This is a genomic window from Brenneria roseae subsp. roseae (genome assembly GCF_003115845.1).
Classification (GTDB): Bacteria; Pseudomonadota; Gammaproteobacteria; order Enterobacterales; family Enterobacteriaceae; genus Brenneria; species Brenneria roseae.
Window position 1 is genome coordinate 1 of the sequence record NZ_KZ819030.1, and the last position, 57,671, is coordinate 57,671.

Below are 57,671 nucleotides of genomic sequence, written 5' to 3' on the forward strand. Positions count from 1 at the left end.
TATGGGTTATCCCTGAACAGCGTGAAGCCATTGAAGGGATCAAACATTCAGGCCGTGGTGCCAAAATGCGCAGGAAGCATTATGTTCCTCTGTGTAATCAGGCACTGGCAATTTTGGCAGAACTAAAAGACCTCACCTATGATGTTAACGGTGATGACGGCTTTATCCTGACTGGCTGTTATGATGCGATGAAACCTATGAGTGAAAACACCATCAACAAAGCGCTACGCAAAATGGGCTACGATACAAAAACCGATTTGTGTGGTCATGGCTTCCGAACGCTGGCATGCAGCGCGTTGATTGAATCGGGTATCTGGCCAGAAGACGTGGTTGAACTCCAAATGAGCCACATAGAAAAAAACAACGTTCGCGCTGCCTATACCCATAAAGCCAAACACCTTGAACAGCGCCGCCTGATGCTGCAATGGTGGGCTGATTTTCTTGATGCTAACCGGGATGGAGTGGTCAGGCCGTTTGAGTTTGGGCAGAAGGGATAACTTGAACAACGGTCACGGATGGCCTATAAAAATCTGTTAATGTTATTACCATGTATTGCTCACGATATAACTCTTTACAACTCACAACACACTTGCTGCGGAGTTATCCACTCATTAAGGTTTTACACATAAATGGAAAATCCAAAATTATTCATTTCTTATAGTTGGTCCAACCCAACCCATGAACAATGGGTTATTGATTTAGCTAACGAGTTAACAGAATCTGGTGTCCATGTAATTCTTGACAAATGGGATCTAAAAGAAGGCTATGACTCAGTCGCCTTCATGGAAAAGATGGTTACAGATCCCCAGATAACAAAAGTTGCTATCATATGCGACGAGATTTACGCATCAAAAGCAGATGGACGAGCTGGTGGTGTCGGCACAGAAACTCAAATCATCTCACGTGAAGTTTATGAAAATCAGGAGCAAGGAAAATTTGTAGCGGTCATTTCAGAAAAAGACCTACAAGGAAAAGCATTTCTATCCACTTATTACAAATCACATATATATTGATTTAAGTGAACCAGATAACTATACCGATAATTTTGATAAGTTATTGCGCTGGATATATGACAAACCCTTATATACGCGGCCATCGATAGGAAATCGACCTTCATTTTTAGATGAATCAGATAGTATATCTCTGGGAACAACAGCTATATACAAAAGAGCCATATCAGCCATCAAAGAAAACAAACCTTTTGCTTCGGGTGCTTTAGACGAGTATTTATCTACATTTGTTAGTAACTTTGAGAAATTTAGAATTACGGAAAAAGAAGGTGAGTTTGATGATCAAATTGTCGATAATATAGATAAATTTACGCCATACAGAAACGAAGCAATTACATTATTTATTGCTCTTGCTCAATATGCACCAACAGAAGAAAATATTCTCAAATTGCATCGATTCTTTGAAGCTCTGATCCCATACATGAGCAGGCCAGAAAATACAAACAGTTGGAGTGAGTGGGATTTTGATAATTTTAAGTTTGTCATTCATGAACTTTTTTTGGTAATGCATCCAATTAGTTGATTGTGATATATAATGCTCGTTTTTAAGGTTTTCTCATGGCCAGCGTTACTGTTCATTGTCCCCGTTGTCAGTCTGCTCAGGTTTATCGCCATGGTCAGAACCCTAAAGGTCGTGACAGATTCCGCTGCCGTGACTGCCACCGCGTGTTTCTACTCACTTATACCTACGAAGCCCGCAAGCCCGGCGTTAAAGGGTAATCCCCCCGAAAAACCGGTGTGTTCATAAGTAGAATTTTCTCGTAACCTGAACCGGGGAGATCTCTATGAAAAAATCACGTTTCACTGACAGCCAGATCATGTCCATCCTGAAGCAAGCCGAGGCAGGAACGCCGGTGGCCGAATTGTGCCGCGAGCATGGCATGAGCAACGCCAGTTTCTATAAGTGGCGTTCACGCTTTGGCGGGATGGATGCTTCCATGATGACCCGCCTCAAAGAACTGGAAGAGGAAAACCGTCGCCTCAAAAAAATGTATGCTGAAGAGCGTCTCAAGGCCGAAATTATTCAGGAAGCCATGGCAAAAAAGTGGTGAAGCCATCGCGTCGAAAGCAGATGGCGCAAGAAGCCGTCAGGAGCCGAAACGTCAGCGTGCGCTTTGCCTGCCGGCTGTTTGTTGTCAGCGAAAGTTGCTATCGCTACCAGCCGCAACGAAATGAAGGAAATGACGTCATCGCCGACTGGCTGCTCCGTATCACTGACAGTCAGCGTAACTGGGGATTTGGCCTGTGTTTTCTGTATCTGCGTAACGTAAAAGGTTTCCGGTTTAACCATAAAAGGGTGTACCGGATTTATTGCGGGTTGTCGCTTAACATGCGGATCAAGCCGAAAAAACGACTGAAACGGGATAAACCTGAGCCACTGGCGGTGCCTGAAAGTGGCAACGAATGCTGGTCGATGGATTTCATGCATGATCAGCTATCGGATGGACGTTCTGTTCGTTTACTGAATGTTATCGATGACTTTAATCGGGAAGCGCTGGCGATTGAGGTGGATTTTTCCCTGCCAGCGAGTCGGGTGGTCAGAACACTGGAGCAACTCATTGAATGGAAGGGAAAACCAGCAGCTATCCGGTGCGATAACGGACTACCGTCTGAGTCAACTGTTTTTACGCAAAGGGCTCCTGCCATCTGATAAGAAGGTGATGGTTTATTTTATATCCGATATTGCTCATTTCCTTTTGGCTTATAAACATGCTTACCATGATATACAAGGGTCCGGATGGCCCGACAGGACTTAACACAGCATTTTGGGAAGCCATGGACGTGAGCATTATCTAATGGCCCGTTGAATCACGTCCCATGGCTTATTTCGTAATACCCTTTATAATCAATATCCTGTTTTACAATTGCATGTGCCACTCTGGCGACTTTTGTTGCCACAACCGTCATGGCTTTTCTTTTCTGATCGGGTTTATCTCCATTTTCCCGGATATAGCGTTCATATTTGTACCGGAAGCTGTTTTCTCTCGTTCTTACGGCTACGGTGGCGGCAAGCCAGAAGGCATATCTTAACCGTGCGTTTCCACGTTTTGACAATCGGTAACCACTGTGTTTTTGCCCGCTCTGGCTGGCGGAAAGGTTAAAACCGCAGAAGTTGAGGTACTGTCGGTAATGCGCAAAACGTGTTAAATCACCACTTTCAGCAATTATCATCAGGGCAATGACAGCGCCAATGCCCGGGATCGTACGTAAATGCCGGTAGTCACTTCGTTCCTGTAAATAGTTTTCTGCCTGTTTCTCAAGTTTTAATCGTTGAGCCGAAAGTTCCACATACCGGTGAAGTTGTAATCTGAACGTGGTCACTGCCAGAGAATCATCTGGCAACGGTAATGCAATGGAATTTGCAGCAACGTCATAGAGATGTTCAAGAAACTGCTGTTTATACTGCTTCCGGCCAACAACATCCCATGACTGTTTTACAAACAAATGCCGGTCCATTAACGTGATACAGGACGGTGTGGGAAACTGAAGTAAGAACTGGCAGAACCACTCTGCCCGTGACATATGCAGAAATTGTTCAGCTTCGGGAAAATAAAGAGTCAGATAGTGATTCACCAGACTGTTCAGACAGCGGGTTCGTGCCAGCGTAACCTGATGGTAGGTGTTTGATATTTCCTGTATATCGATAACGCCATTCGCCAGAGGATCATAAAATGGCGAAGATAAACCCTGTTCCAGCAAATACATGATGACACTGGCATCTTTACGATCATTTTTATCCCAGGTCTTAAACAGCATCTCGCGGGCCCGCGCACATCTCACAGATGAAACAAGATGGCACTTTACTCCCTGCTGATGTAACCACCATGCGATGTTGCGATGATAATCAGAGGTAGGTTCAAAGGCAGCGATAATACTGTCATGGGGTGAAGCGGTGAGAGCAAGCAGTCGGTTGAACCCTTCCAGTGTGTTTTCAATACGCAGATAAGACGTTCGTCCATCCGGGTACCGAATTTTTGCATCATGATGTTTTTTAGAGATATCCAGGGCAATCAGTGTCCCCGACATGCTGACATTGCTAACAGGAGTGTTCATTGATTTTCTCCACTTGTGACAGACACTACAAGTTGTAGAAAATGGCTGACTTAAACGCTAACCAGATGCATTCAATAGGTATCACGGGCCAGAATATACAGGCAGGGTACTGATGTCATGGGCGGCCCGACAGAATATAACCCTGCGTTTTATTCAGCCCGGTAAACCTCAGCAGAACGCTTATATTGAGCGATATAATCGTACAGTACGCTATGACTGGCTGGGGCAGTACCTGTTTTCCTCGCTGGATGAATTGCAGGACTATGCCACACGCTGGCAATGGTTTTATAATCACGAGCGTCCGAATATGGCATTGAATGGCTACACGCCGATGCAGCATATTCAACGCATGACCTGATTCTACTTATCACCTCCGTTAAAAATGGGAGGATTACCCTGCAAAATATAAATATGTCGATGAAAATGGCAATAAAAAATTATGGACAGGTCAGGGATGTATACCTAAAGCGATTGCTGTGGCTATTGAGAACGGTAAATTGCTGGAAGATTTTGAGGTCTGATAAACATATCAGCCTGCAACCCTGTGTATCACAGGGTTGCAAACTAAATAAACACTCATTACTCAGAGTCTTTAAATAATGAAAGCCCTTGAGATTTTCGCCAATGTTTTACAAATTTAACAATCCCTTCCGGTGTCCCATCATTGTCATCATCAGGATAATAAATAACACCATTACCATCTGGATGCCCCACTAATTTTTCAAAATGACTAACCCATTTATGATGTTCTTCTTCGGAAGAAGAGTTCACTTCAACGATATCTCTAACAAATTGAAGAAAATCCTCTTCAGTGTAATCATTTAATTTGGGGTTAATTATTGTCATGAAACCTCCTTGGAATGGAGCATAATATGCCTTTTAGGTGTGGCAATTGACATATTTTCAATATCGTAGACACTACCACCATCAACTATGCGTATTTTATGATGAATTTCAAACACCGTCCTTCCTCCGGATTGCTCTTTAGGCACTGCGTAAGGTGAACGACCTTTTTTAATTAGTGCCTTATTAGCAGGCGAAAACTGCTCCATTAACTCTGGACATTCTGCAACAGCCAGCCAAAACGCTTCCCTGAAATCATCAAAACGTTCAAATTTCTGTCCTCTCAGTTTATCCGCTACCTGTGCAGGCACTGGCGCACCTAATCCAGCACTGGCGGCCTCCAGCCATTTACCTCCACCACTCAATACCTCACCTTTCCCTGTAACGACACCGGGTTTATCACGCGCCGATTGCAGATAAACATAAATGGGTTTTATCTCTGAACCATCAGGGAACACCAAGATCCAGTCATTAAAATCATGCTCATCCGGCACCGGAAACGGTGGTGTGGTGGTTTCCGCATTATCTTCAGGGATAGGATAGATCAGGATTGTTGGCTGATCGATGGGTTTTACCGGACTTCCGGTATGGGATAGGGGTTCCACCCCTTCCGGTTTTTCCGGTGTCCATGTGATTGTTGGACCATCCACTCCGGGTGATGGCGTGAAACTATAACCCTGAATATTGGGGTCCCACACCATATTGGCAACGCGTACACCTTCATAGGGTGTTCCCTCACCCGTATGAACACCATAGACCTGCATCTTGCCATGTATATCAGGACGCCAGAAAAAGCGGACGCGCGTCGTTGCTGTTTCACCTACCCAGCCTTTACGCCGCAACTCATCTTCCAGCCAATGTTCATCACGCCCCGGCACCTTATCACTTCCTTCCCCGGCGGAAGGGATGTAAAGTGCAGACGCCAAAGCGCCGATATAGGGAACCGCGCGTGAAGCGCTCAACACGCCATTTAGCGACCAGCTACCCCAGACTTGGGTCATGTTCCCGGCTACCGCACCTGCAGACAGAACCGCTGTACTAGCACTGGCAACCTCTGGTGCTGAATTTTCAACAGACGATTCAGTAATTTTTTTAGACGCGGGTATTGGGGCAGTCTCTTTTTCATCCGCCCCACTCCACAAATCGAACACCGTTTTATACCAAGGTTCCTGTTGTGGAACCTTGGGAGAGGGTGAGCCAGCGGCGACAGTTTCCGTTTTCTTCGCTGTCTGCGCATGTTGAACAACCTCATGAACCTCATCATGATGACCATAACCACAGCAGTCATCATCTACCGGCTGGGCAAACAGCACCATTTCCCCGAAGTTCTCAACAGGCTCTTCTTCTGTCCCCGCGTCCGTACAGCCATCTTCCCGTAAACATGACTTAGCATAAACAGGGGGTACCGCCAGCATCGGCGTTAACGCCAGCAAAGGGGAACGGTTCGACGCCGCCTGTTTAGCACATTCCTGAACCGGAGATTTATAAGGCGTGTCACCAATAATGACGTTGCCGCTGCCGGAGATAATAACACCACCGCAATTGATGCCATCACCAATACGGGCAGCGGGTTTACCATTAATGGAAACCGTCGATGAACCTTCGGCTATTTTTCGAGAATGCACACCGTGCGGGGCATTAGGACAGGGACAACCATGAAGCAGAACCGTATCACCCTGACGCGCGGCGGGCTGACCGTTGATGCTAACATCAGGGCTGCCTTCCACGATCGGGGTTTCAGGGAAGCAGTCATGACCACTTGCGATATCATTCAGACGGGCGGCACCCGGCATCGTCATTCTCCTTTGACTATGGATATATCCGTTTCGGCTGAACTTATTTTGTGCAGTCTTTACGTCTGCCGCAATGCAAAAGTTCCATAACAGTTATATACAAAGCTTCTTCCTGAAATTTTTACCTATACTCATATATTATCATTTCTCTGCCATTACGCTCTTGCTCAATTCCTTGTTCTTTATTTTCTGTCACGCCACTTCATACTGCAATAAACATAGATGCTCCGGTATAGCTCTTTTCCGAGATTGCCTTTAAGGGTTTTGTATCTGTACTTCGGCGTCCAGACGAGATGATACTGACAGCGATAGAATACGTGTGAAGCGGATTCGTATCTGCTCATGCTATTTACTCCCTTGATTTTCTGGTAACAAACTGGGTCAGGATATGGGAGGAGGTCATCTCCTGTAACTACCCACATTCAATTAATAACAATGAAATGATGCCATATGAAAAGGTTTTGTTAAAATATAACTCTATATCATGGGAGCACAAAGTAGCAGGAACATCAGGCTATAGTATTTGGAATGACAGTGTTTTATGATTTTATTCATATATTAAAATATAGCCACCGATAATTATTCTATTGGTGGCTATATTTTACCTTAATTTATCCGTTAAATAATCACCAAACCAAAATGAGAAAAGTATGCCAATACCAACGAAAGGTAGCATAAGAACATCGGGTAAATGAGCTCCTATAAAAATAAAGATAATTGAGAAAATTAATTTAAAAAAAATAGCCAAGATATCAAATAAAACAGTTCTGATCGATTTTAGCATGACGTCACCAGTCGTAGAAAATATTAGCAAGAGCATTGATTAATTCATCCGCATTGGAATGATCGTTCATTTTTGTTACAACAATTAGAGGGTCAATTTTTTTTGCTATGATGAAATAGAACATTTCGGCATCTTGCGAATAAAGCATATTATATATAATTCTATCATCACGTTTTAATTTCCGTGCAGCTTGAGAGGCTTTCTCTACATTGCCGTATATTTGAAATATTGTTATCACGTTTTTTGATAATTTATTAATGGCTAGTTTTACTTCTGGATCGTTTGATATTCTTAATGCAATTAATCTTGAAATTCCCTCAATTAAAGCTATCTTTGTTCCCTGTTTTACCGCCTGTTCAGCTATGGTATTGGAAACTTTATATCCAAGCTCTCGGTATCTTTCTGATAGATTTTGTTGCGTTTTAGTTGGTGTCTTGGAAAATAAATAATCTATTATGGTTTTTACCATGTCATAAATAAGATTTGGATTCATAAATAAAGAAGAAAGGCAGACTATCATTCTTCTGTCCTCTGCAAAAATCATGGATCTAAATTCAGTCATTATTCTTGCGTACTTGGGATTAAAATGTGTGATTGAATATGGTGATATCCACACTGACATTCTCGCTGCGCCTATACCAATGTCTTCTGCCGTTTCCTGAATGATGCCGTTCGTTCTTTTTATAAAGGCATCATAATATCTGGCGAGCACTCTGTTAGATGATTCGATATATTCCATTTTTATTATTCTCCATGTGAAAATTTTTTCCCTGTTTGTTGGTTACTCTATTATTAGATAAAACCACAATACCGATCATAATATATTTACTATGCTTTTAAAAGTATATAAGTCATGCAGAGGTGGAATGACTTGATAATAATGACTTGTATCATCCTATGACCTAATTATTCTTTAATATGCTGTTTTTTTAGTTTTAGTGGTTTTTTCTACCGCTAGAGGTTGCGATAAAAAGATATGTTAGTCGCGAATTCAGATAATAAGTATAACGCTCGGTCAGGATTGTGAGGTGGGGTAGCGGCTGTTGAGTGAGTATAAAGACGTCTGCCACACGATAACCTTCAACAATGGCGGAGAGTTCAGCGAGCACAGGAAGATAGCGGAGGCACTAGAGTCAGAAACGTACTTTTCGCATCCTTACTCGTCACATGAGCGTGGGCTGAATGAGAACACAAATGGCCTGTTCCGGCAGTTTATCCCGAAAGGGACCGACTCTTACAGCGCTATCAGGGAGCACTGAACAGCAGACCACGCAAGTGTCTGGGGTTCGGCAACCCTGGTAGTTTTTACAGAGCTAAGAAAGGTGCTTTAGCGTTGCACTTCGGAGTTGAATCCGCCCTTTGCTTACTTGACTGAGTTCAGAAATTAATCTTCATAAACATTTACCATCCGTTCCTTATCACAATCATTTGCTGATTCTGACAAGAAGAAAAAATCGTAATCTTTAACATAAATGTTATTACCATTTTCGTGAGTAAGATTTATCCCGTGTTTTTTTTCTTCACCATATAGGTCATAAATGGTATATTTTCATTGGCATGAAATAGCGCGACGATTTTAATATCTTTCATTATGTGATATTCCTTTTTTTCTTAATTTAATTATAAAAGAAGTAAGCGTCAATATTTAAGAGGATTAAAAGAAATCGAGCAATTCTTATGATCGCCATATGGGGTTTCAATATTAGTAATTACAGAATACGATTTTTACTATTTATTGCACAGTTTTCCTTTCAATTTAAATTAAACCCTTTTTTTGAAAATCACCACCATCTATGAGCTAGCGCTCATCTGCTGACGCACGGCTACGCCCTAACGCTGACACCCAACTATTCTCTTAACTTGATTAGGTAATTTTCAATTTTTGGCAGTAAAAATAAAAAGAATGAGAAGCCTCCACCGCGTCCAAAACCCGGGTTTTTGGCGAGAATTACGCCTGCAAGGAGAAAAACCGTGAAATATGCTGGTTGGCAGAGGTTTGTCAAAAACAAAAGCCTCCGCATAAGCGGAGGCGTTCCCTTATCATGACAAGACGGGCTACGCGGTAACCGCCTTGTCCTCCATGGCCTGTCGCCAACCTCCCAACCAGTAGGACCGGGCATTTATTGATTGATAGGGACAAAGTTCCCTCGGTCTGCCGGAAATACCTGCTTGATAACCCCGTGAATGAGCCCGTTCCAGGCGATCGCGTTTCTGTCTCTTCATGCCTTATTTCCCTCATTATTTATCTGGTGGAAAGAAAACAATGATTACTTTATAAGCAACCACAGACTATCAATAACCATTCTGTAGCCAAAGATCAAGCCGCAAAATTCACGCCAATGTCATATTTGTGATCTACAAATGAGAGTTTTCCTCAGAAAAAGAAAAGCGAAAATTAACGCATTGAAAAATAAAAAAACCTCTGAAAGGGGTATCTGCGGTAGAATACCCTTTCAGAGGTTGAGGTTTGATGCGACCGGATTAACGATGCAATAATCCGGTCAGGCGATTGAGCAGCCTATTGTGTCATGGACTGCGTCGCGGATTGGGCGATGGATTGCGCAACCTGCTGCCAGCCCTGAGCGAGGGTTTTGACCAAAGCGTCATAGCCATCCTCCGTCTGCGGTAAAGTGACATTGAATGGACGCTTCATCACCTTACCTGACTGATTCAAGATCCATTCGCCGCGTATCACCACTTTACCATCGTAGCGGCCATGGAACGCCGTAACGGTAACGTTTAATACTGACTGATCGCTACCCTGTGACTGAGTCGTCACAATCCAGCCTGGCATCCTGCTTTCCAGTTCAGTGACTAACGATTGCTGAAGTTGCTGATCCAGCGGACTCGCCCACAAGTTATCGCTGGCGATAACGTACTGCACATCGCTGGTCTGATAAACCAGCCCTGAATTGCCCAGATAATCGGCGACGCTGATATGTTCAAGCCATAGTTGCCGGACATGGGTTGTTGTCACGCTCGATGTCCCCGCATCTGACACCGCCGGTAACTGATAGTAAGATTTTTGCGTACTGCTACTGCAAGCGCTCAGTAACAGCACCACGGCCAGAGTCCATATTTTCGTCATCATTTTGCCCTCTTCGGCTGAGGATCTTTGCCAGCCGGCGCTTCAAAGATCAATGCATTGCTTTTTTCATTCAAGGTTCTCAGCACTGGCTGCAATTCACGCAAGACCTGATCCAGACGCTGCATATCCGCCACCATTTTACTGTAAGCCGGAGATCCAGGCTGGAAGCCTTTCATGCTGCGATTCAGCTCACGTAAGGTTTGCTGCATATCCTGCGGCAGATCCTGCATCGCTTTGCTGGACGTAATCTGATTAAGCGCCGCCAGCGTTTTCTGCATTTCACGCAGGGTGGCCTGACTTTCCGCCAGCGTCTGCGTCGCTTCGGTCACCATCGGATCAAGCGGCAGGGCATTAATCTTGTCGAGTACCGACATCAGCTTATGCTGAATTTGCGACAGTCCGCCATCAATCGTCGGCAATACGGGATAACCATCCACGTTTACCAGCTTTTTATTCACTTTTTCCGCGGGATAAAAATCAAGATCGATATACAGCGCCCCGGTCAGCAAGTTGGCGGATTTGAGCGCCGCTCGCAACCCCATAGGCTGCGCCATTCTCAAATGCTGCTCAAAATCGAAATTATTGCCAATTCGCTTCTCAAACCGATCTGGCTCAATACGAATCAATACTGGAATACGGTAATCATCATCGAGATCCTGCTTCATGTTGCGTGGGAAGAATGGAGCTTCCGCCACCGTCCCCAAGCGAATGCCCCGGAATTCCACCGGCGCCCCCGCCTGCAACCCACGGATCGATTCCTTAAAGAACATGAGATATTCTTTATATTCGGTATACAGCGAATCCTGGATGCTGCGCTGGCTATCAAACAGCCGATACTCTGCCTGTTGCTCCGCCGGGTTACCCAACTCCCAACCGGAAGGAACATCAAAACTCACCCCGCCGCTGAACAGCGTCGCCAGCGATCCCATTTCCACCCGCATCCCTTGCGCAGACATATCAAACGCAACGCCGCTGTCTTTCCAGAAACGAACATTAGTGGTGACAAGGCCGTCATAAGGCGCTGAAATGAACAGTTGATAACGCATTTTACGCGCTTTCGGATCAAACTCACTGGTTTCAACCGAACCCACACGATATCCCCGAAACAGCACCGGATCGCCAACGTTCAACTGGCCGGATTGTTCACTATCCAGAATGACGCGCATCCCTTTGGCATCCGGTGACGCCAAAGGCGGTGTATCCAGCAGCGAAAATTCTCTCTTTTCATCCTTGTGAGAACCGGGCTGAAGCTCAATATACGCGCCGGATAATAGTGTCCCAAGACCGGAAACGCCTTCACGACCAATCTGCGGTTTCACCACCCAGAAAGCCGAATCCTGTTTTAGCAGTTTATCCATGCCGTCATGCAGACGAGCTTTGATTTCAACCTGATGCAGATCATCGCTCAACACGACGCTTTCCACCATGCCGACATCAACGCTGCGACTCTTGATCATGGTTTTACCCGCTTCAATCCCCTCGGCATTGCTGGTAACGAGCGTGATTTGCGGTCCTTGATGACTGAAATGATAAAATAATATCCAGGCGCCAATCAGTACCGTTACAATCGGTACAATCCAGACCGGTGACCAGCGTTTGATCGTTTCTATATCCGCAACGGCATGTTTATCTTTCGTCAACGGAATACTCCTTATTTTTAAGAACCTCATCACGACTATCCCACAATAAACGGGGATCGAAAGTCATCGCCGCAAACATGGTCAAGATCACCACTGCGGCAAACAGCACTGCCGCCACCGCAGGATAAATACTCATTAACCGGCCGATTCTCACCAACGCCGATAGTACGGCGATGACAAACACATCGATCATTGACCACCGTCCGACAAATTCGACTATTTCATAAACCACATGCATCCGCTCGCTGTCGCGCTTACCGTTGCCATTGGCAACCCAGCACAGCCAGCCCAGAGCCAGCATTTTCAAAGACGGCACCATAATACTGGCAACAAAAATCACCATCGCCACCGGATACGAACCGGCGCTCCATAGCAGCACCACACCAGACATGATGGTGGATCCCATTCGATCCCCTAATGCTTCAGTCACCATAATCGGCATGAGGTTCGAGGGGATATACAACAGAATCGACGTAATCAACAATGCCATTGTCCATTGCAAACTGTTTTTCCGTCGCGCATGTCCATGGCTGTGACAGCGCGGGCAAACCAGCCGGTCCGCAGGCAAAATAGCCGTACAACATGAGCACGAACGAAATCCCTGCGACAAGCCGCTGATCCCAGGTTTCGGCACCGCCGCTAACGCGGGGGGCGCCACGATATCATTCCACAGCCAACGGCGGTCAAGCCGCTGAAACGTCAGCAACTGCAATATGCAGAACAACACAAAAGGCAGAAAACTGGTCCCGATACCAATGTCGCCATAAGCCATGAGTTTTACAAAGCTCACCAGCACGCCCGCCAGAAAAATTTCCGCCATCCCCCAGCTTTTCAGATGAAATAGCGTTTTCCCCATCATTTTCTTCAGCGCTAACGGCAACGAGACATGCAGACAGAGCAAAATCACGGTCACCATACCGAACGCGGGAACAAGCTGGACAAATAGCATAAACAGGCTGGCAACGCTGACGTAATTGTCCGTCACCATGACCTTGGGGATTTCAAACAGGGTGATTTCACTGGTAATGCCGGCAACGCGCATATACACAAATGGAAACAGATTTGACAACACCAGCATGAATAACGCACTCAGCGCATACCCGACGGTACGTTTGCGAGGCTCGACTTGATAACTGGTTAATCCGGTTTTGCACTGAGGACAAACCGCTTTCTGTCCGTGCGACAACGTCGGCAGTTTAACCAACAGATCGCACTGCGGGCATAACATGTAATCATCATGATGGTGCTCATGAAGACCGTCTTCGTGAACATGATCTTCATAAACCTTATCGGCGTCGCTATGAGAACACACGAATAACCTCCTTCTGAGACGCGCCTGACGTTGCAGAGAGAACAACGTCAGGCCATCTGCGACGATATCCGTCGTCATCTTTTAAGTTGCAGCCGTCACCCGAAATGACTCAGCCCTTCAGCGCGTAATTCGCGTTAACGCCAGCCCGCATCGTAAATAAGTTCGGATATATATTAGCCATTCCTTTGCGCTTCGAGCGCTTCCCAACGTTCAAAACAGGTTTCCAGCGTTTTTTCCGCTTCCGCCAGCGCATTCAGTACCTGTTGCGTTTCCTCGTGCGGGCGGCTAAAAAATTCGGCATCGTTCATTTTTGATTGCAAGCTATTGATTTCCTGCTCAAATTGTTCGATTTTCAGCGGTAACTGATCCAATTCGCGCTGCTGGTTATAACTTAGTTTACCCGCATTCCGTTTAGCGGGCTGTGCGGTGCTGGCCGCAGACGCCGCAGGTATTGATGCCGCCGGGGCCGATACGGTGCGCAGCGGTGTCGACTCGGCACGTTGTTGCTGGGCATCGTAATAACCGCCGACATAGCGGGATATCACACCGTCGCCTTCAAAGATCCAACATTCCGTTACCGAGTTATCGACAAACTGACGATCGTGGCTGACCAGCAGCACCGTGCCCTGATAGCCATCGATCAACTCTTCCAACAGTTCCAGCGTCTCCACATCCAGATCGTTGGTAGGTTCATCAAGAATCAACAGGTTGCTGGGTTTCAGGAATAGCCGCGCCAGTAATAAACGGTTGCGCTCGCCACCGGACAAGGCTTTCACCGGCGTCATGGCGCGTTTCGGGTGGAACAGAAAGTCTTGCAGATAGCCAAGCACATGGCGCGGGCGACCATTTACCATCACTTCCTGCTTACCTTCCGCCAGATTATCCATCACGGTACGTTCAGGATCCAACTCGGCGCGGTGCTGATCAAAATAAGCCACTTCCAGCCTGGTGCCGCAATGTACCCGCCCGCTGGTGGGCGTCAGCTCACCCAGCATCAGTTTCAGCAGCGTGGTTTTACCGCAGCCGTTCGGCCCGATCAGCGCGATTTTATCGCCGCGCTGTACCTGTGCGGAAAAATTGCGGGCCAGAACTTTATCACCGATCTGATAGTTAACCTCTTCCAGTTCAAACACGATCTTGCCGGAGCGGGCGGCTTCTTCCACCTGCATTTTCGCCGCTCCCATGACTTCACGCCGCTGTGAACGCTCATTACGCATGGCCTTCAGCGCCCGGACACGGCCTTCATTACGGGTGCGGCGCGCCTTGATCCCCTGACGGATCCAGACTTCTTCCTGCGCCAGTTTGCGATCGAACTCAGCATTTTGCAGTTCTTCCACCCGCAGGGCTTCTTCTTTGCCTTCCAGATACTTATCGTAATTTCCCGGCCACGAAACCAGCTTGCCGCGGTCAAGATCAACAATGCGGGTTGCCATATTGCGAATAAACGAACGGTCATGCGAGATAAATACGATGCTGCCCTGAAACGTTTTAAGAAACGTTTCCAGCCAGTCGATGGTCTCAATATCCAGGTGGTTGGTCGGTTCATCCAACAGCAATACTCTTGGCGCGCTGACTAAAGCCCGCCCCAGCGCAGCTTTACGTAACCAGCCGCCTGACAGCGAGGCCAGCGGCGCATCCGCGCTCAAGCCGAGTTGCTCCAACACTTCGTGGATACGGCTTTCCAACTGCCACAGCCCCTGGTGCTCAAGAATTTCCTGTAACTTAGCCAATTGATTCAGATGTTTTTCGCTGGGATCGGTTTCAACCAGACGCAGCGTCGCGTGATAGCTTTTCAGATGGTCCGCCTGCGCGGCCACCCCTTCGGCGACGAAGTCAAACACGCTGCCAGCAACGTCACGTGGCGGATCCTGCTGTAAGCGCGCCACAATCAGATCCTGCTCATAGGTAATGCGCCCATCATCCAGCGGGATTTCTTTTGCCAGTATCTTCAGTAAGGTCGATTTGCCCGCGCCATTACGGCCAACCAGGCAAACACGTTCGTTATCTTCAATATGAAGCTCTGTGTTATCTAACAGTGGGGCATCGCTGAAGGACAGCCATGCGCCCGATACACTGATTAATGACATCTGTTACTTTTCCTCGCCGGCATGCGTCAACAGCCAGCAGTTATGAATCTGACGGTTTCGGGCGAAATCCTGTGATTGCGTAAGGGCGGTAATCTCTTTCACCGCCATTCCTAGCGCCGCCAATCCCGGCATATCCATCTGGAAGCCACGTTTATTGTTGGAAAACATGATCGTGCCACCGCGACGCAACAGCCGCTTGAGATCTTTCATTAATGCCAGGTGATCGCGCTGAACATCAAAGGTATCTTCCATGCGTTTCGAATTCGAGAACGTCGGCGGATCGATAAAAATAACGTCAAACTGTTCATTGGCTTCACGCAGCCACGACAGACAATCAGCATGAATCAAGCGATGCTGGCGTCCGGTCAGGCCGTTGACCCGCAGATTTTTTTCCGCCCACTCCAGATAAGTGCGCGACATATCCACCGTGGTGGTGGTTCGAGCCCCGCCCAGGCCGGCATGAACGCTGGCCGTACCGGTATAGGCAAACAGGTTGAGGAAATCTTTCCCATTGCTCATTTCGCCCAGCATTTTGCGGGCAATACGGTGATCGAGGAACAGCCCGGTATCCAGATAATCGGTCAGGTTAACCCACAGTTTGGCGTTATACTCTTCTATCAGCAAAAATTCGCCCTTTTGCGCCAGTTTCTCATACTGATTTTTTCCTTTCTGGCGTTCCCGGGTTTTCAGAATCAGTCGATTGGATGGCAGTTCCAACACGCTCAGCGTCGCATTAATCACATCAAACAGGCGCTGACGCGCTTTCTGTGCATCAATGGTTTTCGGCGGCGCATATTCCTGCACGACCACCCAACTACCGTAGCGATCGACCGCCACGTTGTACTCCGGCAGGTCAGCATCGTACAGACGATAACACTCAATCCCCTGCTGCTTCGCCCATTTCTCCAGCTTGCGCAGGTTTTTACGCAGGCGGTTGGCAAAATCCTCGGCAATTTGACCGCGGGTTTCGCTCTGGCACTCGGCAAGCTGATAATTTTTCTGCACACAGTCCAGCGGACCATTTTTAGCCTTGAACTGGCGCTCTGCACGCAATTGCAGACAGCTAAGCAGTTCCGGCGAGGCGCTGAATAACGACAGTTGCCAGCCGCCAAAATCGCTTTTCATCTTGCGTCCCAGCAGGTTGTGCAGCGCGATCAATGCCGGTTCGCTTTCCAGACGCTCACCGTATGGCGGGTTGCTGACTACCGTTCCTTTCGGCCCTTCTGGTAACGGATTCTGGATCTGAGCGGCATCTTTCACCGCAAAAGTGATTAATTCCGCAACGCCAGCACGACGGGCGTTGGCTTTGGCAATCTCAATCACCCGGCGATCGTTATCGGAGCCAAAAAAGCGAGAGGGGGTTTCACGCAGCCCCAAACGCGCCCGATTCTGCGCTTGCGCCGTCACATCACGCCACAGTTCGGCATCGTGCTGCAACCAGGCATTAAAGCCCCAATGGGTACGATGCAGGCCGGGCGCTCGATCGGCCGCGATCATCGCCGCCTCAATCAGGAGCGTACCGGAACCACACATCGGATCGACCATCGGCGTGCCTTGTTGCCAACCTGAACGCAGCACAATCGCCGCCGCCAGGTTTTCTTTCAGCGGGGCCAGGCCGGCCTGATCGCGATAACCACGCTGATGTAATCCTTCGCCACTCAGATCCAACGCGACACTGGCGGTGTCACGCTGTAAAAAGACATTGATGCGAATATCCGGCTGCTGTTTCGCCACATCCGGACGCTGTCCCGTTTTACGGCTGAAGCTGTCCACTATGGCATCTTTGACTTTCAACGCGCCATACTGGCTATTACGGATATCGTCGTTAGTGCCGGTGAAATGCACGGCAAACGTTTTATCGACGGTGAAAATCGTTGACCAGTCGATAGCCTGCACGCCGAGGTACAAATCCAAATCGCTATGCACCTTGAACTCGTTCAGCGGCAGCAAGATGCGTGATGCCAGGCGGCTCCACAGCAGACTTTGATACAACAGGCGATTATCTCCCTGAAAATGTACCCCGCCTTGCACCACAGCACAGGCCTGAGCGCCCAGCGCTTCAAGTTCACTCTTTAATAGTTCTTCCAGACCACGGGCCGTGCTGGCAAACAAAGCGTTCATATCGTCACAATCACCAAAAGGAAATGGCACCAAAAAAGAAAATTGACGCGCATTATAGCTAATCCGGGACGCTTGTCATAAAGTTGCCGTTTTACTTCTGCAAGGAACCGTTCAGTGATCGGCGTAACGCGGCTTTATATCCATCCGGTGAAATCCATGCGTGGTTTGCAATTGTCTCATGCTATGGCCTCCGCCAGCGGGTTGGCGCATGACAGAACTTTCATGATTACCGAGACCGATGGCACCTTTATTACTGCCCGCCAATATCCGCAAATGGTATTGTTCACTCCCGCACTGCTACCGGACGGGCTGTTCATCTCCGCACCGGATGGGCAAACCGCCAGCGTTCGCTTTACTGACTTCATTCCCACACCACAACCAACCGAAGTATGGGGTAATCACTTCACGTCGCAGATCGCCCCGGATGCGATTAACACCTGGCTGAGTGGCTATTTTCAACGCCAGGTACAGCTGAGATGGGTCGGCGACGATCCATCGCGCCGGGTTAAGCAACACCCTGAAGTTCCCCTCTCTTTTGCCGATGGCTACCCGTATCTCCTGATCAACGAAGCGTCTTTTCAGGCACTGCGTCAGCGCTGCCCGGCCGGTATCAGGCTCGAGCAGTTTCGTCCCAATCTGGTGGTGACCGGCGCGCCGGCGTTTGCCGAAGATAGCTGGCAGACCGTGCGGATTGGCGATGTCATTTTTGATGTTGCCAAACCCTGTAGCCGTTGCGTGCTGACCACAGTCAGCATCGAGCGTGGCAGAAAGCATCCGTCCTCTGAGCCGCTGGCGACGTTACAATCCTTCCGCACCGCCGAAAACGGCGATGTCGACTTTGGTCAGAATCTGATTGCCAGGAACAGCGGAATTATTCGCGTTGGCGATACGTTGGAAGTCCTGACGACCAAACTGCCGCGTCTTTACGGTGCCGGCGACATTGCCGAGGGCATGACGGTCAAACCGCAAAGCGAACAAGCGATAACCATCCAATATCAGGGGAAAAACCTGCGGGGAAATAACCAGCAAATCCTGCTGGAACAACTGGAACAACAGGGAATTCGCGTGCCTTACTCGTGTCGTGCCGGAATATGCGGGTGCTGTAAGCTGACGCTGGTCAGCGGAGAGGTTTCAGCACTCAAGAAAAGTGCCATAGGGAAAAACGGCGCGATTCTCGCCTGTAGCTGTATTCCTCAGAGCGATATCAGCCTGCAATAATGGCGGTTATGCCAGAGGCGTTAAACGACTTTGGCATAATGGAACGCGGAGGACGTTTGTTCAGCCGTATGCTGCGCGGCGGCGGGCAATAATCTGTCATGCATGATTTTGATTGCATCACCCAATATCATCGTCTTCGCATTCAACGTTAATTGTTCCTGCGCCAGCAGACACAGGCTGGCTTTATCACCGGCCTCCGCCACCAGAAAACACGCCGCTTCCTGACTCTCGGTAACCTGCACCTGCACCAGATCTCCGGTCTGCGGCAAATAATCATTTGCGACATGCTGCTGAACAAAATGCCAGCTTTTCGGCATTAACGGCTTGAGAAAACGGCTGGCCACCAGCGCATTTAATATTAACTCGCTTTGCAGCGAGCGATTTAATGCCATTTTCTGACATTTTTCGTTATAGGTAAAAAATAAAGCGGCATCTTCAACACAGAACGCGCATTCAATAAACGCATCCGGCGTCAACATTTTAGATGGAAAGCGCGAACGGAATAACATGCCATTTGCCAGATCCAACATCAGCCGATCGTGTTCGGTATCAAAGTACCAGCGCCAGTTATCGTCGGGTTTTAACTTCATCTTATTTATCCCTCGCCTTTTGTTCTTCCGTTCTTTCGTTAAAAAAGAACCAGAATCAGAAATGACTGATTGCAACATGCTGCAATAAAAAACCAGGTCGATGCTGATAGTTTATTAACGCAAACGGATAAAATATAGACTAGCCGGGGGAATAAATAAACCCCCGGAGATAAATGAAAGGCAGAAATAATTAAATATGTGTAACGATATCTTTTATCAGACCCGGTCCGCGGAAAATAAAGCCGGAATAAATCTGAATCAATGTCGCTCCGGCATCCAATTTCTCGCGCGCCGCCATCAGGGAATCAATACCGCCGACACCGATAATAGGTAAACGACCGGATAATTCCTGCGATAAGCGACGAATAATTTCCGTGCTGTGCAATTGTAAAGGCCGACCGCTTAATCCGCCGGTCTGCCCGCAATGATTTAATCCCTGAACCAGTTTTCTGTCGAGCGTGGTATTGGTAGCAATAACACCATCAATGTTATGGCGCACCAGACTATCTGCAATCTGGATCAATTCTTCTTCAGAAAGATCCGGCGCGATCTTTACTGCCACCGGAACATATTTCTGATACTTAGTCTGTAATTCGGATTGCTTATTTTTTATTGATTGCAAAAGATCGTCCAGCGCTTCCCCATATTGCAGACTACGCAGTCCCGGTGTATTTGGTGAAGAGATGTTGATCGCGATATAGCCCGCATGAGGATAAATTTTATCCATGCAGATCAAATAATCGTCCTTCCCCTGCTCTACCGGCGTATCTTTATTTTTTCCGATATTGATCCCTAATACGCCGCCAAAACGTGTCTTTTTCACATTCTCAACCAGATAATCCACACCCTTATTATTGAAACCCATCCGGTTAATTAACCCTTCCGCTTCAACAATTCTGAATAATCTCGGTTTATCATTACCGGGTTGAGGGCGAGGCGTAACGGTTCCAACCTCAATAAATCCGAATCCCATCGCCCCTAACGCATCAATACATTCTCCGTCTTTATCAAGACCGGCAGCCAAACCCAGCGGATTTTTAAATGACAGCCCCATACAGGTGACCGGTTTGGTAGGAACAGACTGACGGACGAGAAATTCAAACGGCGTGTTGGTGATACGGCGTAATTGTTGAAAGGTCAGCTCATGAGCTCGTTCTGGATCGAGCTGAAATAACGCTTTCCTGATAACGGGATAGAACATATCGTCTCCTGGGATCCCAATCGCAAATAAACAAAGTCGGAATACGGTTTCGCGCACGGGCGTGATGGTAATTCTATCGCAGCGGAAAGTAAAACGTTTGCGGAGCAGGGAAAAGGCAGTATGACGATAGCCACGCGCGACCTGGCGTAATGCGCGCGTGGCTTTTTCGGTCTGATAAAACAGCGTTAATCTCTCAGCGCTTTACCGATCTTCTCGAACAGATCGCCTGACAGATTCTCCAACGCTTTCAACTGCTCCAGCGACTCACGCATCAACGCCTGCCGCCCGGCATCGTAGCGTTTCAAGCGGATCAATGGCTCGATCAACCGCGCCGCGACCTGTGGATTGCGGGTATTCAAGTCGATCAGGACCTCCGTCAGGAAACGGTAGCCGCTGCCATCTCCGGCGTGGAAAGCCGCAGGATTGGAAGCCGCAAACGCGCCAACCAACGAACGCAGACGGTTAGGATTATTCAGGCTGAACGAACGATGCCGCAGCAGCTCTCGTACCCTGGCAAGCACGTCCGCAGCCGGACTGGTCGCCTGCAAGGTAAACCACTTGTCCATAACCAGACCATCCTGATGCCAGCGCTCATCAAACCGGGACAACAATTCCTCACGGCACGGCAACTGAGCATTCACCGCGGCGGACAATGCCGCCAGCGAATCGGTCATGTTGTCAGCCTGAGCAAACTGAGTCGTTACCAGCTTGTCGGCCTGCGCCTCATCGCCAAATGCCAGATAATGCAGACAGACATTGCGCAGAGCACGTTTGCCAATATCCTCATGCTCGATTCGATACTGAGAGGCATGATTAACGTGATAAACCGCCAGCCATTCATCAGCCATCTCTTTTGCCATCGCCCGCACAATACCATCGCGCACGGCGGCAATGGCGGCGGGATCGATAACGTCAAACAGTTCGGCGATCTCATTTTCACTGGGCAAGGTCAGGATCTGGGATGCCAGCATCGGATCCAGTTTATCATCCAGCAATACCCCCCGAAACGCATCAACCACGTGCATCGGTAAGGAAAGCGCCTGCTTCTGCTGATAGCGGGAAACGTTCAGACGAATATAATTAGCCAACAGACTTTGTGCCGCATCCCAGCGGGAAAACGCATTGCTGGCGTGGCGCATCAGGAAAGTCAGTTGCGCATCGCTCCAGGCATAATTCAGTTTTACCGGAGCGGAAAACTCACGTAATAAAGAAGGAACTGGCTGGCAGGGAACCCGATCGAAAATAAAGGTTTGCTCAGATTCCGTAACATTTAATACCGGGGACAGCAGTTGCCCATCTTTCTGTAACGGGATCGCCTGTCCTTGCTGATCGTACAGTTCAATATCCAATGGAATATGCAACGGCAGCTTGGGCTGCTTATCTGCGCCCGCCGGCGTCATCTGGCTGACGCTCAACAGGTATTGCTGTGTTTGCGGATCATAATCATCACGGATGGTCAGCACTGGCGTACCCGACTGGCTGTACCAGCGCCGGAACTGGGTGAGATCCACGCCGGAGGCATCTTCCATCGCCTGGACAAAATCATCGCAGGTGGCGGCGCTGCCATCATGACGTTCGAAATAGAGGCGCATCCCGGCCTGGAATTTCTCTTCACCTAATAAGGTATGCATCATACGGATCACTTCCGATCCCTTTTCATACACGGTCAGGGTATAGAAGTTGTTCATTTCTATTACCTGATCGGGACGAATCGGATGCGACATCGGGCCGGCGTCCTCCGCGAACTGGGCTCCACGCATAACACGCACATTATCAATACGGTTCACCGGACGTGAGCCTAGATCCGAACTGAATTCCTGATCGCGGAACACCGTCAGCCCTTCTTTCAGACTGAGCTGGAACCAATCGCGGCAGGTGACGCGGTTGCCCGTCCAGTTATGGAAATACTCGTGACCGATGACCGCTTCAATATTCAGATAATCTTTATCCGTGGCCGTTTCCGCTTTGGCCAGCACATACTTGGAGTTGAAAACGTTCAACCCTTTGTTTTCCATGGCTCCCATATTGAAGAAGTCCACGGCCACAATCATATAGATATCGAGGTCATACTCGAGGCCAAAACGGGTTTCATCCCACTTCATGGCATTCTGCAATGAAGTCATCGCCCAGCCAGCGCGATCGAGATTGCCGCGATCAACGTAGAGTTCCAACGCCACATCACGGCCGGAACGCGTGGTAAAACTATCCCGGAGCACATCAAAATCACCGGCGACCAGCGCAAACAGATAACACGGTTTAGGGAACGGATCCTGCCATTCAATCCAGTGACGACCGCCTTCCAGATCGCCCTGGGCGATACGGTTGCCGTTGGACAACAAATAGGGATAGCGGGACTTGTCGGCAGTAATGCGCGTGGTAAATTTGGCCAGCACGTCCGGACGGTCGAGATAATAGGTTATATGGCGGAAACCTTCAGCTTCACACTGGGTACACAGCGCCTCGCCGGACTGATAGAGCCCTTCCAGCGCACTGTTGGCCGCCGGATTAATATCGGTTTCGATACTGAGCGTAAATCTGGCAGGCAGCTTCGTCAGTACCAGACCGTCATCCTGTGGTTCATAATGCGGCCACGCCACGCCATCAACGCTCAGGCTCACCAGCGTCAGACCTTCGCCATCCAGCTTGAGCGGCGCTCCCACCTCTCCTTGCAGTACCACCTTACTTACTGCTTTTACACGCGTTTTCTCCGCATGCAGATCAAAATCCAGAGCAATATCCGTGATGGTATAATCCGGCGCGCGATAATCGTGGCGATATTTCACTTGCAGCTGTTGATTCATATAACGTTTCCATCTCCTCATAAGCTTCAGGAATGAAGTCTATTCCTGTTACGTCGATGTTACCAAGACAATATAATGATAAATTCCGTCATCTACTCAATAGATTTCGAGTGGCAAGAAAGCGGTTGGCGGTCGCGCCGAAGAGACAAAGCCTAGAAAGGGACCCAGAATAATTAAGTGTAGCCAACGTACCTGCGTTTGGAAGATGACAGGTATAGCACGTTTAAATCTCGCCTCTGGCGCCCCATTATGTTGTGATAAGGTAAAGAAATGGGAATCAAGGTATACTGACCGAACCTTGCCGATTGTCCTGAAAGTGGATATGCGTCTAACGAGGATGCTGTAACGCATTATGACTTTGCACACTTCCCCGATTCTAACTTCATTGCTGGATACCGATGCTTACAAGCTGCATATGCAGCAAGCCGTGTATCACCATTATTACCATGTCGATGTTGCGGCTGAATTCCGCTGTCGCGGTGATGAATTGTTGGGAATCTATGCTGAAGAGATAACCGAGCAGGTTGCTCTTATGCGCTTTTTGTCGCTGAGCGATGAAGAGTTTAACTACCTTTCTTCCCTGCCCTTCTTCAAGCAGGATTACCTGAACTGGCTGAGAACATTTCGTTTCAATCCACAGCAGGTAAGCATCAGGAATAACCACGGTAAGCTGGATATTCGTATTGCCGGGCCATGGCGGGAAGTCATCCTGTGGGAAGTGCCTCTGCTGGCGGTGATCAGCGAAGTGGTCCACCGGAACCGCTCTTCGCAGGTCGAAGCCGAGCAAGCGATTGCACAGCTTGATAAAACGCTGGCCCATTTCCGGCAGATCAGCGCCGATATGGACATCAGCCAGTTCAAGCTCATGGATTTTGGTACCCGCCGCCGCTTTTCACGCGACGTTCAATACCGGATCGTCAGCAAGCTGCAATCCGAGTTTCCGTATCTCATCGGCACCAGCAACTATGATTTGGCTCGCCGTTTAAAACTGACGCCCGTTGGTACTCAGGCTCACGAATGGTTCCAGGCTCATCAACAAATCAGTCCGGTACTTGCCAACAGCCAGCGTGCGGCGTTGCAGATGTGGTTAAACGAATACCCCAATCAACTGGGCATTGCGCTGACTGACTGCATTACCATGGATGCCTTCCTGCGCGATTTTGATACCCGCTTTGCCGAATCCTATCAAGGGTTACGCCATGACTCTGGTGACCCGGTCGATTGGGGAGAAAAAGCGATTACCCATTATCAGCGTTTACACATTGATCCGATGAGTAAAACGCTGGTGTTTTCCGATAATCTGAATCTTGATAAAGCGCTCAGGCTATATCGTCACTTCTGGCCGCGTATCAATCTGGTATTTGGTATCGGTACTCGTCTGACGTGCGATATTCCGGGAATAACGCCATTGAACATCGTCATCAAACTGGTGGAGTGCAATGGTAAACCGGTCGCAAAACTTTCCGATAGCCCGGGAAAAACGATTTGTCAGGATCAGGCCTTTGTGTGTGAATTGCGCAAAGCATTCGCTCTGCCCCGCATAAGAAAAGCCAGTTAATGCCTGTTGACCAGGCCGAGACTGCCTAACTTTTAGTCCGGATAAGCCGGAATGCGTAAAACTTATTGCATTCCGGCGATTTCTGCTTGTGTCCTGCTCGACGGCAAGTAACATAGCAATTCACCCGTTTCCGGGTCATCCACTGTTTCTAAACAATAGTTAATTGAAGAGAGAATTTTATGAGCGTAGTGCCTGTAGTCGACGTACTGCAAGGCCGTGTTGCCGTTGACAGCGAAGTCACCGTGCGCGGCTGGGTACGTACCCGGAGAGATTCTAAAGCCGGTATCTCCTTTGTTGCCGTTTATGACGGCTCCTGCTTTAATCCATTACAGGCTGTCGTTAATAATAATCTCTCCAATTACCAGAATGACGTCCTGCGCCTGACCACAGGTTGTTCCGTGGAAGTGACGGGCAAAGTCGTAGCATCCCCAGGCGAAGGCCAAAGTTTTGAGTTGCAGGCATCCCAGATCAACGTGGTTGGCTGGATTGACGATCCAGATACTTACCCCATGGCCGCAAAACGCCACAGCATCGAATACCTGCGTGAAGTGGCGCATTTGCGTCCGCGCACCAATCTGATCGGCGCCGTTGCCCGTGTTCGTCATACGCTGGCTCAGGCCATTCACCGTTTCTTTCATGAAAATGGTTACTTTTGGGTGTCAACACCGCTGATTACGGCTTCCGATACGGAAGGCGCAGGTGAAATGTTCCGCGTTTCCACCCTCGATCTGGAAAATTTGCCGCGTACTGAGCAAGGCAAGGTAGATTTCAGCGAAGACTTTTTTGGCAAAGAAGCGTTTCTTACCGTATCGGGCCAGTTGAACGGCGAAACCTATGCGTGCGCGCTCTCCAAAGTGTATACCTTTGGCCCAACGTTCCGCGCAGAAAACTCCAATACCAGCCGTCATCTGGCTGAATTCTGGATGATAGAGCCGGAAGTCGCTTTCGCTTCACTGGATGATATTGCCGGTCTGGCCGAAAACTTGTTGAAGTATGTTTTTAAAGCCGTTCTTGATGAGCGTGCGGATGATATGGCGTTCTTCGCTGAGCGCGTAGATAAAGAAGCGATCAGCCGTTTGAAAAGCTTTATCACCTCTGATTTTGCTCAGGTCGACTATACCGACGCCGTAGAAATATTGCTGAACTGCGGTCAACAGTTTGAAAACCCGGTTTACTGGGGCGTTGATCTCTCTTCCGAACACGAGCGTTATCTGGCGGAGAAACATTTCAAAGCCCCCGTTGTGGTTAAAAACTACCCGAAAGACATCAAGGCATTCTATATGCGTATGAACAGCGACGGTAAAACCGTTGCCGCCATGGATGTGCTGGCGCCGGGAATTGGTGAAATCATCGGCGGTTCTCAGCGTGAAGAGCGTCTTGAGCAGTTGGATAGCCGTATGGAAGCGATGGGACTGAATAAAGAAGATTACTGGTGGTATCGCGATCTGCGCCGTTACGGCACCATTCCACATTCTGGATTTGGATTGGGATTTGAACGCCTGATCGCTTATGTTACTGGCGTACAAAATGTGCGCGATGTTATTCCGTTTCCACGCACGCCGAGGAACGCCAGTTTCTAAATAAAAATTTAATATAAGTAAAACAAATATGTAGAAAAGGAGAGTCGGGTTTCCCGACTCTTTTTTTTTAATTTTAGGGCTGCCTCACAAAGTTCCCTAAAATTTACATTTTGTAATACAAATTTTCCATTGGTTACTCGATTGAGAACTTAGTAGCATTTTCGGGGTGGATTAACTGGCGAGTGAATGGAAAACTGCGTTCAGACACAGGAAGACACCAAACTTTCAGGAACGTTCCGTAAGGAATTTTTTATGGCAGTGGCAGGTGTCTGAATAACACCAATGAGGGTAATAATGATGAAACGCAATATTCTTGCAGTGGTAATCCCAGTTCTGTTAGCCGCAGGCGCAGCAAACGCTGCTGAAGTATATAACAAAGACGGTAACAAGCTGGACCTGTACGGTCGAGTAACTGCTCTGCATTACTTCGCAGATGACAATAGCCAGAACAGTGATGGCGATCAGACTTATGCTCGTCTCGGTTTCAAAGGCGAAACGCAAATTAACGATCTGCTGACTGGCTATGGTCGTTTTGAATATCAGTTTAACGGTAGCCAGCCTGAATCTACTAGCGGTACCGCTGACAAAACCCGTTTTGCCTTTGCTGGTTTGAAATATGGCGACTTCGGTTCTTTTGATTACGGTCGTAACTTGGGTATCGTGTACGACGGTCTCTCTTACACCGACGTTCTGCCGGAATTCGGTGGCGATTCTACATATACCGACAACTTAACTCAGCGTGTTACAGGTGTAGCCACCTATCGTAACAGCAACTTTTTCGGTCTGGTTGACGGTCTGAGCTTCGGCCTGCAATATCAGGGCAAAAATGAAGGTTCTCGTGCCATTAACAAACAGAATGGCGACGGTTGGGGTACTTCACTGGCTTATGAATCTGAAATCGGTATCGGTGCAACTGCATCTTACGGTTCTTATGACCGCACCAACCTTCAACAACAAGGCGGTGAAGGTTCAAGAGCTGAGGCTTGGGCTACCGGCCTGAAATATGACGCCAACAACGTATATCTGGCAGCTACTTATGGCCAATACCGTAACCTGACTTATGTTGGCGCAGCTAATACTGCATATGCAGACAAAACCAAAGTATTCGAAGCCGTTGCTCAATATACCTTTGATTTTGGTTTGACACCTTCTCTGGCTTATGTTTCCTCCAAAGCTAAAGATGACTCTAATGGTAACAATGCATACGTAACTAAATACGTCAGCGTTGCCGCAACTTACGCATTCAACAAAAATATATCTACCTATGTTGAATACGATATCAACCTGATCGATTCCGATAAAGACACCTACAGTGCTGGTACAGACGATACCGTTGCTGTTGGTCTGGTTTATCAGTTCTAAGTTGATTATGCCTCGTGTAACGGTTTAACCGTTTATCGTGCGGAAAAGACAGGGCTTCGTCCCTGTCTTTTTGTTTGTGTGTTCTGTGTTTAAATCTCCATAATCTCTTTTTAACCAGTCTTTTATTTTGTTTCCTCCTTCCCCTTTATTATTTCCCCGTCTTTTTTAATTCAGTGGTTGGCAAAGGCTTTTGGTGGCGGTAATCTGGGAATTCTTGCTTAATCTCTGTCATGGAACACCCTATCAATGTTTGAAAATATCTCTGCCGCACCCGCCGATCCTATTCTTGGGCTGACCGATCTTTTCCGCGCTGATGCTCGTCCGAGCAAAATCAATTTAGGGATTGGTGTTTATAAAGATGAAACGGGTAAAACACCGGTACTGACCAGCGTTAAAAAAGCAGAACAGTTTCTGTTAGAAAACGAGACGACAAAAAACTATTTGGGCATAGATGGTCTTCCTGCCTTTGCCCTGTGTACACAGGAATTGCTGTTTGGCAAACAAAACAGCATCATTATCGACAAACGCGCGCGGACGGCGCAAACGCCTGGCGGTACCGGTGGCCTGCGCGTCGCGGCTGATTTTATCGCTAACCAGACATCGGCGAAACGCATCTGGATCAGCAACCCTACCTGGCCAAATCATAAAAACATATTCTCTGCGGTCGGGTTGGAAGTCTGCGAATATAATTACTACGACGCCGCCAACCACTCACTGGACTTCGATGGCCTGTTAAACAGCCTTAACGCCGCTCAAGCTGGAGATGTGGTGCTTTTCCACGGTTGTTGCCATAACCCTACGGGTATCGACCCCACGGCGGCGCAGTGGAGCAAACTGGCCGAGCTTTCTGTACAAAAAGGGTGGCTGCCGCTATTTGATTTCGCTTATCAGGGTTTTGCCCGAGGGCTGGAAGAAGATGCGGAAGGATTGCGCATCTTCGCAGCAAAACACCATGAACTGATCGTTTGCAGCTCTTATTCCAAGAACTTCGGTCTGTATAACGAGCGCGTGGGCGCCTGTACGGTGGTTGCCGCCGATGCCGAGACCGTCGATAAAGCGTTCAGCCAGGTGAAAGCCGCCATTCGTGCAAACTACTCCAATCCGCCGTCACACGGTGCGACCGTGGTTGCAACCATTCTCGGCAACGATGCACTGCGCGCCATCTGGGAGCAGGAATTGACGGCAATGCGTGAACGTATCCAGCGTATGCGTCAGCTGTTTGTGAATACGCTACAGGAGAAAGGCGCCAAACAGGACTTCTCTTTTATTATTAACCAAAATGGCATGTTCTCGTTTAGCGGACTGAATAAAGATCAGGTCCTGCGCCTGCGTGATGAATTTGGTGTTTATGCCGTTAATTCTGGTCGTATCAACGTGGCGGGCATGACGCCTGAAAACATGGCCCCGCTGTGTGAGGCCATCGTCGCGGTACTGTAACGGATAACCCAATAACAATTAACGCAAAAGCCGGCAAATTTAGCCGGCTTTTTTATGCGTGCCTGATGTAAACCTACCAAATCGCAGGTTCATCACGAACAAAAGGATTGGTTCTTCGTTCCTGACCTAACGTCGAGATCGGTCCATGCCCGGGAATAAAGGTGACATCATCACCCAGCGGAAACAGTTTATTCTTGATCGAAGAGATCAGCGCCTGATGGTCGCCCTGCGGGAAGTCGGTACGCCCTACGCCGCCATTAAAAATTACGTCGCCAACCTGAGCCAGCCGTGAAACTTCATCAAAAAAGACAACATGACCGGGCGTATGGCCAGGGCAATGGAATACAGCCAGCACAACTTCGCCGACTTTGACCGTGTCCCCTTCCTGTAACCAGCGCGAAGGCGTTAACGGTTTACACTCATCCAGTCCAAACATGCGGCTCTGTGCGGGCAATCCTTCCAGCCAGAAAGTATCTTTAATATGGGGGCCAACGATCGGCACCTGATAATGTTCTGCAAGCTCGGCGGCCGCACCAACGTGATCTAAATGTCCATGGGTCAGTAAAATTTGCTTTACCGTGATACCCGCATTCGTCACCGCACGTTTGATTTTATCCGCATCACCGCCCGGATCGACAATGGCAGCTTCGTTCGTCGCTTCACACCATAGTAATGTACAGTTCTGGCTGAACGCCGTCACAGGGACTATTTGATATTTCATACCGCTCCATTTTAAAACAACCTGACAGACGCTGGCTGTCGCAAAACCCGGCGATGACAGCAATGCCAGCCGCGACCCTGTCTGTCAGGGTAAACGATTTCGAGATGATCCATCGTAACCCGAAATGCTACCAGGTGCGAACAGGGCCGGTATCGATATGAACAAAATTACTGCGAGGATAATAACCGACTCCGCCTGCCCGCATCTTTATCGCCGCTTTGCGCAGGTTGGCGAGTTGAACACCGTCGATATGAAAATCCATCGCCTGCCCTTTGGTATGATAACTTTGTTTGGCAACGCCTTTGCTGTGCGCACGGAGTTCATTATTGGTGTCGATTGCCCGATATCCAGAAATCAGCTGTATCGGCTTATTCGTTTCCAGCATCACCTGTAAGCGGTAAAGCTGATCAAAAAGGTGGGGATCAATCGTTTTAACTTTATTTGCTCGGTAGTCACGGAAAAAGTGGTTTAAACGGGACAATTCTTCTTTATTGTAACCTCTGCCATTAAAGAATTCCGTTTTGAGGCGTTCACCCGTATTGAGGTTATTAAGCGTTAAAATACGTGGTCGGGGTGTCGATAATGTGGCGAACGCTTGACCGGGAAGAAGCGCAATACCTAATGCTGCACCACCTAGCGCAAGCCATTTGCGACGATGATTGTCAATGTCTTCCATAGAACGAATTACCCTGGCTAAAAGAACGGTGTAAATGGAGGCACTCAAAACGCACCGCCATGAACCTTAACTGCCTATGGAAAGTGAGTCAACCCGCTTTAGTCATGGGTTTGAAGGGGATCGCAATGATCCCCCCGAGAGCGGAATTCGCGTCGGTTTCGCTAAGTCGCGCAATTTTCAATAATTACAACAGCAATAAACCCGCTTTTGGTAATATGTGCGCGCCCGCTCTTGCCGTATCATCATAATTGTAAATATCTGTTCTGAACTGTGGTTTACCATCCTCTGCAACCCAGGCGGTTAAATAATACAGGCTTACCGGGATCCGATGTTTCATCGGCACATAAGTCGTATTGCCCTGATCCAGCGTTGATGAGATACGCGCATTATTCCAGCCTGCATCCTGCAATAGCATGGCGGCCAGTTCAGATGCCTTGTTGACGCGAACACAGCCCGAACTCAGTGCCCGGATATCTCGCTGGAACAGATTATGATTCGGCGTATCGTGCAGATAGATAGCTTCCGAGTTTGGCATATTGAACTTATAGCGTCCCAACGAGTTATTGACGCCCGGCGCCTGGCGCAGCCGATAAGGGAAACGATCTGGAGAAACCATGGGCCAGTCAATCATCGAGGGATCAATCGCTTCTGAATCCTGGCTCCAGCCAGACAGCACCGTATAGCCATGACGCTGTAAATAGCCTGGATCCCGAATAACCTTCGGAATAATATCCTGACGCGTCAGCGTGGTGGGAACATTCCACGGCGGATTGACCACCACATTATAAAGCGAGCTGCTCATCAACGGCGTTTTGCGCTTAGGCTGTCCCACAATCACCCGCGATGACAGCCGCTCCGCGCCGTCCTGATAGTAAATCAGCGAGTAATTGGGGATATTCACCATAATGCCAGTGTTAACATTATCCGGCAGCAAACGCAGTCGCTGAATATTCAGCGCCAGCAACGTTGCCCGCATCTGAGGTGAAACATTCAGCCAATCGCGCGTTCGCTTACCAATCACGCCGTCAGCCTCCAGCCCTTGCCAGTGCTGGAAACGTTTAACCGCTTCAACCAGTTCACCGCTATAACGGTTTTCAGGATTCGTCAAGGCACTGTCAACGGTGCCCGTTTCCGGTCCTTGTGTCGGCTGTGGCGTAATAGATAACGCCGCGGTCGCCTGTTGTTCACTGAACAACATAAGATTCTCTGTTGCCGTTAACATACCGGTCCGTTGCAGAATTTCACGCAGGACGGCCAGTTCCTGACTTTGTTGTTCCGGACGCAGCGTTTCGGACAGGTTCAATTTCGGCCAGGGGCGATTATCCATCAGCATGTTTTTCAATGCGTCATGCATCTTGGCGTATTGCGAATGTTGAGGCGCCAGCGAGGCAACATAGGCCGCACTGTTTTCTGATGCGATTGACTGCTGCCATTGGCTGACCACACTTGCTGATGGGGATTGCAAACGATAAGGCACGCTGCTGTATAACCAGCTATTGCCATTGCGCTCAACGTCGGAAACAAACTGCAAATAACCGAGCATGGCATCGGATAAGATAATGTCCCGAGCAAAACCGGTGATTTGAGGATCGGTCAGCCAGGAAACCCATGCGGTGAACTGAGGCTGTATCCCGGCAATCGCCAATTCGGCCAGCTGCTGTTGAAATTGCTGAACAGCGCGATTGTCGGTCCACATGGGTTGCATAGCGTGACTGGCATATAATAATGACAGATCGGACAGATATTTCGGCGTCACCGATTTAGGTAATGTCGCCAATAATAACGCTCTACTCTGTTCTATCGAAACTGCCCCGGGATCTTGCGAAACGCCAGACAAAGCCGTGGGTGATGCCGCCTGCGCCGAAAAAGAAGGAAACAGGCTACATACCCAGATACAACCGGCACTCCACAGTAGCCTCTGCATTTTTCGTTTATATAACAACATCCATATATCCCCTGTACACATTGACTACCATTCCTTCCACGACAAACGGTTTTGATCGTGGAAATAAAATAACCGAACTCAATTATTGCAAATAAAAAATTATGGTTTTAAGTGGCAATATTCACCCGTGGTTCAAAGCAGATAATATCGTCGTTCATGAATGGCATATTCTTCCGTCTTTATTGTCAGTATATAAAGAGAAAAATAATTTTGCTTCTCCCTTCACACTATTATCTTACTGGTCCGGCAAGTTATCCCTTTTTTCCGCGCCATCCCCCAACATCGCCGGGAGCGATTTTAAACCTCGCGAGCGGGCGGCGATCGGCGCAACAGGATCGCCGCCATAAATAAAGCCGCTTAAAAAAGCGGCTTTATCGTCCAATATCATTACAGATTTCGCTAAGAAGCCCGTTCCTTAATTTCCGGAGATTCACTCGCAAAACCACGTAAGCCCACCACGTGAACGTGCTCATGATTCTGATGCACCTTACGCACCAGCTTATACGTTGTCCCTTTTTCAGGGCTGATATTCTCCGGTGCAGCGATAATCAACTGCATTTCCAGACGATCGCAGAGTTCAAACAACGTCGCAATCGATTTGGCATCCAGACGGGCCGCTTCATCCAGGAACAGTAAACGGCATGGCGAGATATCTTTGCCGCGTAACCGCTTGGACTCTTCTTCCCAGCTCTGAACCACCATGACCAGAATCGACATCCCCGTACCGATCGCTTCCCCGGTCGATAATGCGCCGCTCTCCGCACGTAACCAACCATCGGCACCACGGTTGACCTCAACTTCCATTTCCAGATAATTCCGATAATCCAGCAGTTCTTCACCAATGGTTTGCGGTGTCCGCTGCCCCATGTCGATTTCCGGGTTCAGGCGTTGATACAGTTTGGCCAAGGCTTCCGAGAAGGTCAGCCGGTTGCTGTTAAACAGATCCTGATGCATCTCCTGCTGTTCAGACAAAACATTCAACAGCGTGGTATGCGTTTCTCGCACATTCACGTTCAGGCGTACACTCTTTACCTGACCAAACGCCACGGATTGCAACCCCTGGTTCAGCATGCGAATGCGGTTCTGTTCACGCTGGATCGTCTTGCGGATAATATTCGCCACGCTGCGTGAACTGATCGCCAGCATTTGCTCGCGCGCTGTCAGCTCTTCCGTCAGACGATTAAGCTCAATTTCCATCTGCTCAATGGCCTCAACCGGGTCATCGGTGCGGATGATATCCTGCCGGATGCGTTCGCGCAGGTGTTGATACACGGCGATATAGAACTGAATTTTCCGCTCCGGACGTTTAGGATCCTCAGAAAGACGCAGTACGTCACGCAAATGCTCGTTATCCGCAACCGCCAGACGCAGGGCGCCCAACGCTTTATCCGACATAGAACGCAGTTCGTCGCCGTCCATATAGGCCAATTCACGGCGATGTAAACGACGCTCCACGCCGTTATCTTTAACCAGGCGCATTACCGCGCACCAGCCGGCCTTCGCCGTGACCACCTGCTCACGCATCTGATGGTAATCACGTTCCAGCTTGCGCAGTTTCTTTTGCAGGCTATCCATCTCCGCTTCACAGAACGTAATCTGTTTTTCCAGCTGATTGCGCCGCGCGCGATTCTCGCTCAACGCGGTATGCAGTTCGTCACGGCGCTGACGAGCGCGTGACTCGGCGTCGGCATCCGCCCTGACGCCAATGTCCTGTAGCTCCTGGGTCAGTTCTTTCAACATGTCGCGCTTGGCGTCATAAGAACTTTTCAGTGAAGCCTGGAGCTGGCTGTATTGCGTAAGCTGTGACTGATGCTGGCGCAGTTGCTCCCGGGCTCTCGTCCGTTCCGCTTCGGCCTGTTCCAGACGCTGACGAAGTTTGTCGTTGAGATCGGCGTTCTCGCCCAGCATCCCGGCAGAATCGGTATAGCTAAAGTGCGCCCGGCGCTGTACGACTTCCGTCAGGGAGAATGCCTGTTGCTTGGCGTGGCGCTGTGCGTTTTGCGCCTGCGCATAGTCTTCTTTTAACTGCTCATGCTGCTGTGGGTCGTTTTGCAATACCGAAACCATCGGCTCCAGTTTGGCCAACGCGGCGCCATGCTGCTGAATAAATCGCACGGACTCTTCTGTTTCATCCAGCTCCGCACGAATTTCTTCAACCCGATCGTGCAGGCTGTCATCGCATAGCAGGCTAACGCGAGGAATCAGCCGGTTCAGCATGGCACTGAGCTCTTTTGCCTGTTCGTACTGCTGACGCTGCTGCTGATTTTCACCGTCAAAGTTGGCGATGGCACGCTCAAGCTCGCCACGACGGGAGTTTAAGCCACGGATATCCGTTTCAGGATCGTCGTCAAATGCGACGGCCAGATGGGTACCAATAAAACGGCTGAACGACTGGTGTAAACGCTGGGTCTTCTGCACGTCAAAAGAGAGCGTCGCGTACTGTTCCGCCAGCGCTTCGCGCTCATCGCGCAGACTTTCCAGCCGCATTTCGCGTGCCGCCCGGCCAAACAGCGGAACGTCAGGAAAACGGGAATAGCGCCACTGGCGTTCCGCCACTTTCACCACGACCGCGCGTTCCAGCTCTTCCACCGCAAAAACGCTGTCGTCGAACGACTGCGGATCCCCTTCGATCAGATATAAATCTTCCGGGCAATCTTCCAGTCCGGCCAATTGTTCCCGAACCAGCGAGAGATCCGCAACCACGATCCCATGACGTGAAGGGCCGTAAAGCGCAGAAAAATACGGCGCATCATCCAAAGTGACATCGTCGTAGATTTCTGACAGCAATACGCCGCCAAAGCGTTCCGCCAATGCATTCAGCCGCGGATCTTCGGAACCTCCGGGCTGACTCAGCCGTTCAATCTGGGCTTCGATATGCCGCTTGCGGGTGGCGATCTCATCGCGTTCAACCGTGGTTTCACGCTCACGCTCCAGCAACTGCTGCATGTACTCCGTCACCTGACGGCTGTCTTCAAATGTTTCGCCGCTTTGCTCGCTCAGCTGCGTCAACATTTCCTGCGCCGCCAGCCAAACCGGCGCCCGTGCCGTCAGTTGCTGAATACGCTGTTGGGTTTGTTCCAGTTCCTGGCGCAACGCCATACGGCGTTCCCCAGCCTCAGCCACCAGCGACGACAGAGTTTCGATTCGCGCCTCCAGTTCCTGCTGGAGAGAATCCAGTTCTTCTGGCTCACACTCCTGACCGTGACGCTTGTTGAAATCCTGTAGCAGCCGCTCGGCATCCTGCTGTTCACGCAGACGCTGTTCCAGCTCCGATAAACGCATGCGCAGCGGCTGCACGCGCTCAGCCTGATAGCGCTGCGAAGAACTATCGCGCAATAGATCGCGCGCAACCTGCCAGGCTTCGCTACGACTGACGGTGCCGGCGATCCGGGAAACCAGCTCATAGGCTTGTTCAAACTGACTGTGCGCCGCATCGGCCACGCTCAGCTTTTGCTCAAGCATCAGCAGAATTTCTGTAGCTTCCTGCTCTTTCGCCTGATAACTGTCCAGATACTCATCGGCATTGTCAGCGGTCAGATCCGGCAATTGACACAGCATCCGCGCCCGCTCCAGCGCTTGTTGCGCCTGCTGGTACTGAATGGCCCGGGTTTGCTGTACATCCAATGCCTGCTGGTAATCGGCCAACTGACTTTTCAGCTCATCAACTTCCAGCTCGGCCGCATCGGCTCGGGATTCATTTTCAGCCTGTTGCTCACGCGCTTCTTCAACAATCTCATTCTGTTCTTCGAGACGGTAGCTCAATTCTTCCAGATCCGCGTTATAGCGCTCGATTTTTTCCTGCTGACGCATCGCCGTCTGCACCAGATTCAGGTGATCGCTGGCCGCCTGATAATCCGTTTCCAGAGAGTCTTCTGCGCCGCTTTGCTCTTCCAGCTCACGCGCCATTTCAACATGACGATATTGCTCGGCAGAGAGTTGTTTACGGCTGCCAAACAGGTCGCGGCGCAGTTCCAGCGCGCTATCCAGATGAATACGCCGCTCATTGGCATGACGCATATAGTCGGCAGCCACATAAGAGGTCGCCTCAGAAATCAAATGCTTGAACAAGTCACGATCGGATTGGGTAACGCGAATGGCCTCCAGCGTCATGCGGTTTTCACGCAGCGCGGCTTCCATATCCTGAAACGCCTTGCGCACGCCGCTGTTTTCCGGCAGCAAATAATCACGCAATGAACGCGTGATGGCGCTGGAGATACCGCCGTACAACGATGCTTCAATCAGGCGATAAAATTTGCTGCGGTCGGCGGCGGAACGCAGACGACGAGGAACCACGCCCAGATCGAACATCAGGGAATGATAATCCGTGATGGAGTTGAACTGTTTGAACTGGACGCCTTCCATTTCTTCAACACGATCTTTCAGTTCCTGCAAGGAAAGTACACGCGCCTGACGCTCGCCCACCGTCTGGGTCAGCAGCTGCGTCGGCTGAATCGCGGTTGGCAATCCCTGAATGGTAAACGGCTTGATATCGACCTTGCGATCGCGTCCGGCAACCTGTTGCAGGCGCACCCCCACCAGCACACGCTGATGACGGGAATTGACGACATCCAGTGCGGAATAACACACGCCGGCACGCAATTTACCGTGCAGGCCTTTATCACGGGAACCGCTGGTGGCCCCGGCTTCAGTGGTGTTTCTAAAGTGCAGCAATGTCAGATCGGGAATCAATGCCGTAATAAACGCCGCCATGGTGGTGGACTTTCCGGCCCCGTTGCCTCCCGACAACGTGGTCACCAATTCATCCAGATCAAACGTGCGGGCGAAAAAACCATTCCAGTTGACCAGCGTCAGTGAGCGAAATTTACCGCGTTCAATCATTCCTGTTCATCCTCAACACTCTCAGGCGGGGTATCGTCTGTGCGATCGTTCTCGTCACTTTCATCTTTCAGTGACAGGTTACCGTCAACCGGCATCGCTTCGCCATCGCGAATCATCCGCAATTGCGCCTCACGCGCGTCATCGCCGCTGCGCACATCGGCGCCGAAACGGAAAACCGACTCGGTGATTCGAAATTTGCTGTTGTCACTGCCCATAAAGTAGATCATCCCCAGCCGCCGTAGGCGGTTAAGAGAAGTTCTCACTTTTTCCTGTAATTTCTGGCGATCCAGATCGGAACCGGTTGAACGTTGGTTAACCAGCCTCAGTAATTTGTTTTCATCCGCCAGGCCGAGCAGTTCTTCATACAGATCTTGCTGGCTGAAAATGCCTTCGTGCGCCAGACGCTCCGGGCTGAGGTATAAATAGCAAAGAATTTTCCCCACCATCATATCCAGTTCGGACAAAACAGAACGGGGGATCAGCGTGGTGGATCGCGGCCGCAGATAGAAGAAACCTTCTGGCGCACGAATCAGCTCGACGTTATAACGGCTGTAAAACGATTCCAGTTCTTCCTGAAAATCCATCAGAAAAGCATGATTTTCCAGCTCTTCGATGCCGATATGACGGCCTGCGCGCAGCTGGCTGTCCAACGCGGGAAACAACAGGTTCGACAGCGCGGTGACCAGTCTGGCTGGCATGATATGTTCAATATTTGTCGATGACATGGGCCTGTACCTTGGCTCCGTAATCATTGATTACCTGCCACAACGCGGGTAATCCGGTGAAATCTGCTTCGGCCACGCCCAGACGCACCGCCTGGTCGACCACGATTCGGGCAACATCAAAGTGCCGGGAACGAGGATACTGCGCCAGATATTCGCGCATCACATCGCTTAAATTGAGCGGTATTTGCTGCTCTTTGTATTTCTGTAACGACTGCTCGACCAACGCAATCAACTGCTCACGTATTTCGCTGAACTCTTCATATTCCAGCTCTGGCGGCAACTCGCCCGTCACCTCTTCACTGCGCAACGCCAATTCTTCATCGCGCATATCCAGCAGCCGATCGGCGTTGGCAAAGGTGAGTGCCCAGGGATGATCAAAATAACTTTGTACCGACTGACGCAGGCGCTGCGCAAACACCCGGTTTTTATCCATATCGATAGCGGTACGGATAAATTTATGCACATGCCGATCGTAGCCAATCCATAGATCGATAGTCTGCTGGCCCCAACTGACAATACGGTCAAGTTTGCTTTGCAGATCGAAGACCAGCTTATCGACAAATTCCAGATTGTGTGGATTGTCCAGAATGGCGTCCTGAATACTCAGCAGGCTGGCCTGGAGTTTGTCGCCGGCGGCTTCCAGCGTATCCTGCAATTCACGCAAGGTGCTCGAGGTTTCCGTCAGCAACTGCTCGCAGTTGCTAATCGCCGCTCGCCAATCCTGATTCAGCAACGCGGCAATATCCTCTTTTACACCCTGCTGTTGTTCATCCATCACCCGCTGGGATAAATCAATACTGTCAAAAATCTCTGCAACCGAGTATTTCAACGGCGCGAACACATTACGATGCCAGTGGAACTCATCACCACCCTCTTCTGCCGCCTCTGCCGCCCGGCTAAGTTCCTGGGCCACAATCGAGAGCTGCATGGAGAGGCGCAGCGCAGAGAATTCACGCTGGCGAATGTAGTAATCGGTAATGCCGATACCCAACGGCGTCAGACGATAAATGGCATTGCCTTCCGCCTGTTCACTGGTAAAGCGATTAAGCAACCGCTGGCGAACCAGATCATTGATGGCGTTATTGGCACGGACCGTAATGGTTTCGTCCGTTTGATCAAATCCCTGACTGACATGGCGAAAGGCATCGACCAGTTCGCCTTCGCTCATTTCACCATCCATGCGTTCGCCATTGAGCGTAGCTATTGCCAGTAAAAAGGCCAGACGTTCAGTGGGAAGGGAAAGGGAAAAATCATTTTTTCGTGCCCAGGCGACCAGTTCGGGTACAGTCTGGGAAAAATCACTCATAATGCATCCTTCAAATGGGGTTTATGCGCCATGACATGGATATAACGACCCAAGCTTACGAAGGGTTCCTGCCGGCAATAACGTTGTTCAAGCTCCAGAATCTCGGCAAAATTATCACGTTGTTGCTGTTTATTCTGCAAATAATCGTGAAATACCCGCACTCCCGTTTTACCGCTGATGGACAACCCCATCTCCTCAAGCCAGCGATAAACCTGCTGAGGATCCAACGGATGATCGGGCGACAGCGACCGCCGCTTGCGCTTGGGCATACCGGCTTGTACATAGGCAAAATTACCCAGCACCATATTACGCATCAGCAAGCCATGATGGTTATAAAACATCAGGGATAACGCGCCCCCCGGTGACAGACAGCCATTCAATATTTCCAGCACTTGCTGTGGCTGAGCCACCCATTCCAGCACCGCATGAAACAATATCAGATCGGCGGGCTTTTCCATATATTGCACGATATCCTGCGCAGCACTTTGTACAAAACGCATATTCTGGATCACGCCCTGCGTGGTCGCCGCTTCTTTGGCGCGCTGAATCATCTCATCTGATAAATCGCACAACAATATCTGATGTCCTAAAGCTGCCAGACGACAGGCCATATGCCCTTCACCGCCGCCGGCATCCAGTACCCTTAACGGCCGTGCCGGAAGCCGGGTGAGCAACCCTTCAAGATCCTGCCATAGAATCGCCTGTCGCAGCGCACCTTTTGTCGTGCCATAAATATTCTGGGCAAATTTCTCTGCGATATCGTTAAAATTGCGATCCTGCATGGGTTAATGGTTCCGCATCATAGATTCAGGGCGAATAAAAACGCATGGCGATCCAGCACATCAGATGCCTTGAAGCCTGCCATTTTGGCACAGGCTGACCTAGAATAAATCGTCTTACCACATAATATCTGCCCGGATGCGGTTTTTTCACCCAAAAGGAACGCAATTTTATGCTTTTCGCACTTAAAAAATTTGTCGGTAGCCTGTTGCTGCCCCTTCCACTGCTATTGATCTTGATGGGCGCCGGCCTGCTGTTCCTGTGGTTTACCCGGCGTCAACGCACCGGCAAGACGCTGATTTTGGTAAGCTGGCTTATCCTTATGCTGCTCAGCATCCAGCCAATTGCCGATCGCCTGCTGTTACCGCTGGAAACGCGCTATCCCACCTGGCAAGCCGATCGGCCCCGGGCAGATTATATCGTGGTGCTGGGCGGCGGCTATACTTATAATTCCGACTGGGCTCCCAGCTCCAATCTCATCGGCAACAGCCTGCCACGGGTCACCGAAGGTATTCGCCTCTATCACGCCAACCCCGGAGCAAAAATGATTTTCACCGGCGCGGCAGCGCAAGGCAACCCGGTCAGCAGCGCCAGAACGGCGGCGCTGGTTGCCGAAAGTCTGGGGGTTCCGCCGCAGGATATCCTGCTGGTGGATAGCGCAAGGGATACGGAAGAGGAAGCCGTCGGTACGGCGAAAATTGTCGGCAGTCAGCCTTTTTGGCTGGTGACATCGGCAAGTCATTTACCTCGCGCAATGCGTTTTTTCCAGGCTGAAGGGCTTCATCCCATGCCTGCCCCGGCGAACCAATTGGCCATCACTACCGCCCTTAATCCGTGGGAAAAGATCTTCCCTTCAGCCTATTATTTGTCGCATAGCGAGCGGGCCTGGTATGAAACGCTGGGTCGTATCTGGCAAAGCCTGAAAGGTACGAAAACAGAGCCAGAGCAATGACGCTCTGCGCTATTCCAGCCAGGGCGCAAGCTCACGGGACGCCAGATCAAAGAGCTGGCGATCCAGTTGCCCGGTGTGGATATAACGGGAAACCGCTTCCCAGATGACATACAGCCAGCGCCGGTATACAAAGGACTCTGAAACCGGCGCTTTCTTGAGATAGTGATATAACAGCTGCTCCGGCATCCCTGATTCACAAAGCCGGAATAGCTCATACTCTCTGGGCGCCCAAAGCATCATTCCCGGATTAATCATCGCCAGTAGCTGATCGGTGCGGGCGTCTTTCAACATACTGCGCAACGAGAGATTGCCGTGCACCAGCACACAGCTGTCATTGAAATCATCGAATAATTCAGGCAACTCCTGACGGGAACGATAAAGCAGGCTGCGATCGGCCTGTGTTAACTGAGGCGCGGTGATGTTGAGCAGCGTGGCCCATAACACTTCCAGACGCTGCTGATACCAGCTAATCCAATCATTTTCCTGCGAACTGTCAACAGAGCCGACACAGCCATGGCTATCAATGCGATGCCAGGCCAGGACGCCCTCTACGATTTGATCCATCAACAGCGTCCAGCGCTGTGCGGTACGAGTCGGCGCTTCAACCGACACGCCGCGCAGACGTTCGATCAGCAGCAGCTCTTTATAGGGAGATTGCTGAGTAATCACCAAACCGTATACCGTCGGCAGGCGAACATCTCCTTCACGCGCCAGCATGGATAACTTGTAGGCCTCCTGCTGCGCAACGCCTTGACAAACATAACTTTTGGCAAGTAAAGGAATGGCATTGCCTTCTTTATCGTACAAAGCATATAAATGCGCATAGGGTTGCTCGCTGATACGTTCAAGACGACTCAGGCTTTCCCCCAACACCGTGCTTAATTCCGCTTTTAACTGTTCCATAAACGGCAAAACCTCTACTGAGCAGAATCGCTCCACTCGTCATGATGCGGTCAACAAATGACAATTTCCCCAATGCAGATCAAATAAAGCAGGATCAATGACGCATCCCAAATAGACTGAAAATTTGATAACTGGAATAAAATACGATTACATATTTCGGATACAAATAAAAACGGGGATTTTCATAATCTGAAAATCCCCGTTTTTATTTAATCATTCACCTGCTTAGTATTTTTAGCTTAACGATTAGCCATCACCTGTCGCACGCGCACTAAATCTTCTGGCGTATCAACACCGACACTGGGAATCGCTTTTGCCACGGCAACGTGAATCTTTTCGCCGTACCACAGGACGCGCAACTGCTCCAGTAGCTCAATTTGCTCTAACCGACTAGGCGCCCAGCTGACATAGCGTCGGACGAACCCGGCACGATACGCGTAAATACCAATATGTCGTAAGAAATGATCGCCGATGCTCTCCCTGGATTGGGCAAAACGCTCTCGCTCCCAGGGAATCGTCGCTCGTGAAAAATACAACGCATATCCTTCGGCATCCGTGACCACTTTAACCGCATTAGGATTGAACGCTTCTTCACTGGTTTCTATCGGCACAGCCAACGTCGCCATACCTGCATGGCAGGAGGACAGATTTTCCGCGACCTGACGGATAATGACCGGCGGGATAATGGGTTCATCGCCCTGTACATTCACGATGATTTCGTCATCGGCAAAGCCATAACGTTCGATCACCTCGGCAAGCCGTTCCGTACCGGAGTTATGGTCTGGACTGGTCAGGCACACTTCTCCGCCGGCCTGCTGAATCGCCGTTTGTACATCAGGGTGATCGGTAGCGACAATCACGCGCCGGGCCCCTGATTCCAGCGCCCGTTCCATGACATGGAGCACCATCGGTTTGCCATTAATATCCGCCAGCGGTTTGCCAGGCAAACGACTCGACGCAAAGCGCGCTGGAATAATAACAGTGAAAGTCATTGTGTTATCTCATCAGCGCCTAAGGTACGCGCTTCACTTTCCAGCAATACCGGAATGCCATCACGCACGGGATAAGCCAAACCATCAACCTTGCATATCAGTTCCAGTTTTTCTTTATTGAAGTACAAACGTCCGTTACATACCGGACAAGCCACGATCTCAAGCAAACGGTGATCCATGTTTCCTCCATCATATACCCGCCATACGGCAAGTTGCAGTTGCGTTGGCTTTCCTGCGACTCGAACTATTTAAGGTATAGAAGCTATCTAACAGGGTTATGAGAAGACCGCTGGCCCATTCGGCCAGCAACCCGTCTTTAAACTAATGCTTAGCCAACACGGTTTCCAATTGGCGAAGCAATTGCGTCGCATGCGGCTCGGACAGCACCGCATCCACCGGGAGATACCACCAGTTAGCGCACGCAAATGCCCGGCACTTTACCGCATCTTTCTCCGTCATTAACAGCGGCTGTCCATCATCTACGGTTAACGGTTTAAGCTGATCCAACTGATAGCGTTGATGATCGGCAAAAGCGATTTCACGTGAAATGCTGACGCCTGACTGGCGCAGCGTGGCGAAAAAACGTGGAGGATGACCAATCCCCGCCATCGCCACGACATTTTGCAAACGTGAAACGTCGCATTTTTCGCCCGAAAGCAGATTAATCGCCATGCCGGCAGTCAGCATCATGGCGATTTCGCCTTCACGCGGGATACCGCCATTCACGATAATCGCGTCCACCGTGGCCAACCGGCTTTCCCGCTCGCGCATGGGGCCAGCCGGCAGCCACCAGCCATTGCCAAAGCGTCGAATGCCGTCCACCACCACTAACTCCATATCACGCGCTAAAGCATAATGCTGTAATCCGTCGTCGGTAATAACCATATCCAGCGGATAATGTGCCAGCAACGCCTCCACGGCCAGACGACGCTGTGGCGCAACGGCAACCGGCGCTCCCGTACGCTGATGAATCAGCACAGGTTCGTCACCGGCCTGCGAGGTTGTAACGCCATTATCAACCAGCAAGGGATAGCGATCCGCTTTGCCGCCGTAGCCCCGGGACACCACGCCAACCCGATAGCCTTTTTTTTGCAATTGCTCGACCAGCCAGATAACTACTGGCGTTTTTCCGTTGCCGCCGGCGGTCAGATTCCCCACCACCACCACCGGTACCGGTGCGCGCCAGCTTTTACGCCACCCCCACCGATAACTTTGACGGAGCAGAAATGCAATCCCGCCGTATAACAACGAAAAGGGGACCAGGAGCCAATAAAGTGGCGAGCGCCCTGACCAGATACGTTCAATCATTCGCCGAACTGCATTTTATGTAGCTGTGCATAAGCGCCATTCCTGGCCAGTAAGGTAGCATGCTCACCGCGCTCAATAATGTGCCCATCCTCAACAACCAGGATTTCGTCAGCATTCTCAATGGTAGACAGACGATGCGCGATAACCAACGCGGTACGATCTTTTTGCAACGCATCCAGCGCAGCCTGAATCGCCCGTTCGGACTCCGTATCCAATGCGGAAGTCGCTTCGTCCAGCACCAGGATAGGACAGTTGCGTAACAGCGCACGAGCAATAGCAATACGCTGACGCTGACCACCAGAAAGCAGCACGCCATTCTCGCCAATTATGGTATCCAGTCCATTGTCCATTTTGCTGATAAAATCCATCGCATACGCCATTGTCGCCGCACGTTCTATTTCCTCACGGCTATAACGGTCATTACAGGCATAAGCAATATTATTGGCGATGGTGTCATTAAACAGGTGCACGTTCTGTGAAACCAATGCCACCTGATTACGCAGCGAAGCCAACGTATATTCACGCAGGTCGTGTCCGTCCAGCAGAATTTCACCTGACTGAATGTCATAAAAGCGCGTGATCAGATTGGCAATTGTGGACTTACCAGAGCCTGAACGCCCAACCAGCGCCACTGTTTTCCCCGGCGGAATATGCAAGCTGATATTCTTCAGCGCCAGCGTCTCTTTTCCCGGATAGGAAAAATTGACATTGCGGAATTCGAGATCGCCTTTCGCCCGGTCAATCTCCAGTTTGCCATTATCTTTTTCCTGCTCCATATCCAGAATGGCGAACAGTGTCTGACAGGCTGCCATCCCACGCTGAAATTGCGCATTAACGTTAGTTAATGACTTCAGAGGGCGCATCAGCGCAATCATGGAGGAGAAAACCACCGTAATCGTCCCTGCCGTCAGCGTGTCCATAACGCTGGGGATACTGGCAGCGAACAGAACGAACGCCAGCGCCAGTGAAGCGATCAATTGAATGATCGGGTCAGAGATTGAAGAAGCGGAAACCAATTTCATTCCCTGCTGGCGCATGCGATTGCTAACCTTATCAAAGCGCCTGGTTTCCACATCCTGACCACCGAAAATCAGCACCTCTTTGTGGCCTTTCAGCATCTGCTCCGCGCTGGTGGTCACGTGCCCCATGGTATCCTGCATGCTTTTACTGATATTACGAAAACGTTTGGAAACAACACGGATGGCAAGCGATACAATCGGTGCAATGACAATCAGAATGATAGAGAGCTGCCAGCTGTAATAGAACATCAGAATGAAAAGGCCAATAATAGACGCCCCTTCCCTGACTACCGTAATCAGCGCATTTGAAGAGGACGCCGCAACCTGTTCTGAATCATAGGTGATACGGGACAGGAGGGTTCCCGTTGACTGCTGATCGAAGAAAGAAACCGGCATCCCCATCATATGGGCAAACAGCCGGCGACGCATGTTCATCACCACCTTGCCGGACACCCAGGCCACACAGTAACTGGAAACAAAGCCGGAAGCGCCGCGCATCAGCATCAGGCCAATGACCACCAATGGCATCCAGACCAGTACCGAACGATCGGCTTTACCAAATCCTTCATCCAGCAAGGGCTTAAGCAGAGACAGCATCAACGTGTCGCCAGCCGCATTAATAATCAGTGCGATCGCGGCCACAGCCAGCCCCGTTTTAAAAGGAGAGATCATCGGCCATAGGCGACGAAATGTCTGCCAGGTGGAGAGATCTTTATCATTCAGCATGCAATAAACCTGAGCCAGGAAAGAAATAGCCGCCTATTTTACTCATTATAACGCTTTACGCCAAACCACTGATGATACCAACGAGGCGATATTTGTTCTCTAAAACGTAATATGTGCCACGAATCGCTGAAAAAACGCGCGCTCAGTTGTCCGGATGCCGCGGTATCCAACCAGCCATAAACATGCTGCCGATAGCGCTCGACAATTTTCGTCGCAGGCAGTCTCCACGGGTTATAGCGTGCGGTAGAAACAGCGACATACCGTGCATTAACCGCCCTGATAAACGGCGGAGAGGAAGACGTATTACTGCCATGATGAGGAATTTGTAACAAATCCGCAGTTAACGCACTTCTTTTCCATTTAACCAACTGTTTTTCCGTTTCAGATTCAATATCTCCCGTCAGCAACACCCGATGTTTCCCATCATCGATACGTATTACGCACGAATCATTATTCTCTGCTCTATTCACCAGGGCCGTCGGCCACAACACGGTGAAAGTTAACCCCTGCCAGTTCCACATATCGCCTTGTAAACAAGGTAAATACCCTTTCTGGTTAAAGGAGCTGTAAACTTTTGCCAGAGGATAGGCCTGATGAATCTTCTCCAGGCCACCGGTGTGATCCATATGACTGTGGCTCAGAATGATTTTTTCCACGCTGAGTCCGCGCCAGCGCAGATAGGGTAATATTTCCCTCGTCGCCATATCGCCCCCTTCCCATCGGTTTCCCGTATCGTACAGTACCGCTTTTCCATCACGCTCGATGACAATCGCCAGCCCATGCCCCACATCCAACATATCGACCCGCCAGTCAGGCTCATTGTTTTTTACCCGGGACATGACAAGCAGCACGATCAAGGCTCCCAGCGTACCGGGGTAGCTTTTCCACCATTTAAAACGCCAAATCGCAACCATTAACCAGCCGGCTACGCTGCTAATCAGCAGGGATGCGTCAAGATGCACCCAGCCAGTCTGCAAGTAGGAAAGCGGTACAAACACCGCTTTCAACGACCCATCCGCCAACGTCCACAGCCAGCCACTCAAAACCGTGAGCGACATCATGGGTAAGGCCAGCAAAATAAGCGGCGTAGTAATAAATGAAACCACCGGAACCGCCCATAGATTAGCCGGTAGTGATGTCAGGCTGAAACCGTGAAACAGACTGAGTTGTAAAGGCATCAGCAGCAGGGTTACCCCGGTTTGCAGATGTATCCATCGCAAGAAGAACCAACGAAACCGCGTTTGGCAACGAAGAGGCAGTGGCGCCCATTGAAACCAGAAAATAAGCGAGGCCACGGCCAGACAGGAGAGCCAGAAACTGTCGGACAGTACGCTGAGGGGATCGCATAACAGAACGATTGCCACGCACCATAACCAGACTTGCCACGATGAGCAGATCACGCCTCCGATTTTCAACGCCATCCAGACGGAAAGCGCCAATGCAGCCCTGACCGCGGGGGGATTTCCGCCTGCCAGCCAGACATAGATCCAGGCGATTAACACGCTGGCCAGCAATGGAAACCGATAGCCGATCCGATGTGCGGGAAAACCATATTGCATCGCCCGGGCCAGCCACCAGCCGAATCCGCCAGCTAACGCAATATGCAGACCGGAAATCGCCATCAGATGCATGGTCCCGGTTTTCTGTAAAATAGCCTTGATTTCGGGGGCTACCGTTTTCATTTCACCGAAAGCCAGCGCCAGCAAAATAGCACGCCACGGTAACGCCGCCGTTTGCCGTTCCGCTTGCGAAATAATACGCTGGCGAAAGTCACATTCAGAATTGATGGCCTGCGCTGACACAATCCTTCCCGAAAAAGGCTGGCGCTTCGATATCGCCCATCGCTGGCTGTCGAATCCGCCTTCATTCAGCCGGCTATGAACCGGACGCAGATTCACGGTCGCCGCCCATCGTTGACCGCCACACCAGTTCCGCATGTCATTCGATAGCGTTACCCGGGCGTAGAGTGGAGGAAAGATCCATGTCTGATTAACTTTCTCTAACCTGACAACAATCTGATTCTCATCAAGCTCAACAAAACGTACGCTGCTAATCGTAACGACAGCATTAACGGTTCGCTGTGCCAGTTGATCGATTTGCTTTAGCAGTGACTGAGCCGTTAAGCCCGCCCAACAAAAACTGAAAAGCATAACGGCTGCCGTTACCTGAAAAAAACCGCGTTTTCCTGTCAGAATCATGGCGACAGACAGGATCACTCCCAGCCATAACGCCCCGGACGGCGGTATATTGGGCAGTATTGCCAGAGGGAAAATCCCAAGAACAGCCGCAATGGCAAGGGCACTTATCGATATTTTCATTGCATCCGTCCCTGGGAAAAATACGCATTCCTGTTAATACGCGCCACACCGTGAATCATGTTGCATCACGTGCTATCCGCCCAGATCAAAAAATGAAAACTGGAACTCGCTACGCAACAAGGGTTATAGGTTGCAATGAGTTGCAGGCGACAGGCGAAAAGGAATCCAGAATGAGGAGCCGGATTTGGGACAGGGGAGAAAAGCGGACAGCAACAAAAAGGGATCGCAGATGCGATCCCAATGACGATAGCGATCTCTGTTACCAGAGAGCATATACGGATGAGGTTATTTCACTTCACCCATGGCTTTCAGTTTCTTGGACAGTTCACGGCGTTCTTTCGACAAATCTGCATTTTTAATGATGTAATCATCAACGCGATCTTCATAATCGCTACGCATATTTGCAATGATGCCTTGTACATCTTCAATGGTCATACCCGGTTTCAGATACTCGCTCAGGTTATCAAGCAGTAAAACGCGCTTCTGGTTGTCACGGATTTTCTTTTCGTTATCAATGATTTCACGCTGCAACTTATTTTTGCGGCGAAACGTGCGCACAAATTCCAGAACGTCCTGGAAACACGGTTTTGTGTCCTTATCCATTTATTTACCCTTACCTTAAGTCATACACAGATACTTTACGCTCACCATACAGGTTAACCACGCCACCTTTCAAGTTACCGGTGCTACCGTCGGCGATCGGACGTTTTTTCTGTAATCGGTTAATCAACGATAATACACGGCAATGCGCTGATTATGAACCTGCTCAATCACGACTTCAGTATCAAAAATGTCTTCAAGGATCTCGGACGTCATGATCTCTTCCGGTTTCCCACTGTAGATAATCTGTCCTTTTCGCATGGCGATGATGTAATCGGAGTAGGCGGAAGCAAAATTGATATCGTGAATAACCAAAACAATCGTTTTACCCAGCTCATCCGCGGCACGACGAATTTGTTTCATCATGGAGACCGCATGCTTCATATCCAGATTATTCAGCGGTTCGTCCAACAGCACGTATTCCGTATCCTGACACAGCACCATCGCCACATAAGCCCGCTGGCGCTGTCCACCGGAAAGCTCATCTAAAAAACGATCTTTAAATTCAGTCAGGTTAAGGAATGCCAGCGCGGCGGCGATACGCTCATGGTCGTCAGCATTCAACCGTCCTTTGGTATAAGGATAGCGTCCGAACCCGACCAGTTCCGCAACCGTTAACCGACTGGTGAACTGGTTTTCCTGACGTAACACTGACAGACAGGTTGCCAGTTTATCGCTCGGCGTCGTTGTTACATCCATGCCATTGACGTTGACTCGTCCTTGATCGGCATCCAACAAACGGCTGACGATAGATAACAGCGTCGATTTCCCTGCCCCATTCGGACCAATGATCGACGTGACGCCACCGCGGGGAATCGTCGCAGTGACGTTTTTCAATACCGCCACATTATTGTAGGTTTTGGTTACATTACCGATTTCAATCACACGGAAACCTTTTTAAGTAACAATAAGATGAACAGAGAACCACCAATAAATTCAATGACAACGGACAATGCGCCGGCCATACCGAGGAGGTGTTCCAGAATCAGTTGTCCACCCAGCAACGCAATGACCCCCAGCAAAAAAGCTGCCGGCAGTAAAAAACGATGCTGGCTGGAGCCAACAACCAGATACGCAAGATTGGCGACCATAAAGCCGAGGAAGGTTAACGGCCCCACCAGCGCCGTTGATATTGCCACCAGCACAGACACCAGCAGCAGGATAATCGTTACGCTGCGTTTATAGTCCATCCCCAAATTGATGGCCGTATTTCGTCCCAATGCCAGCACATCAAAGCGAAAACGCATGCGCCATATTACCAGGGCGACGGCCAGGGTGATCGCGGCAGATAACGCAATCAATTCAGGCACCGCACGGGTAAAGGTGGCAAACATTCGCCCCTGCACAATGGCGAATTCGCTGGGGGTCAATAAACGCTGCATCAGATTCGCCATGCTGCGAAACAGCGTACCGCAGATAATCCCGACCAACAGCACCAGATGAAGATTGTTGCGGCTGCCGGTAAATAGCCACCGGTACAGGATCGCAGAAAACAAAATCAGCAGCACCGCTTCAAGCGCAAACTTGCCGCCGACGCCCAGCTCCGGTATGCCGCCAACCCCGAACATAAAGACCAACGCCGTCTGAATAAGGACAAACAACGCCTCGAATCCCATGATCGACGGTGTCAAAACACGGTTGTTGGTGACGGTCTGAAACAGAACCGTCGATGCGCTGGCGGCAAAAGCGACCAGTAACATGGTGGCCAGCATCAACCCGCGGTGCACCATAATGTATTTCAGGTTACTGCCGAGATTGATCGTCATAAATATCACGACCAATGCCAATGATATCCCGGCCAGCCACATCAGACGCAAGCGGGGAGACAACCCCGCTCGCCTTTCGCCGACAGCAGCGGACATCGAGGTATTACGTTCATTAACCGACATGGCGTTTTTGACTTAACAGTAAAAGAAGGAAAACAACGGCGCCGATAACACCGAGGATCACACTCACAGGAATTTCAAATGGATAGCGAATTACCCGGCTGATGATGTCACAGAACAGCACCAAACCTCCCCCCAGCAGACAAACCCAGGGAATCGTTTTACGCACATTATCGCCGAGTAACATGCTGATCAAATTGGGCACGATCAGGCCGAGAAAAGGCAGATTACCGACCACCACTACGACCACGCCGCTGATAACGGCGATAATGGATAGCCCCATCAACATCACCTGCCGATAGTTCAGTCCGACGTTGACGGAAAATTCCCGCCCCATTCCCGCGACGGTAAAACGGTCAGCAATCCAGCAAGCCACCAGCGTCAACAAACCGACCAGCCACAGCAATTCATAGCGACCTTGCAGCACACCGGAGAAATCCCCCGATTCCCAGCTTCCCAGGGCCTGCAATAGATCAAAATGCAAGGCGCCAAAGGTAGTGATGGAGCTGATTACCGCCCCCAGCATAATTCCCACCAGCGGGACAACCAGCGCCGATTTGAGCACCACTCGCCGCAGCAACATCATGAACAGTAAGGTGCCCCCCAGGGCAAACACGCTGGCGACAGCCATCTTGGTAAAGACGGTGGCGCTCGGCGCCAGCACCATGACAACCAGCAATCCCAGACCGGCAGACTGTGTTGTTCCCGCCAGTGATGGCTCGACAAAACGGTTCTGAGTCAGTAACTGCATAATCAAACCGGCCACGCTCATGGCGCTACCAGCCAAAAGCAAAGCCAGCGTACGCGGTACGCGGCTGATAAAGAAAATATCACGCATCGCCGGATCGGTCCAAACCGCCCGCATGTTTATCTGCCCCGCGCCAATAAACAAGCTGGTGACAACCATACAGGCAAGCAAAAGCACACCGAGAGAAAAATAGAAAGATTTCATTATTCTGCCACGACCTACCGTTATTTTTTATGCTGGGCTATGTTGCCCGTCACTGTGTGACGTTGAAAATCGCTCCCGGCGATTTTTTATGCCGGGCTATCCTGCCCGTCACCCTGCGGGCCGTCACTTTGTGACGTTGAAAATCGCTCCCGGCGATTTTTTATTCAGCGCCTCGTCCACATCGCGAATCAGCGCCTGATAACTTTGCAAACCACCTGCGATATAAAGCGAAGCGGAGTCAAGATAGATAACGCGGTTGTTCTGCCAGGCAGCCGTTTTATGAATCAGTGGATTATCCAACACTTGCTGAGCAGATTCACTGCTGGGACGACCAATCGCATTGTCGCGATCCAGAACGAATAGCCACTCAGGGTTTACACGCAACAAAAACTCCGACGTCACCACATTGCCATGGGGCCCGGAATCAGGAAATTCGCTCGCCGGTTTAAATCCTAACTCATCGAAAACAAAGCCGAAACGGGATTTCGGGCCATAGGCAGACATTTTTCCACCACTCACCATCAGCACCAGCGCACTGCCGGCGCTGGCCGCTTTCTCATGGGTCTGGGCGATGTGCTGTTTGAAATCTGCCAATTGTTTTTTGGCTTCCTCTTCTTTGCCAAAAATCATTCCCAGCTGTTCGACACGTAGCGTAAAGCTGCTCATAAACTGATGTTCATCAACATCCATGGCGATTGTTGGCGCAATGGCGCTTAGTTTATCGTAGGCATCAAGGGTACGCCCGCCGGCAATAATCAGATCGGGCTTGGCACTGCTGAGCGCTTCGTACTTCGGTTCGAATAACGTACCGGCATCGAGGTACTCATCACCGCTATATTTGGAAAGAAATTCGGGCAAACGCGTACCGCTCTTTGGCACACCGGCGATATCCACTTTCAGCGCATCCAACGTGTCCAAAACCGCCGGGTCGAAAACGATAACCTTCCTGGGCGGCTGAGGCACCTGTGTCGTTCCCTGAGCGTGCTCAATGCTGATCGTATGCGTCCCTTCGCCTGTCGACGGTTTCTGATCGCATCCGGCCAGCGCCAGCAATGACGCGAATAATATTGTTTTCACCGTAATCGCTACGTTCACCCGCATTCTTATCTCCTGCTTATTGCCTGGGAACCCCTCAAGCAATAAGGCATTTCATTATCATTCGCATTAGGGTGGAAAATTGTAACGAATGCGGATACGGATGACTAGCGATTATGGGGGCGCGGAAATTGACCCGCGTCAGGAAAGCGCGATAGAAAACGCTATTCAATGTTATCCTTAACGCTTTCTTACCTGTTTTCACCTGAAAGCAACCATTTAGTTAAACGTAATTATGGCCGATAAAACGCAACCTACTTTCTTTATCCACGACTATGAGACGTTCGGCAAACATCCGGCGCGCGATCGTCCCGCGCAGTTTGCCGGTATCCGTACTGATATGGATTTCAATATCATCGGTGAACCGCTGGTCATTTATTGCAAGCCGACCGATGACTATCTGCCTGAGCCCGAGGCCGTCATGATCACCGGGATCACCCCGCAGTTGGCCATGTCAAAAGGGGTGAACGAAGCCGAGTTTGCCCGCCATATTCACGATGCTTTCAGCGTACCTGGCACCTGTATCATGGGATACAACAATATCCGGTTCGATGATGAAGTCAGCCGTAATATTTTTTATCGCAACTTCTATGATCCCTATGCCTACAGTTGGCGAAACGGCAATTCGCGCTGGGATTTACTGGATGCATTGCGCGCGTGTTATGCGCTGCGCCCCGAAGGTATTGTCTGGCCAGAAAATGAGGACGGCTTGCCCAGTTTCAGACTGGAGCATCTGAGCAGGGCGAACGGCGTGGCGCACGAACACGCCCATGACGCAATGTCCGATGTCTATGCCACGATTGCCATGGCAAAACGGCTGAAACAGGCTCAGCCCAAGCTTTTTGACTACCTGTTCCAGCTACGTAATAAGAATAAAGTCAGCCAGCTTATCGATGTTCCACAAATGAAGCCGCTGGTGCATGTTTCCGGCATGTTCGGCGCGGCAAGAGGCAACACCAGTTGGGTCGTGCCGCTCGCGTGGCATCCGGATAACCGTAATGCGGTCATCATGTGCGATCTGGCCGGCGATATGGCGCCCTTACTGACCATGGATGCCAGCGCGTTGCGAGAACGCCTGTATACGCGTCGGGAGCAGTTGACTCACGATCAGAGCGCCGTGCCAATCAAACTGGTTCATATCAATAAATGTCCGGTTCTTGCTCCGGCCAGCACCTTGCGGCCGGAAGACGCTGCCCGGCTGGGCATTGATCGTCAGCGCTGTCTGGACAATCTGGCTCTGCTGCGCCACAACACGCAGGTCAGAGAAAAAGTCGTCGAACTGTTTGCCGAGCCCTCGGTATTCCCGCCATCCAATGATGTTGACCTCAGGCTGTACGATGGCTTTTTCGGTGACGCAGACCGGATGTCCATGCAGATTATTCTGGAAACGGCGCCCCAGAATCTCCCGGCATTGGATCTCAAATTTGTCGATAATCGTCTGGAGCCTCTGCTGTTCCGCTATCGGGCGCGCAACTTTCCCAATACGCTGGATTATGGTGAACAACAGCGTTGGTTACAGCATCGGCAGGAGGTGTTTACCGCTGAACGCCTACAGGAATATATTGCTGAGCTGGATGCGCTGTATCAGCATTATGAAGGTGATAAACAAAAAACCGATCTGATCAAAGCACTCTTTACGTACGCACAAACGCTGGCCAGTTAACCGATAGCCGCCCGTAAAAAAGCGGAGAACGATTTCTCCGCTTGCTGTTTAAACGTCAGTGGCGGTATTTGAATTTAAACCAGTTCTTCCGTGCTCTGCGGTACTGGCTGGCTGAAAGCCCGCGTCACAAAAACCAGATAGATCAGACCTGCCGTTGCCCAAATCAGCCCAAGCGTCATTGAGCTTTCTTCCAGATTCACCCACAGTGCGCCGACGGCTAACGCGCCTAACACCGGCAACACCAGGTAGTTAAACGTATCCTTCAGCGTACGATGACGACGTTCACGAATATAGAACTGGGAAATAACCGACAGATTGACGAAGGTAAACGCGACCAGGGCGCCAAAGTTAATCAGTGCAGTCGCGGTGACCAGATCAAAAGAGACCGCCGACAGCGCAATCGCCCCGACCAGCAAGACATTCAGGGAAGGCGTCCGCCATTTCGGATGGACATAGCCGAAAAAACGTTCAGGAAATACGCCATCACGCCCCATGACATACATCAGGCGCGACACGCCGGCATGCGCGGCCATCCCCGACGCCAGTACGGTCACACAGGAAAAGACCAGAATAATCGACTGGAAGAACTTTCCGGCGACATACAACATGATTTCCGGTTGAGACGCATCAGGATCTTTAAAGCGTGAAATATCCGGAAAGTACAGCTGTAAGAAATAGGAAACCGCAATAAAAATCACGCCGCCGATCAACGCAGTCAGGAAAATCGCTTTCGGGATAACGTTGCCGGCATCCTGCGTTTCTTCAGACAATGAACTGATGCCATCGAAGCCCAGGAAAGAAAAGCAGAGTATCGTGGCGCCGGTGATCATGGGCACAACATGAGCGTTCTCCGACCAGAAAGGCTGCGTGCTGACAAGCGTTCCCGCCCCTTCCCCCTGATAAACACCGTGAACGACCAATCCCAGGAACACCACCATGATAGCAACCTGAACAACGACAATAATCGAGTTGAGATTGGCGACCACATTGATGCCACGCAGGTTGAACAGCGTCATCAGACCAACCAGGGCCGCAACAAAAATCCATGACGGTACGCCGGGGAAAATCGCTTCAAGATAGATTTTTGCCAGCAGGATGTTAATCATCGGCATGAACAGATAGTCCAGCAGCGATGACCAGCCGACCATGAACCCGACGTACGGGCTAATGGCTTTTTGCGCATAGGTATAAGCAGAACCGGCTGACGGGAAACGACGAACGAGCTTGCCATAGCTTAACGCCGTGAACAGAATCCCGGTTAACGCAAAGGCATAAGCTGTCGCAACGTGCCCATCGGTCAGACCGGAAACGATACCAAACGTATCAAAAATGGTCATTGGCTGCATATAGGCCAGCCCCATCATGACAACAGGCCATAACGTGAGTGTTCTTCTTAATTGGACACGTTTTGTGGACACGGCGTTGGCATCACCTACAGATTGCCCCATCTTTTCTTTCCTCACTGTGGCTCACTGGCACACAAACAGGTTTATCTATCCGGATTGTTGTCCGGCCTCTTTAATTTGAAGACATAAGTGCAAAAAAATAACCGACGCGATAAAGCGTCGGTTATTTTGCAAGGCGCGTATTCTGCATCAGTCATTCCCGGATGACAAGATGCGGAGAGAACTGGATACAATTTTCTTATATTAAGAACGATAATACATTGTTTTATTAAAAAATCATTTCGCTGCTGAGAGTCAAAATCGTAAAGGTTGTAACTAAAGCATCACATATCCTGAAATTTTCTCTTTTTCTCATTCTGTAATCTTTCAAGCTCAAAAATAACCTGCTGCAAATCGCGTTCCTGCGCGGCGGACAGGGCCAGAAATTTAAAGCTCAGACGCTGGGTAAGTTTGATTTCGCCTTTATTATCGACAACTTTCACCGCTGCCTGCCCGACAAACTGTAAATCAACGCTGAAGAAGCCATATTCATCGAGGTCCATTTCAACCCCTTCGACAATATCGCCGTCCTTCAACAACCCCGCTATATCACGATCGGTGTGCAAACTGAGTCCGCCAAGAGACAGATCCCTGATGGTGAATTGAAAATCACTTTCATCCGGTAATTCCCCGCGGCATATTAATGGCGGCCATGATGGGGTATTGATGCGGAAATAAGTTCTGCGTTGGATCAGATAAAGTTGCTCAGGAATGGAAGCGGTAAACGCCGGTAACCCCTGAAAATCAACGGTACGGGCTATTTCCGCCTTAAACTCGACCTTCGCGCCCGCAGGTTCGGCAATAAACGACAACACACCGGCATACAGCGCCCGGCTATTCTCATGCTCCACGCCTCCCAGATCAAAAATGAAGATATCATTATTAGGCATGACATCGAGAATTTTACTGATGAACTGGCCACGAGAATGATGAACCATCACGGTCGTGTCATTTTTCTTCAATTCACGCAGCGTCGCACAAATAGCCAGTTTATTTCGTTTAACAAACTGCTCTTTCAAATTTTCATCCACCGCTTTCATCCCCACCATAGAGTCAATGGTTTATATTGATGCATATATCTAATGAATCACATGATACAAATCGGTTCAAACGGTATCGACATATACGCATACAACTTTAGGGAAATTAGTCAGAAAAATATTTACGCTTTTCAATCCTCAGGGTAGTGAGATAAAAGCCAGGTGAGCGCCAGTAAATCCGCACTGCCGCCGGGGCTGAGATTTCTGGCGATTAATGCGTCATCCATCGTGACCAGCGCCTGTCGGTCGACGGGCGCAGTAAGCAGTTTTTTGGCATAGAGTTGTACAAAGTCCAGCCCCT

General features: G+C 49.9%; 45 protein-coding genes and 7 pseudogenes (1 of these 52 running past the window's edge). 17 read left to right on the top strand and 35 right to left on the bottom strand.

What is annotated here, in order from left to right:
- The 5 genes and pseudogenes from DDT52_RS13030 to DDT52_RS13045 all read left to right on the top strand — a co-directional run.
- Positions 1–497, top strand: a 497-nt coding sequence (locus DDT52_RS13030) for a tyrosine-type recombinase/integrase (RefSeq protein ID WP_168709778.1), incomplete at its 5' end; no start/stop codon positions are given.
- A gap of 132 nt (positions 498–629) precedes the next feature.
- Entirely contained in the window at positions 630–1,013 is a 384-nt protein-coding gene (locus DDT52_RS21190) for an SEFIR domain-containing protein (protein ID WP_247595525.1), read from the top strand.
- 43 nt (positions 1,014–1,056) lie between these two features.
- Positions 1,057–1,533: a hypothetical protein gene (locus DDT52_RS21195; RefSeq protein ID WP_247595526.1), complete on the top strand. Its 477-nt coding sequence runs from the start codon at positions 1,057–1,059 to the stop codon at positions 1,531–1,533.
- A gap of 35 nt (positions 1,534–1,568) precedes the next feature.
- Positions 1,569–1,724 (top strand): annotated as a pseudogene (locus DDT52_RS13040) (IS1 family transposase); the annotation flags it as partial.
- A gap of 71 nt (positions 1,725–1,795) precedes the next feature.
- Positions 1,796–2,613 (top strand): annotated as a pseudogene (locus tag DDT52_RS13045) (IS3 family transposase); the annotation flags it as partial.
- Between the two features lie 206 nt (positions 2,614–2,819).
- Here DDT52_RS13045 and DDT52_RS13050 read toward each other — a convergent pair.
- A complete protein-coding gene (locus DDT52_RS13050; RefSeq protein WP_136156742.1) occupies positions 2,820–4,064 on the bottom strand; it encodes an IS110 family RNA-guided transposase in 1,245 nt (414 codons plus the stop codon).
- An 82-nt stretch (positions 4,065–4,146) separates the two neighbouring features.
- Here DDT52_RS13050 and DDT52_RS13055 point away from each other — a divergent pair.
- Together DDT52_RS13055 and DDT52_RS13060 are read left to right on the top strand one after the other, a co-directional pair.
- Positions 4,147–4,422, top strand: a pseudogene (locus DDT52_RS13055) (integrase core domain-containing protein); the annotation flags it as partial.
- Between the two features lie 37 nt (positions 4,423–4,459).
- Positions 4,460–4,585, top strand: a pseudogene (locus tag DDT52_RS13060) (H-NS family nucleoid-associated regulatory protein); the annotation flags it as partial.
- Positions 4,586–4,643: 58 nt separating this feature from the next.
- On the opposite strand, the gene DDT52_RS13065 reads toward DDT52_RS13060, so the two are convergent.
- The 3 genes and pseudogenes from DDT52_RS13065 to DDT52_RS13075 form a co-directional block, all read right to left on the bottom strand.
- A complete protein-coding gene (locus DDT52_RS13065; RefSeq protein WP_136156743.1) occupies positions 4,644–4,910 on the bottom strand; it encodes a bacteriocin immunity protein in 267 nt (88 codons plus the stop codon).
- Positions 4,907–6,700: an S-type pyocin domain-containing protein gene (locus DDT52_RS13070; protein WP_136156744.1), complete on the bottom strand. Its 1,794-nt coding sequence runs from the start codon at positions 6,698–6,700 to the stop codon at positions 4,907–4,909. Before DDT52_RS13070 ends, DDT52_RS13065 begins: the two co-directional genes overlap by 4 nt.
- Before the next feature lie 200 nt (positions 6,701–6,900).
- Positions 6,901–7,044 (bottom strand): annotated as a pseudogene (locus DDT52_RS13075) (transposase); the annotation flags it as partial.
- 57 nt (positions 7,045–7,101) lie between these two features.
- On the opposite strand from DDT52_RS13075, the pseudogene DDT52_RS21200 reads away from it, so the two are divergent.
- A pseudogene (locus DDT52_RS21200) lies at positions 7,102–7,245 on the top strand (type VI secretion system tube protein Hcp); the annotation flags it as partial.
- A 243-nt stretch (positions 7,246–7,488) separates the two neighbouring features.
- Here the strand turns inward: DDT52_RS21200 and DDT52_RS13085 are convergent.
- Positions 7,489–8,223, bottom strand: coding sequence for a hypothetical protein (locus DDT52_RS13085; protein ID WP_136156745.1), 735 nt, complete (start codon positions 8,221–8,223; stop codon positions 7,489–7,491).
- Between the two features lie 301 nt (positions 8,224–8,524).
- On the opposite strand from DDT52_RS13085, the pseudogene DDT52_RS13090 reads away from it, so the two are divergent.
- Positions 8,525–8,815, top strand: a pseudogene (locus DDT52_RS13090) (IS30 family transposase); the annotation flags it as partial.
- Between the two features lie 724 nt (positions 8,816–9,539).
- On the opposite strand, the gene rmf reads toward DDT52_RS13090, so the two are convergent.
- From rmf to rlmKL, 6 genes are all read right to left on the bottom strand, one after another.
- Positions 9,540–9,707: a ribosome modulation factor gene (gene rmf / locus DDT52_RS13100; protein ID WP_009113168.1), complete on the bottom strand. Its 168-nt coding sequence runs from the start codon at positions 9,705–9,707 to the stop codon at positions 9,540–9,542.
- 295 nt (positions 9,708–10,002) lie between these two features.
- Positions 10,003–10,572: a membrane integrity-associated transporter subunit PqiC gene (gene pqiC, locus DDT52_RS13105; RefSeq protein ID WP_136156866.1), complete on the bottom strand. Its 570-nt coding sequence runs from the start codon at positions 10,570–10,572 to the stop codon at positions 10,003–10,005.
- Positions 10,572–12,242, bottom strand: a complete 1,671-nt coding sequence (gene pqiB / locus DDT52_RS13110) for an intermembrane transport protein PqiB (protein ID WP_425591552.1) — start codon at positions 12,240–12,242, stop codon at positions 10,572–10,574. The genes pqiC and pqiB overlap by 1 nt, the downstream gene beginning before the upstream one ends.
- A complete protein-coding gene (pqiA, locus tag DDT52_RS13115; protein WP_425591554.1) occupies positions 12,199–13,524 on the bottom strand; it encodes a membrane integrity-associated transporter subunit PqiA in 1,326 nt (441 codons plus the stop codon). The genes pqiB and pqiA overlap by 44 nt, the downstream gene beginning before the upstream one ends.
- A gap of 173 nt (positions 13,525–13,697) precedes the next feature.
- Positions 13,698–15,611 carry an ABC transporter ATP-binding protein gene (locus DDT52_RS13120; RefSeq protein WP_136156748.1) on the bottom strand — a complete coding sequence of 638 codons (1,914 nt, stop codon included), beginning with the start codon at positions 15,609–15,611 and terminating at the stop codon, positions 13,698–13,700.
- Between the two features lie 3 nt (positions 15,612–15,614).
- On the bottom strand, positions 15,615–17,732 hold the full coding sequence (gene rlmKL, locus DDT52_RS13125) for a bifunctional 23S rRNA (guanine(2069)-N(7))-methyltransferase RlmK/23S rRNA (guanine(2445)-N(2))-methyltransferase RlmL (protein ID WP_136156749.1): 2,118 nt from the start codon (positions 17,730–17,732) through the stop codon (positions 15,615–15,617).
- Between the two features lie 114 nt (positions 17,733–17,846).
- Between rlmKL and DDT52_RS13130 the strand changes: the two genes are divergently transcribed.
- Positions 17,847–18,950 carry a YcbX family protein gene (locus DDT52_RS13130; protein WP_136156750.1) on the top strand — a complete coding sequence of 368 codons (1,104 nt, stop codon included), beginning with the start codon at positions 17,847–17,849 and terminating at the stop codon, positions 18,948–18,950.
- Positions 18,951–18,970: 20 nt separating this feature from the next.
- Here DDT52_RS13130 and DDT52_RS13135 read toward each other — a convergent pair whose 3' ends face one another.
- From DDT52_RS13135 to pepN, 3 genes are all read right to left on the bottom strand, one after another.
- Positions 18,971–19,540, bottom strand: coding sequence for a cell division protein ZapC (locus tag DDT52_RS13135; RefSeq protein WP_136156751.1), 570 nt, complete (start codon positions 19,538–19,540; stop codon positions 18,971–18,973).
- Between the two features lie 190 nt (positions 19,541–19,730).
- Complete coding sequence (gene pyrD / locus DDT52_RS13140; RefSeq protein ID WP_109054887.1) at positions 19,731–20,741, bottom strand: quinone-dependent dihydroorotate dehydrogenase; 1,011 nt, start codon at positions 20,739–20,741, stop codon at positions 19,731–19,733.
- 185 nt (positions 20,742–20,926) lie between these two features.
- Positions 20,927–23,542, bottom strand: coding sequence for an aminopeptidase N (pepN, locus tag DDT52_RS13145; RefSeq protein WP_136156752.1), 2,616 nt, complete (start codon positions 23,540–23,542; stop codon positions 20,927–20,929).
- Positions 23,543–23,894: 352 nt separating this feature from the next.
- Here pepN and pncB point away from each other — a divergent pair, with 352 nt between their 5' ends.
- The 4 genes from pncB (at position 23,895) to DDT52_RS13165 (ending at position 29,479) form a co-directional block, all read left to right on the top strand.
- The gene (gene pncB / locus DDT52_RS13150; protein ID WP_136156753.1) at positions 23,895–25,100 is read left to right on the top strand and encodes a nicotinate phosphoribosyltransferase; all 1,206 of its coding nucleotides are present in this window, start codon (positions 23,895–23,897) and stop codon (positions 25,098–25,100) included.
- Positions 25,101–25,279: 179 nt separating this feature from the next.
- Positions 25,280–26,680 (top strand): asparagine--tRNA ligase, encoded by a 1,401-nt coding sequence (gene asnS, locus DDT52_RS13155; protein ID WP_136156754.1) that lies wholly within the window; start codon positions 25,280–25,282, stop codon positions 26,678–26,680.
- 294 nt (positions 26,681–26,974) lie between these two features.
- Positions 26,975–28,042 carry a porin gene (locus DDT52_RS13160; protein ID WP_281728908.1) on the top strand — a complete coding sequence of 356 codons (1,068 nt, stop codon included), beginning with the start codon at positions 26,975–26,977 and terminating at the stop codon, positions 28,040–28,042.
- A gap of 246 nt (positions 28,043–28,288) precedes the next feature.
- Positions 28,289–29,479, top strand: a complete 1,191-nt coding sequence (locus DDT52_RS13165; RefSeq protein ID WP_136156755.1) for an amino acid aminotransferase — start codon at positions 28,289–28,291, stop codon at positions 29,477–29,479.
- Between the two features lie 73 nt (positions 29,480–29,552).
- Here the strand turns inward: DDT52_RS13165 and DDT52_RS13170 are convergent, their stop codons facing one another.
- The 3 genes from DDT52_RS13170 to ldtD all read right to left on the bottom strand — a co-directional run bounded on the left by DDT52_RS13170 (position 29,553) and on the right by ldtD (position 32,842).
- On the bottom strand, positions 29,553–30,200 hold the full coding sequence (locus tag DDT52_RS13170) for an MBL fold metallo-hydrolase (protein ID WP_136156756.1): 648 nt from the start codon (positions 30,198–30,200) through the stop codon (positions 29,553–29,555).
- A gap of 127 nt (positions 30,201–30,327) precedes the next feature.
- On the bottom strand, positions 30,328–30,876 hold the full coding sequence (mepK, locus tag DDT52_RS13175) for a peptidoglycan L,D-endopeptidase MepK (protein WP_109054880.1): 549 nt from the start codon (positions 30,874–30,876) through the stop codon (positions 30,328–30,330).
- A 184-nt stretch (positions 30,877–31,060) separates the two neighbouring features.
- Entirely contained in the window at positions 31,061–32,842 is a 1,782-nt protein-coding gene (gene ldtD / locus DDT52_RS13180; RefSeq protein WP_486599211.1) for a L,D-transpeptidase, read from the bottom strand.
- An 80-nt stretch (positions 32,843–32,922) separates the two neighbouring features.
- On the opposite strand from ldtD, the gene DDT52_RS13185 reads away from it, so the two are divergent.
- Positions 32,923–33,168 (top strand): hypothetical protein, encoded by a 246-nt coding sequence (locus DDT52_RS13185; protein ID WP_136156758.1) that lies wholly within the window; start codon positions 32,923–32,925, stop codon positions 33,166–33,168.
- Positions 33,169–33,220: 52 nt separating this feature from the next.
- On the opposite strand, the gene mukB is transcribed toward DDT52_RS13185, so the two are convergent.
- From mukB to cmoM, 4 genes are read right to left on the bottom strand one after another with little or no spacing between them, the layout of a single operon-like run.
- Entirely contained in the window at positions 33,221–37,660 is a 4,440-nt protein-coding gene (gene mukB, locus DDT52_RS13190; protein ID WP_136156759.1) for a chromosome partition protein MukB, read from the bottom strand.
- The gene (mukE, locus tag DDT52_RS13195) at positions 37,657–38,385 is read right to left on the bottom strand and encodes a chromosome partition protein MukE (RefSeq protein ID WP_136156760.1); all 729 of its coding nucleotides are present in this window, start codon (positions 38,383–38,385) and stop codon (positions 37,657–37,659) included. The genes mukB and mukE overlap by 4 nt, the downstream gene beginning before the upstream one ends.
- A complete protein-coding gene (gene mukF, locus DDT52_RS13200; RefSeq protein WP_136156761.1) occupies positions 38,366–39,691 on the bottom strand; it encodes a chromosome partition protein MukF in 1,326 nt (441 codons plus the stop codon). Before mukF ends, mukE begins: the two co-directional genes overlap by 20 nt.
- The gene (gene cmoM / locus DDT52_RS13205; protein ID WP_136156762.1) at positions 39,688–40,473 is read right to left on the bottom strand and encodes a tRNA uridine 5-oxyacetic acid(34) methyltransferase CmoM; all 786 of its coding nucleotides are present in this window, start codon (positions 40,471–40,473) and stop codon (positions 39,688–39,690) included. Before cmoM ends, mukF begins: the two co-directional genes overlap by 4 nt.
- 170 nt (positions 40,474–40,643) lie before the next feature.
- Here cmoM and elyC point away from each other — a divergent pair, with 170 nt between their 5' ends.
- Positions 40,644–41,423, top strand: coding sequence for an envelope biogenesis factor ElyC (gene elyC, locus DDT52_RS13210; RefSeq protein WP_136156763.1), 780 nt, complete (start codon positions 40,644–40,646; stop codon positions 41,421–41,423).
- Between the two features lie 9 nt (positions 41,424–41,432).
- Here elyC and DDT52_RS13215 read toward each other — a convergent pair whose 3' ends face one another.
- The 11 genes from DDT52_RS13215 to DDT52_RS13265 all read right to left on the bottom strand — a co-directional run bounded on the left by DDT52_RS13215 (position 41,433) and on the right by DDT52_RS13265 (position 53,228).
- Complete coding sequence (locus DDT52_RS13215) at positions 41,433–42,326, bottom strand: YcbJ family phosphotransferase (protein ID WP_136156764.1); 894 nt, start codon at positions 42,324–42,326, stop codon at positions 41,433–41,435.
- A gap of 239 nt (positions 42,327–42,565) precedes the next feature.
- The gene (gene kdsB / locus DDT52_RS13220) at positions 42,566–43,318 is read right to left on the bottom strand and encodes a 3-deoxy-manno-octulosonate cytidylyltransferase (protein WP_136156765.1); all 753 of its coding nucleotides are present in this window, start codon (positions 43,316–43,318) and stop codon (positions 42,566–42,568) included.
- Positions 43,315–43,497, bottom strand: a complete 183-nt coding sequence (locus DDT52_RS13225) for a Trm112 family protein (protein WP_109491507.1) — start codon at positions 43,495–43,497, stop codon at positions 43,315–43,317. Before DDT52_RS13225 ends, kdsB begins: the two co-directional genes overlap by 4 nt.
- A 142-nt stretch (positions 43,498–43,639) precedes the next feature.
- Positions 43,640–44,626: a tetraacyldisaccharide 4'-kinase gene (gene lpxK, locus DDT52_RS13230; RefSeq protein ID WP_136156766.1), complete on the bottom strand. Its 987-nt coding sequence runs from the start codon at positions 44,624–44,626 to the stop codon at positions 43,640–43,642.
- Positions 44,623–46,371 carry a lipid A ABC transporter ATP-binding protein/permease MsbA gene (msbA, locus tag DDT52_RS13235; RefSeq protein ID WP_109491509.1) on the bottom strand — a complete coding sequence of 583 codons (1,749 nt, stop codon included), beginning with the start codon at positions 46,369–46,371 and terminating at the stop codon, positions 44,623–44,625. The genes lpxK and msbA overlap by 4 nt, the downstream gene beginning before the upstream one ends.
- Before the next feature lie 38 nt (positions 46,372–46,409).
- Positions 46,410–48,689, bottom strand: a complete 2,280-nt coding sequence (locus DDT52_RS13240) for a ComEC family protein (RefSeq protein WP_210732711.1) — start codon at positions 48,687–48,689, stop codon at positions 46,410–46,412.
- 285 nt (positions 48,690–48,974) lie between these two features.
- Positions 48,975–49,292 (bottom strand): PTS system regulator TmaR, encoded by a 318-nt coding sequence (tmaR, locus tag DDT52_RS13245; RefSeq protein ID WP_136156767.1) that lies wholly within the window; start codon positions 49,290–49,292, stop codon positions 48,975–48,977.
- A gap of 123 nt (positions 49,293–49,415) precedes the next feature.
- Positions 49,416–50,174, bottom strand: coding sequence for an iron ABC transporter ATP-binding protein (locus tag DDT52_RS13250; RefSeq protein ID WP_109491511.1), 759 nt, complete (start codon positions 50,172–50,174; stop codon positions 49,416–49,418).
- Positions 50,171–51,178, bottom strand: a complete 1,008-nt coding sequence (locus DDT52_RS13255; RefSeq protein ID WP_136156768.1) for an iron chelate uptake ABC transporter family permease subunit — start codon at positions 51,176–51,178, stop codon at positions 50,171–50,173. The genes DDT52_RS13250 and DDT52_RS13255 overlap by 4 nt, the downstream gene beginning before the upstream one ends.
- Positions 51,168–52,127 (bottom strand): ABC transporter permease, encoded by a 960-nt coding sequence (locus tag DDT52_RS13260; protein WP_136156769.1) that lies wholly within the window; start codon positions 52,125–52,127, stop codon positions 51,168–51,170. Before DDT52_RS13260 ends, DDT52_RS13255 begins: the two co-directional genes overlap by 11 nt.
- A gap of 123 nt (positions 52,128–52,250) precedes the next feature.
- Positions 52,251–53,228, bottom strand: a complete 978-nt coding sequence (locus DDT52_RS13265; protein ID WP_168709779.1) for a siderophore ABC transporter substrate-binding protein — start codon at positions 53,226–53,228, stop codon at positions 52,251–52,253.
- A gap of 229 nt (positions 53,229–53,457) precedes the next feature.
- Between DDT52_RS13265 and sbcB the strand changes: the two genes are divergently transcribed.
- Complete coding sequence (gene sbcB, locus DDT52_RS13270) at positions 53,458–54,885, top strand: exodeoxyribonuclease I (RefSeq protein ID WP_136156770.1); 1,428 nt, start codon at positions 53,458–53,460, stop codon at positions 54,883–54,885.
- A 74-nt stretch (positions 54,886–54,959) separates the two neighbouring features.
- Here the strand turns inward: sbcB and DDT52_RS13275 are convergent, their stop codons facing one another.
- The 3 genes from DDT52_RS13275 to citG form a co-directional block, all read right to left on the bottom strand.
- Entirely contained in the window at positions 54,960–56,333 is a 1,374-nt protein-coding gene (locus DDT52_RS13275; RefSeq protein ID WP_136156771.1) for an APC family permease, read from the bottom strand.
- Between the two features lie 281 nt (positions 56,334–56,614).
- Complete coding sequence (locus DDT52_RS13280) at positions 56,615–57,370, bottom strand: flagellar brake protein (protein WP_136156772.1); 756 nt, start codon at positions 57,368–57,370, stop codon at positions 56,615–56,617.
- A 131-nt stretch (positions 57,371–57,501) separates the two neighbouring features.
- On the bottom strand, positions 57,502–57,671 hold the 3' end of the coding sequence (citG, locus tag DDT52_RS13285; protein WP_136156773.1) for a triphosphoribosyl-dephospho-CoA synthase CitG. The gene runs 730 nt beyond the window's last position; the window shows 170 of its 900 coding nt (coding positions 731–900); its start codon lies off the right edge, out of view; the stop codon is at positions 57,502–57,504.

Coding starts and splice junctions, on each gene's coding strand:
- DDT52_RS21190 (WP_247595525.1), top strand. CDS start 630: ATGGAAAATCCAAAATTATTCATTTCTTATAGTTGGTCCAACCCAACC.
- DDT52_RS13050 (WP_136156742.1), bottom strand. CDS start 4,064: ATGAACACTCCTGTTAGCAATGTCAGCATGTCGGGGACACTGATTGCC.
- DDT52_RS13065 (WP_136156743.1), bottom strand. CDS start 4,910: ATGACAATAATTAACCCCAAATTAAATGATTACACTGAAGAGGATTTT.
- DDT52_RS13070 (WP_136156744.1), bottom strand. CDS start 6,700: ATGCCGGGTGCCGCCCGTCTGAATGATATCGCAAGTGGTCATGACTGC.
- DDT52_RS13085 (WP_136156745.1), bottom strand. CDS start 8,223: ATGGAATATATCGAATCATCTAACAGAGTGCTCGCCAGATATTATGAT.
- rmf (WP_009113168.1), bottom strand. CDS start 9,707: ATGAAGAGACAGAAACGCGATCGCCTGGAACGGGCTCATTCACGGGGT.
- pqiC (WP_136156866.1), bottom strand. CDS start 10,572: ATGACGAAAATATGGACTCTGGCCGTGGTGCTGTTACTGAGCGCTTGC.
- pqiB (WP_425591552.1), bottom strand. CDS start 12,242: ATGAGGTTCTTAAAAATAAGGAGTATTCCGTTGACGAAAGATAAACAT.
- DDT52_RS13120 (WP_136156748.1), bottom strand. CDS start 15,611: ATGTCATTAATCAGTGTATCGGGCGCATGGCTGTCCTTCAGCGATGCC.
- rlmKL (WP_136156749.1), bottom strand. CDS start 17,732: ATGAACGCTTTGTTTGCCAGCACGGCCCGTGGTCTGGAAGAACTATTA.
- DDT52_RS13135 (WP_136156751.1), bottom strand. CDS start 19,540: ATGAAGTTAAAACCCGACGATAACTGGCGCTGGTACTTTGATACCGAA.
- pyrD (WP_109054887.1), bottom strand. CDS start 20,741: ATGTTCTATCCCGTTATCAGGAAAGCGTTATTTCAGCTCGATCCAGAA.
- pepN (WP_136156752.1), bottom strand. CDS start 23,542: ATGAATCAACAGCTGCAAGTGAAATATCGCCACGATTATCGCGCGCCG.
- pncB (WP_136156753.1), top strand. CDS start 23,895: ATGACTTTGCACACTTCCCCGATTCTAACTTCATTGCTGGATACCGAT.
- asnS (WP_136156754.1), top strand. CDS start 25,280: ATGAGCGTAGTGCCTGTAGTCGACGTACTGCAAGGCCGTGTTGCCGTT.
- DDT52_RS13160 (WP_281728908.1), top strand. CDS start 26,975: ATGATGAAACGCAATATTCTTGCAGTGGTAATCCCAGTTCTGTTAGCC.
- DDT52_RS13165 (WP_136156755.1), top strand. CDS start 28,289: ATGTTTGAAAATATCTCTGCCGCACCCGCCGATCCTATTCTTGGGCTG.
- DDT52_RS13170 (WP_136156756.1), bottom strand. CDS start 30,200: ATGAAATATCAAATAGTCCCTGTGACGGCGTTCAGCCAGAACTGTACA.
- mepK (WP_109054880.1), bottom strand. CDS start 30,876: ATGGAAGACATTGACAATCATCGTCGCAAATGGCTTGCGCTAGGTGGT.
- ldtD (WP_486599211.1), bottom strand. CDS start 32,842: ATGTGTACAGGGGATATATGGATGTTGTTATATAAACGAAAAATGCAG.
- DDT52_RS13185 (WP_136156758.1), top strand. CDS start 32,923: ATGGTTTTAAGTGGCAATATTCACCCGTGGTTCAAAGCAGATAATATC.
- mukB (WP_136156759.1), bottom strand. CDS start 37,660: ATGATTGAACGCGGTAAATTTCGCTCACTGACGCTGGTCAACTGGAAT.
- mukE (WP_136156760.1), bottom strand. CDS start 38,385: ATGTCATCGACAAATATTGAACATATCATGCCAGCCAGACTGGTCACC.
- mukF (WP_136156761.1), bottom strand. CDS start 39,691: ATGAGTGATTTTTCCCAGACTGTACCCGAACTGGTCGCCTGGGCACGA.
- cmoM (WP_136156762.1), bottom strand. CDS start 40,473: ATGCAGGATCGCAATTTTAACGATATCGCAGAGAAATTTGCCCAGAAT.
- elyC (WP_136156763.1), top strand. CDS start 40,644: ATGCTTTTCGCACTTAAAAAATTTGTCGGTAGCCTGTTGCTGCCCCTT.
- DDT52_RS13215 (WP_136156764.1), bottom strand. CDS start 42,326: ATGGAACAGTTAAAAGCGGAATTAAGCACGGTGTTGGGGGAAAGCCTG.
- kdsB (WP_136156765.1), bottom strand. CDS start 43,318: ATGACTTTCACTGTTATTATTCCAGCGCGCTTTGCGTCGAGTCGTTTG.
- DDT52_RS13225 (WP_109491507.1), bottom strand. CDS start 43,497: ATGGATCACCGTTTGCTTGAGATCGTGGCTTGTCCGGTATGTAACGGA.
- lpxK (WP_136156766.1), bottom strand. CDS start 44,626: ATGATTGAACGTATCTGGTCAGGGCGCTCGCCACTTTATTGGCTCCTG.
- msbA (WP_109491509.1), bottom strand. CDS start 46,371: ATGCTGAATGATAAAGATCTCTCCACCTGGCAGACATTTCGTCGCCTA.
- DDT52_RS13240 (WP_210732711.1), bottom strand. CDS start 48,689: ATGAAAATATCGATAAGTGCCCTTGCCATTGCGGCTGTTCTTGGGATT.
- tmaR (WP_136156767.1), bottom strand. CDS start 49,292: ATGGATAAGGACACAAAACCGTGTTTCCAGGACGTTCTGGAATTTGTG.
- DDT52_RS13255 (WP_136156768.1), bottom strand. CDS start 51,178: ATGTCGGTTAATGAACGTAATACCTCGATGTCCGCTGCTGTCGGCGAA.
- DDT52_RS13260 (WP_136156769.1), bottom strand. CDS start 52,127: ATGAAATCTTTCTATTTTTCTCTCGGTGTGCTTTTGCTTGCCTGTATG.
- DDT52_RS13265 (WP_168709779.1), bottom strand. CDS start 53,228: ATGCGGGTGAACGTAGCGATTACGGTGAAAACAATATTATTCGCGTCA.
- sbcB (WP_136156770.1), top strand. CDS start 53,458: ATGGCCGATAAAACGCAACCTACTTTCTTTATCCACGACTATGAGACG.
- DDT52_RS13275 (WP_136156771.1), bottom strand. CDS start 56,333: ATGGGGCAATCTGTAGGTGATGCCAACGCCGTGTCCACAAAACGTGTC.
- DDT52_RS13280 (WP_136156772.1), bottom strand. CDS start 57,370: ATGAAAGCGGTGGATGAAAATTTGAAAGAGCAGTTTGTTAAACGAAAT.